The organism is Arenibacter antarcticus (genome assembly GCF_041320605.1).
GTDB classification, from domain to species: Bacteria; Bacteroidota; Bacteroidia; order Flavobacteriales; family Flavobacteriaceae; genus Arenibacter; species Arenibacter antarcticus.
This window is the reverse complement of record NZ_CP166679.1, coordinates 4,298,504-4,356,174: the sequence shown is the minus strand read 5'-3', so window position 1 is coordinate 4,356,174 and position 57,671 is coordinate 4,298,504. Positions and strand designations below refer to the sequence as shown.

The following is a 57,671-nucleotide window of genomic DNA, read 5'->3' as shown; positions in this document are numbered from 1 at the left end:
GCAAGAGATGGTAAAAGAGTGGCAGAATTAATGCAGATAGGAGCAACCTTTCTTACTAGAGAAGATGTTATGGAAGGCGTTCCAGAAATGATTTCAGATATACAAATCGAAGCTACTTTTCCTGATGGGACAAAGTTAGTAACGGTTACTAACCCTATTCGTTAATAAAATTCAGAACAATATGATTCCCGGAGAATATATTTTAAAAGAAGAAAAAATTGTTTGCAATGCGAAACATGAAAGCATTACTCTTAAAGTAATCAATACGGGTGATCGACCTGTGCAGATAGGTTCTCATTTTCACTTTTTTGAAATTAACAAAAAAATGTCTTTCGATCGAGAAAAGGCTTTTGGAAAGCGTTTGGATATCTTATCGGGTACAGCAATTCGTTTTGAGCCAGGTGAATCTACCGAAGTACAACTAATAAATATCGGAGGGAGTAGAAAGTTTTATGGTGCTAGTAACTTAACACAAGGAGATACAACTTCTAAAGAGAGTTTGGAGAAAGCGATGAAAAAGATGGAATCTCAAAACTTTAAAAATATAAAATCATGAGTTTTAAGGTAGATAGGTTAAAATATGCGAATATATACGGACCTACAATAGGCGATAAAGTTCGTTTAGGAGATACTGAACTGTTTATTCAAATTGAAAAAGATTTTAATAGCGATAGTTATGGTGAAGAAAGTACGTTTGGTGGAGGTAAGAACGTAAGGGATGGTATGGCTCAATCGTCTACGAGAACAAGAGATGAAAATGTTCTTGACTTTGTTATTTTAAACGTAATAGTCATTGATCATTGGGGCATTATTAAGGGGGATGTAGGTATTAAGGATGGTAAAATCATAGGAGTTGGTAAAGCCGGAAATCCGGATACCATGGATGGCATAACGGAAAATATGATTATTGGAGCATCTACGGAGGTACACTCTGGTGCTGGTCATATTTTAACGGCTGGAGGAATAGACACGCATGTCCATTTTATTAGTCCACCACAAATAGAGCATGCATTATTTAGTGGTCTTACCACGATGATAGGCGGGGGGTCTGGCCCTGCGGATGGCACCAGTGCCACATTAGTAACTTCCGGAGCATGGCACATAGAGAAAATGATACAAGCTTCTGAAAATTTTCCAATGAACGTAGGATTTTTTGGAAAAGGTAACTGCAGTACAATAGCCCCTTTGATTGAACAAATTGAGGCTGGGGCTCTTGGACTAAAAGTACATGAAGACTGGGGTGCTACGCCAGCTGCACTCGATGCTTCACTTACAGTGGCTGATAAATATGATATTCAGGTAGCCTTACATGCCGATAGCTTGAACGAAGCAGGGTTTTTAGAGGACACCGTTAATGCCATTAACGGACGAACCATTCATACCTTTCATACCGAAGGCGCTGGTGGCGGACATGCACCGGACATTATGAAAATCGCATCGCATTCAAATGTGCTCCCTAGTTCAACCAATCCAACGATGCCTTTCACTATCAATACGGTAGATGAGCATTTAGATATGCTTATGGTTGCTCACCACCTAAAAAAATCCATCCCTGAAGATGTAGCTTTCGCAGATTCAAGGATCAGAAAAGAAACCATGGCCGCAGAAGATATACTGCATGACTTGGGAGTTATCAGCATGATGAGTTCTGATTCCCAAGCAATGGGAAGGGCTGCCGAAGTTATTATTAGAACGTGGCAAACTGCTCACAAGAACAAGTTGCAACGCGGATTTTTGGAAGAGGATAAAGAAATTGAGGCAGATAATTTCAGGGTAAAAAGATATATTTCCAAGTACACTATTAATCCTGCGATTTCGCATGGTATTTCTAAATATGTGGGGTCTGTTGAACCAGGTAAAATTGCCGATCTCGTATTGTGGAAACCGGCATTTTTTGGTGCTAAACCAGAAATGGTGATTAAAGGAGGTATGATTGCAGCTAGTAAAATGGGAGATCCAAACGGAGCTATTCCTACCCCCCAACCGGTATTAATGCGAAATATGTTTGGAACTTTGGGGGTGGCGGTTCACAAAACAGCCGTAACCTTTGTATCGCAAGCAGGAATGGATAATAATATTGCTAAAAAATACGGTGTCAAAAAGAAACTATTGCCTGTTATAAATTGCCGGACAGTAGGTAAAAAAGACATGATTCACAATGACGCTATGCCAAATATTGAGGTAAATCCTGAAAATTATGAAGTCACTGTGGACGGAAAAGTCATTACCAGCGAGCCCCTTGAGGTAGTCCCTTTAGGACAACTATACTTTCTTTTTTAATAGTGTTTATTCGTAAAATAAAACGATGATCTGTAAAAAAGTAATAGGTAATATTGAAACCTATCCCATTCGTTCCAAGGCTAAAGATTTATTAAACTTGCAATGGTTCGAGACTACTAAGCGCATTATGCGCAAACGGTCAGAAGCGAATCAAGAGGTCGTCATCAAATTTTTAAAGGAAGGAACTAGACTTAAGGAAGGGGATATTCTTTACGAAGATATTGATAAGGTTGTAGTCGTGAATATTTTACCTTGCGATGCCATTCAAGTTACTCCAAGGTCTATTTATGAAATGGGGACGGTCTGTTATGAAATAGGCAACAAACACTTGCCGCTTTTTATTCAAGACAACCACGTGCTTATTCCCTACGAAAAACCCTTGGAACGCCTACTAATAGCTACTGGCTATGAGGTAACAAAAACTCATTGCAAACTACTCAATATGTTAAAAGCCAACGTAGAGCCTCATCAGCACGGTAAATCAGGAAGCTCTCTCTTTTCAAAAATTCTCGAATTAACTACTAAGGAGTAAATTAATTATAAAGTAACTGCTATCTAAAACATAATATTTTAGGCGGCAGATTATCTATAACAACTCTTACATGAATAAGGACACAGCCAAATCCAAAGAATTGGGTTCACTTATTGAAATACTCCATATTACGGACCCTACGTTGCCTATTGGTGGGTTCTCACACTCTAACGGTTTAGAAACCTATGTTCAGCAAAATTTAGTAAAGAACGCTTCCACAACGCAGGATTTCGTGGAAAGTATGTTAAAAAACAACTATAAGTATAATGATGCATTAGCGGTAAAATTGGCTTATGAATTTACCTTGGAAAAAAACGTATATGAACTCCTGAATTTAGACGAGGAATGTAATGCTTTAAAGGCACCAAGAGAAGTGCGCGAGGGAAGTCAGAAATTGGGAACCCGATTGATAAAAATATATGCTACGTTATTGGATGATCCTTTTTTAAACCAAATTAATGATCACATTGAAAAAAAGGAGATGGAGGGTCATTATCCAATAATTTATGGAATAATAACCTCCCTCTTAAAAATAGATAAGGAAAAAGCTACTTGTGCATTTCTTTACAATGCTGCTGTAGCTATGGTTACAAATGCCGTAAAGCTTGTTCCCCTTGGCCAAACAGATGGTCAGCAAATAATTTATAATGTACAAGGCCTAATCGAAGATCTGACTTTAGAAATAATGGATGTAGAAAGAGAACTGCATGGGGTTTGTAATACCGCTTTAGACATAAAGTGTATGCAGCACGAGCATCTATATTCAAGATTATACATGTCCTAAAAAATAATAACGATAAAATTCTGATGGAAGAAAGAAAATATATAAAAATTGGAGTTGCAGGACCAGTAGGTACCGGAAAAACAGCTTTGATAGAGAAAATAACAAGAAGAATTGCAAAAGAGTATAGCATTGGAGTGGTAACCAATGATATTTATACAAAAGAAGATGCTAAATATCTCGAAAATAATTCCTCTTTGGAGGCCAATAGAATTATAGGCGTCGAAACAGGTGGTTGTCCACACACGGCGATTAGAGAGGATGCAAGTATGAACCTTGAAGCAGTTGATGAAATCGTCAATAGACATCCTGAGGTAGAAATTATCTTTATTGAAAGTGGCGGGGATAATTTATCTGCAACCTTCAGCCCTGATCTAGCCGACGTAACAATATTCGTTATTTCCGTGGCCGCAGGATCCGATATTCCACGAAAAGGAGGTCCTGGGATTACCCGTTCTGATTTATTGGTGATTAACAAAATGGATTTAGCTCCTTATGTAAAGGCTGATTTGAAGCTAATGGAAGATGATGCACGCAGAATGCGAAATGGCGAACCTTTTATCTTTACAAACCTTATGACTGATGAAGGCTTAGATAGTGTTATTCAGTGGATAAAGCGCTACGCTTTATTGGAAGAAAAAACTGAAGAACCCCAATTGCTTAGATAATGGAAAAATACAGTCTTAAAACAGGTCTAAGGGAGCAAACTATACTGAAAGACGTCTATTTTACGCCTCCCTTTAACTTGGTTGAAGTTAGAGAAAACAAAAAAAATCCATTGTTAGAGATGATGGTGATGTCATCATCCCCCGGTATTCTTAACGATGATTTTTACGATATCAATATTGAGGTGATAGATGGATCTTCCTTGAATTTGCAGACCCAATCCTACCAACGCATTTATATTTCAGTAAAAGGTACCAATCAGAATATGGCTATATCAGTTGGTGAAAGTGCTTATTTTAGTCATGTCCCCCATCCTGTGGTGCCTCATAAAGGCGCACGTTATACTGCAAAAAACACCATTAACATAAAAAGTAGCAGCACCTTGTTGTGGGGCGAAATATTGACCTGTGGTCGTAAATATATGGGGGAAGGAGAGTTGTTTCAGTTCAAAAAACATCATGCTATTACAGAAATATATCAAGAAGATGTTTTAATTTTTAAAGACAATCTATATATCGTTCCTGAAGAAATAAATCTGAAGGAATTCGGTCAATACGAAGAGTTTACCCATCAAGGAAGTTTATTCTTTATAACTCCGCAAACTGATGTTATAGAACGAATGGAAAAAATAGTCAATAGACTTTCAAAAGAAGACGGTATTAGTTACGGTATATCTAAGGTATTGGATAATGCATATGTGCTCAGAATTTTAGGAAATGAAGGCGAACAGCTCTATAAACTCTTCACTCAAATACGGAGGGAAGAAGACTATTTAATTAACCAAAGCGTAAAACTAAATTAACCATTATGGGATCAGAATTTAGTGTTTTATTGGTTACCGCTATATCAGTAAGTATATTGCACACCGTTTCAGGACCCGATCATTACATTCCTTTTATTGCTATTGGAAAGTCGAAAGGATGGAAATTACCGAAAATTGTGATGTGGACAGCCATTTGTGGATCCGCGCATGTAATGGCTTCTGTATTATTGGCCTTAGGAGGAGCAGCTATAGGGTTTTCCTTGGGTAAAATAGATGGATTAAACGAGGTAAGAGGTGGTTTAGCCAGTTGGGCTATTTTCATCTTTGGAGTACTATATTTTTTGTATGGTCTCTATAGGGTATATAGTAAAAAAAGGCACAAGCATTTTGATGTCTATGATGATGGTTCTGTTTATGTTTTTGAACACGATCACAAACAAATGACCTATCCGTCCAATCGAAGAAAAGTGACTCCATGGGTTCTTTTTTTGATATTCCTATTAGGACCATGTGAAGTCCTATTTCCGCTGCTAACCTATCCTGCAGTAGAACAATCCACTTCCAACATGCTCATTTTAATTGGAGTCTTTCTTACAACAACTGTTTCAACTATGATACTTGTGGTGTCCTTAATGTATTATGGTTTCAATTTTATAAAAACCGAATGGTTAGAGAAATACATTACACCCATCTCCGGGCTATCAATTGCCATATGTGGAATAGGTATGGTGTTTTTAGGATGGTAAGCTTTACCTCATGGGATAATCTAACTCACTCAATTTTAGGGAAATTAAGTTGAAATGAAATTTTCTTGTACCAGCTTTACTCAATTTTTCCATTCGGTTAAACATTTACATAAACGATTATCGATCTAAGTAATGTATATTAGAGGTCTCTCTACGGGTGAAAATTATGGAAGATAATAAAGTATTAAATTACATTAAGGATTTATTAGAAAATATGCCAAATGATTGGTTGGGTTTAACAACCCATCGACTGGATATTTATAATGAAAAATTGGCCAAGACCCAGTTTTTGGAACAATTGGAGGTTTTATTTACTGACAATAATTCTGAAACATCGGCGCTAAATAAATTACCGACTGCATACGATTATATTCGATTGGGTCATCCACTATCTTGTCTGCTGGAATGGGGTATAGCGAACTTAAATAATCTTAATGCAAAAAATGTAATAAGCTTTTCATCAAGGACGATGCCTGTTTTGGCTATTTTACGGAAAAATCTTTTGGATAATAAAATCACCCGAATTATGTATTCAGGTGATTTACCAGAATTCTTTGATACCGAAGTATTAAAAAGTGTTTATGGTTATAAATTTGAGTTAAAGAAAGTTGGAGAAAAAGCAGTGGTTCCTGAGTTTAACGGGAGCACCATTTTCTTTTCACAACAGGATGAAATTTCTAATGTTGACCTCCAACCAAATATCGATTTTTTCATCAACGCTCATGCTCTCCTTGGAAGTGTTTTAGTCGTCAATGGGGTACAGAATGAAAATTATATCCCAGAGATTCAGCATGTGAGAAGAAGGGAGACAATTGCAATGACACCATCCAATTGTTATGCTGCTTTAAGGTTACTAATAAAGGATTCTTCTTTTGATACTCCAAAAAGTAATCTTGAATTAAATAAAACACTTGTTCTAGATTCAATTAATGAGATTACCGGTACTACAACAAAGGTATTGGTTGCTTCTAGTGGACTCTCTGTTCAGTATGCCATAATGATGGGGCTAATTCATGATGCTCAAGAAAAACATAAGGGAAAGGCTATCAAATTTATTGTTCCTCCAAATTGTTACGGTGGAACTAATGACCAAGCAAGACGGGTTGCTGATTGTATTGATATGGTTGAAATTGTGGATTTGCCCGTTGATGGTGAAAACGATATGGTTCAAAGTATTGATATGGTTTTAGCTAAAATAGCCAAAGAAGATGCTGTGCCTTATATCATCGCTGAAATTCCAACAAACCCTAGAGTGGAGGTTCCAGATCTTATAGCGCTAAGCGCCGTTTTAAGTAAAGAGCGTAAAACAGCGAAGGGTGAAATTGCTATTGATCCAGTTTTTATTTTAGATCAAACATTTTGTCCTAACGTACACTTTTTGGGTGAAGGTGAAATACTCTCTACGGTTAGGACCATTTCATTTGCTAGTGGATCCAAATTTCCAAGTGGCGGGCAATGTACCGCTGGTTATTGTGTAGGAAATAGTAAAACTGACGGTTTGATGGCAATAATAGAAATGCACCTGAAGCTTTGTGATAATGGTGCAACAAATCTTCAAATGGAAATTTTAGGCAATCAATTGCCTTCAATGAATCAAAGAATTATTGATGCTTATAAGAATACTCGTGAATTTGTAGACTTTATCAACGACACTTTACCGGAGGCGAAAATCAATTTTGTTTCGCCAGCATTGGCAGATCAAGGATTTACTCCATCAGTATTTTCATTAGACCTTCCTACTAAAGGTAATAGCGATGAGGAAAAAGAGACTTATAAAAGAGCGTTAAATCTTAAATTAATAAATTTAATGATAACAAAAATCCCTGATGAAAGTAAGTTCTGTGTGAGCTATGGACAGTTAAATGGATGTTATTGGACAATACCGGCAACATCTACGCAAGGGACCACCAAAGAGGGGGACAAAGATTATATTGTACGTGCATCTCTTTCACCAAATTTGGATCTTGAACTACACAAGAAAGTCTTTTTAGAGTTTGTTAATAAAATATAACTACAGGGAGGTAATGGGAGCCTCCCACCGTTTTATTGTTCGAGTTGGTTAATAAATCCTAAAACACCAGTTGATTTTGCCATTCTAGGAAAAATTAGGGGGGGTATATTAAATATACACATACACAGGGAGTTATCGGTAATTGAACAGAATACAAACCCCTCCATCAATCTCCAAACCATCGGATTTGTTTCTCTAAACCGTTGTAAACCGTTTTTCTTTGGGAATAAGATCCGTCTTGCTACAAACCCTATCTTTGTAGTTCAACCGTTTTGTTTTGAGCAATGTAACATTACATATTTCCAAGAATTTTAAGGAATTACTACAATTTTTAAAAAGCATCAGCTTTTCAAGGGCCATCCGGGTCGGGATTGCAGTTACCCTACCTGTACTAATGGGGATTCAACTTGGGTATTTTGAAATTGGACTGGCACTCAGCTTTGGTGCCTTTTGGAGTTCGCCCAGCGATGTTAGTGGTAGTTTTCGACATAAAATAAAAGGTATTCTTATTTCTGCAACATTGGTTATGATTGTCAGTTTTATAAAAGGCTATCTTCATTTTCAACTTTGGCTGTTGCTTCCTGTATTGGGATTGCTCACTTTTACTATCGCTTATATCTCTATATATGGTTTTCGTGCCTCGCTCATTAGTTTTTCGGGCCTTATGGCCTTGGTATTGAGCTTTGCCAACGAATCAGAAGAACTGGAAATTTATCAATATGCTGTGTTGATAGGTGTAGGCGGACTTTGGTATTTGCTCTTGTCCAAGGCTTGGCATCGAATAAACCCAAAGGCAGAAACCGAGGAGTTTTTGTCTGAAACTTTTTTGCTGACTTCTGAACTGATAGAAACACGGGGAAAATTGGTTAATCCACACGAAGACCACGAAAAATTACAGTCTAAACTACTTAAACTGCAAAGTGATCTTACCACAAATCATGAAACGCTCAGAGAAATTTTGATTCTTTCCAGAAGGACTTCTGGTTGGTCAAATTATCAGAATAAACGCCTCTTGATATTTGTGCAATTAATTGAGATGCTAGAAACAGCAATTTCAAATCCCGTGAATTACCATCGAATGGATGTGCTTTTTAATGACCATCCACAATACATTAAGAGATTTCAGGATCTTATTTTTGAAATGTCTTACCAATTGCGGATGATTTCCGAAGCTGGAAATGACCATAGAAAACTGCCAAAGAACGATTTTATGAGGCAATGCTTTGAAAACGTAAGACGTGATGTAGCCTTATTACGTGAAACGAAGTATTACGAGGAATATCTTATGCTTCAAAATTTGCTCGAATATCAGGAAAAACAGTTCGAAAAACTAAAAAGTATAAAACGCCTTTTAGGCGACCCTAATTCTACCGAAATTAATGTTATCGATAGAAAAAAAGCAAAACGTTTTATCGCACCCCAAGATTATGACCCTAAGCTATTACTTAGGAACTTTAGTTTTAGGTCCACCATTTTCAGACATTCGGTTCGGTTGGCGGTGACAGTTATGATCGGTTATGCGCTAGGCTCTATTTTTGCCTTTCAGAATCCATATTCGATTTTGTTGATCGTTATTGTAATCATGCGGCCTAGTTACGGACTTACTAGGAGCAGAGCGAAGGACCGAATGATTGGTACACTTATTGGCGGAGCCATTGCCTTTGGTGTGGTTTTCATGATTCAGGATCCCTATGTATACGGAATTATGGGAGTAATTTCTTTGGTGATTGCACTTTCCTTGGTGCAAAAAAATTATAAAGCTTCGGCGACTTTCATTACCCTGAGTGTTGTATTTATTTATGCAATTCTCAGCCCTGATGTCTTGAGCTTAATAAAATTCCGCATCTTAGACACGCTTGTTGGAGCGGGACTGTCATATGCTGCAATGTTGTGGCTTTGGCCGGCTTGGGAGTTTGTTGAAATGAAGGAGAGTATAGAAAAAAGTGTGAAGGCCAACAAGGATTTTCTCCATAAAATTATTGAATATTATCTGCTCAAAGGGCATATACCAACTTCTTACAATATAGCGCGTAAACAAGCATTTTTGGAAACCTCCAATTTAAGCTCAGCCTTTCAGCGCATGACACAGGAACCCAAGTCGAAACAAAGGGAAATGAATAAAGTTTACGAACTAGTCGTCTTGAACCATAACTTTTTAGCTTCCTTGGCTTCGTTAAGTACCTACATACAGCACTATGATACTACTGAGGCAAGTGAACGGTTCAAAACTGCAACAGAAAAGATAGCGTTTAACTTAGAGCGGGTTGTACAATGCTTAAAAGACAAGACATGCAATGGGGCGGGTGCATCTTCTGAGGACACTACACTTTTTGATGATCAATTGCCAGTCTTCAATTATTTAGAAATCAACACTTTGAAATCTAATGATACGGAAACCTTACGTGAACTACAAGAGGCCCATTTGGTTTGGGAACAACTAGAATGGTTGTTTTCAATAAGCGGTAGAATGCTTAAACTGTCCGCATCCGTGAAGCTGGATTAACCTCTGAGTTGCATCCAGCTTTTTAATTAAAATACGGTAAAAAACTATTTTCATATTTGCGATAGCTTTTATTTTATAAAGATCAACTTAAAGCCTTTTTGGTGAAAAAGGAAATAATCAAACCTGGAATAGCCAAAGCAATGGCAAGGTAAATTAAACTCATGGGTGAGTACATTCCGAGCAACAGCCCCGCAGCAGAAGATGCGATCATAATGGATAAGTTGAATACAGAAGACTGCACTGATGTGGCAACGTCTTTGGCAGTATCTACCTGTCTACTTACAGCTGCCTGCAACAAGGTAACTAAGGGGCCAAAGGAAAGTCCCCACAAAAAGAAAGCAAAATACCCCATGCCTGTTGTTCTGCCGAACATTAGAAAAATAACCATGGAGATGATCAGCAAAGCAAACATCGAAATTGTAAGTAGTCTTAAGTGTTTATCGGTGTATTTTATGGCCAACAATACAGAAATTAAGGATCCTATCCCAAAAAACAATAAGGCACTTTCAACACCACCAACCAGCTGAATTTCATCAACAAGGCTTGTGATATACACATAAACACCATAATGTGCAACAACCCCAAGTAGGGTTAGCAGAAGAACAATTAAAACTGCCGGTATTTTTAAAAGTGCAAATGGTGAGGAACTTTTAGTAAGTTTCTCTCCCGGAATGGAGGGCAATGCAAAAAAACTGACTAAAGCGATACCAATAATAAAGACACCAAGTCCAATGAATTCTGTTCGCCAGCCATAATCATTACCAATGGAGGTCATTATTGGCATCCCAATACTAATTCCCAATGTAGTCCCTGCCATAATTACTGCGATAGCCTTCCCATGATCCTTTTCATCTACCAATCGCATCCCATATGCAGCAATCATTGGCCACATTACACCAGCACAAATTCCACCTATAACCCTAAGAATAATAATCGTCGTATAATCGTAAACAAGGCCAGCGATAATATTGGAGATAGCAAATCCACCAAGCAAAATCATCAACAAATATTTACGGTTGAATTGCATGGTCATTGAAATAAGAGGGATTGCAAAAATAGCAGAAGCTATGGCGTAGTAACCTACCAGATTGCCTGTTTGCACTTCGCTGATATTTAAATCGGCCATCATTAGAGGGAGAACACCCGAAGGCATCAACTCGGACAGTATTCCCACAAAAGTCACGGACGACATCAAAATCATAATCAGCCACGGAAAAATACTTTTAGTTTGTTCCGTGAAATTTTGTTTGCTCATATATTTATATTTTACACCTAATAAAAGTTGCCGTAGCTCTATAGTTTTTTGTACAATAACTAAAGAGGCCACGGCTACAATCTTTTTCTAATTCTTATGTTTTACTACTACTTATAGAAAAATAAATTTAGAGGCTCAACGGAATATCATATTCCATTTCTTTACGACGGAACAGGAAGTTACCATTACGTACAGAGGCCAATACATCTACTCTTTTGCGAATCGCCTCGTAAACAGAACTTTCATTAAGAACAATAAAGTTGGCTGATTTTCCTACTTCTAAACCATAACTGTCTTGAATGTTTAAACAACGAGCGCCATTATAGGTGATTAAATCAAAACTTGTTTTTATTTCTTCTGGAGACATTGTTTGAGCCAGGTGAATGCCATTGTCAAGAATATTCATCATATTTCCATTCCCCATTGGATACCATGGATCGTTTATTGAATCTTGAGCAAAAGCTATGTTTATGCCCGATTCGATGAATTCTTTCACTCTAGTTAAGCCACGACGTTTTGGGTAGGTGTCCTGGCGTCCTTGCAGATAAGCGTTTTCAGTAGGACAAGAAATAAAGTTCATCTTACTCTTTTGGAAAAGGTCCATCATTCTAAAAGCATATGAACTGTCTGCTGAACCAAAGGAACAGGTATGACTTGCCGTGGTTCTGGTACCATAATCTTCCATAAGGACCAGAGCATTTAACAACTCCACAAAACGGGAATGGGTATCATCTGTTTCATCACAGTGAACATCTATCATTTTGTCGTATTTCAACGCTAGATTAACTATGTCGTGAACAGATTTGTCTCCAAATTCTCTAGCGGGTTCGTAATGTGGAATTCCTCCTACAGCATCAGCTCCCATTTTAAGAGCTTCTTCCACTAAATCACGTCCACCCTTATACATGTACATGCCTTCTTGTGGAAAGGCTACGATTTGAATATCAACAGTGTCTTTCATTTCTTCCTTCATTTCCAACATCGCTTTCAATGCTGTAAAGTTTGGATCTGTAACATCTATATGTGTACGGATATGTTGTACGCCTTGGGAAACTTCATCTTTAATCCCCTTCATCGCCAATCTTTTTACACTTTCTATCGTCAATGTTTCTTTGAATTTTGGCCATAATTCAATAGCTTCAAACAAGGTGCCTGATCCAGCGCCTTCTTGACCAAGTTCAGATAAGGTATATACATAATCTAAATGCAAATGAGGATCTACGTAAGGAGGTAAAACAAGCTTGCCTCCAAGGTCAATTTCCTCCTCACATTTTGGCAAATTAGTTCCGATATGGGTAATTTTTCCATTCTCTACTATTATTTCGGTTGCTGTATCATTGCGATAAATTTTCGCATTAAAAAACTTTTTTTTCATTTCATACTAATTTTATGTTAACGCTGTTTATAACAAACTCGCTAACGATTCGTATTCCTAATCCAAGATTAGTTTCTATTAAGTAGCTAGGGATTGATATGGGCAATCTACCGCTATGACTTCTGCATTAACCTGAGAAATGACATAGACCTTATGATTCCAAAATGGATTTTATTTTTCGATAATCTGTATCCACAGATTTAAATATTATTTGTGAACAAATCCTGATTCTGGGAACGGAAAGTAACAATAACTCAATACTGGTACGAAAGAACCAAGCTATTTTTTAAAGTCGTGGATAAGTCAAAAACAAATGGAAATCATCTCCATATTTTAAAGCGAAGCGGTTGTTTTACGGAATTCCTAGACGAATACAGACCAGCTTTTACTGGGCCTTCTTATCGTCTATAGGTATATATGCCTATTCTATTTTGTCCGAAAACCAATTGGGACATGAAATTCATTTTCATATCCCTCATAGCTTCTCCGATGCTGATATTTAGAGCATCACTGCGTATTTAAAATAATTATTTTAAATATGCAGAATACATCCACACCAATTTTTCTTGTTCACTTATGTAATCGCTCATCAAGGCATTGGTTCCTTCGTCTGCTGCATCTGCGGATAGAATTAGAAGTTCTCGTTGTAGAGTGATAATAATTTTGAATGATTCTAGTGTGTTTTTCATATCCTGAATTCCGTCAGCCACCTCAGAACTTTCTTTGATTTTCGCCTCTTTTTGATAGATCGAAAATTTGTGGTTTGGGGTGTGCCCAAGTGTGCGAATTCGTTCTGCCACCTCATCAATTTTCACAAATAAATCTTCGTAAAGTTCTTGAAATTTGTCGTGTAGCTCGAAGAATTTATCTCCTTTTATGTTCCAATGATATCCTCTTACATTCTGATAAAAGATTGAATAATCTGCCAAGAGCTCATTGAGTTTTTCTGCTAGTACTTTGGATTTTTGTTCGTCCAAACCAATTGAATTTAATTTTGCCATTTTTTTGAGTTTTAAACGTTATTTCAAAATTTGTTAATTATCGGTTGAGGTCAACCAATATCTTTATTTCGGAAAGGTCATTGGTCAGCGCCTCATAACCCTTTTCTTCGATTTCGACCAATAAGATAATACTATTGATTAGTATTTCCACAGGCAACCTTCCACTCTTTATTAAAGCAATGACCACAGGGGAAATGTTGCGATTAGCAGCTGTTCCTATACGGGTCAATTCTCCTATTGCTTGATCTAAGGCATCGAACTGCTTTTATCGTTGCTATAAGTTTTTGTTTTGTAAATCTTCAAAGATTATAATTTCAAATAATATATTGTGATTATCAGGTATTTAACGCCCTGTATTCTTCCTTGCCCAAATAGAACCATTTTTGGTAGTGTGCTTTTCTAAATTTCCTTTTGCAACTAGCTCATTTAATTGTGCTTCACTTTCATTTCTTGGAGTTCCAGATAGTTCTGAAAACTCTTTTGCGGTGAGCGTAGGGTATATTGAGAAAAGCGTTTCCCAATTTTTACTGTATTCACTTTTCGTAATATTCGGATTCAATTTTAGAATGGCCATTTCGTAAAAAGCATAAGGTCTAGTGCCATAAACGATTTCTTTATTGCCAGATTCGTCTAAAAAGAATATGGTAGGGAATCCTCTTACGCCTAGTTCTTTTCCTAACTTTAAATCTTCTTCAAATAAATCTTTTGCACTACTATCAAAATCTATTTTTAACTTTTCGGTATTTAATCCTACTTTTTTAGCAGCAACTTCTAAATGTTCCCACTTTGCAATATTTTTCTTGTGTAGAAAAACTAATTCTTTAATTTCACGAAGAAACAGCAATGCTTTTTCATTGTCTTGCATTTGTGCTGCCTTAAATGCGATGGATGGTGGATAAGAAGAGTCTAGGGGGTCTTCTAGCCATAGATCTCCGTCAATGGGCATATCGTAATGCACACTAACTTCGTCCCAGTGTGAGGCTACGTCTGAAGGTTTACCAATGCCACCGCTATTGTAATTCCAATCTGGCAATAAGCCACCCATTCTATATTCTATTTCAATGGCATTTCCATATTCTAATTTAAGTTTACGCAATTGTGGTTCTATGCCCCAACACGAGGAACAAATAGGATCCGTATAATAAATTAATTTCACAGATTTTTTAGTTGATTGCTCATTGCTTTGAGTTACGGTATTAGATGTTTCATCAGTCGTTTCACACATTCCAGTTTCTATATCGCATAAAAGCGGATTGTTTTTAGATGTTTCGTTATTCATATTTTTTATTTTAATTATTTAATGTCTGCCAACATATTTTCTACTTCGTTCATTTCTAAATTCTTATCTGCCGACAGCTTATTTCAAATATACTAAAAATAAGTGTATATTTGATATGTATTTCCTTTTTGGAAGTACTTTCCAAAAGGAAACTACCCCTAGAGATTTTACACCTAGTTTGGTGTTTTCTAAAAAATGAAAACAATGAAAAAGAAAGCAGTAGTAAACGATACCCCTATTTGTCAAGTTAGGATGCAAGCTATCAGCGATACGATGAGCATTTTATCTGGAAAATGGAAATTCCATATTTTAGGTACGCTTATAGAAGGCAGCAAATTGGGATTTATGGATTTGTTGAGAGAAATAGACGGCATTGGCAGTAAAATGCTTTCTAAAGAACTTCAAGACTTGGAAATGAACCACTTGGTTAGCCGAACAGTAATGAATACAAAACCAATAACTGTTGAATATGCGATTACTGAATACGGGGCAACCCTTTCCCCACTAATTAATGAGTTGGCAAAGTGGGGTATTCAATATAGACAGTCAATTCACGGTTAAAAATAAGATTTAATTGTACCTATTTTTCGAGATGGTGCCACTCTTTAAGCTATAGCGCTTATTTGATTGAATTTGGTAATCGAGATTGAATACGTAAAACATTGGAGGGGGTACTATATGTGGTTCGGAAGTTTTTGGAGGAATAATTTAAACATCACAAATAAAATAAAAAATGCACAATTCTCTAAGTAATAAAGGAGTCATATCCAGATCAGATAGGCAGATTACATTATATTATAATTCCAGATCTCAAAGAGGAAAGCAAACCTTGGTATACGCCAAGACACATGGCCTTCCAATTGAGGAAATTGATATTTTAAAAACTCCGCTGACTGGCACTCAAATTACAGAGCTGGCAGATGGCTTGGGTATTGATATTAAAGAATTGGTCAATCAAAAACATTACAAATACAGAAGAAAATTTACTGTCCAATGTTTTTCTTCCGAAGATTGGATTACCGTGATACAAAACCATCCAGAAATAATGAAACAGCCTATAGCTTTGCGAGGTGACAGAACTATTTTCGTGGAAACTCCGACGGATATTATTCGGTTATGAGTCGATGTTTTGTGTGCAGTGTCTCAATTAGAACCTCATAGAAATAGTGGTTAAAGGATATTTAATAAATTAGGGAAACCTTGTTAAGGGGTATAAAAATACCATGATTCATAAAACATAGTGTTGATTCAAATTCAATGAAATCGGAATTGCGATTAAATAAATTGTTGATGCTACACCCGTATGATTGAAATAAAAACAAATTTCCTTGAGCTTATCGGGAATAAAAACTGGAGATTAGTAAAACTTTCCTTAAATGAGTTGGATGCTAACGATGTTGTCCGAGTCTTGCAAGATGCACAAAAACGTGAAAAGATCATTCTGTTCAGGCTACTTACAAGAGAACGGAAAAAAAAGGTGTTCAAGCTTCTTTCACCTTCCGATCAAATTGAGTTTGTCCGAGCCCTAGGCGGAAGGCCGCATAAAGTTGCGAACCTTCTTAACGATATAAAGCCCGACGACAGAACTACATTTTTTAAGGAGTTACCAAAGCATGTTGCCCAACCCCTGATTCAATTGTTATCGCCTGAAGAACGGGAGATTACTAACGTATTACTAAGTTATCCAAAAAATAGCGTTGGCCGATTGATGACCCCAGAATTTGTGGCTATCAAACCCGGTTTTTCGGTAGCCTCCTCCTTTGAGTACATCCGGAATAATGGACGGGATTCGGAGACCTTGAACGTAATCTTCATTGTTGACCATGCTGGAAAAATGATCGGTGATATACGAATAGGGGAGCTGCTTTTAGCAGCTCCACAACAATTTGTGGAAGAACTGATGGATTATCGTTTCGTTGTACTCAACGCAATGGACGATCAAGAGACGGCAGTAAAACTGTTTAAGAAATACGATAGGGTCGCATTGCCCGTCGTTAACAAGGAAGGGGTCTTGCTAGGTATAGTAACCTTTGATGATATTATGGATGTTGAGGAACAAGAATCTACTGAAGATTTCCATAAATTTGGATCTATTCAAAGCGCTATATCCGATCCCATAAAGGCAAAGATATTCGACTTGTACAAGAACCGAGTGGTTTGGCTGTTCGTTTTGGTCTTTATGAATGTCTTTTCAGGTGAAGCCATGTCTAATTTTGAAGATGTTATTCAATCCTACGTTCCGTTAGTTTTCTTTTTGCCCCTTTTGATCGATAGTGGAGGAAATGCGGGCTCCCAATCGGCAACCCTTATGATCCGTTATTTGGCGGTAGGGGGCGTTAAATTGAACGATTGGCATAAATTAGTCGGCAAAGAATTTATAGTATCCTTTTTTTTAGGGATCACTATGGCGATCGGTGTAGCTGCAGTTGCCAGTTTTAGGGCTCCGGAAATAGTCGTCGTTGTCGGTATATCAATGATCTTAATGGTCATGATTGGGAGCTTGATTGGTCTTCTTTTACCCTTTGTCTTTACGAAGTTAAATTTAGATCCTGCGACGGCCAGTGCGCCCTTGGTAACCTCTTTATCGGACATTTGTGGCGTGATAATCTACTTTTCCATTGCTGCATGGTTTTTTGGATTTTGAAAAACGAAAATAGGCTACAACTATCACATATATTCTATTTTTCCTATCCATTACTGCGTACCGTTTCAATAGCACTTAAACCACTTTGTATGGTATAGGCAGTGCCAACGGGAATGTTGTTATTGGAATACTTTTTGGCGTTAATCTTTCCATTGAAAAATTGAGTAGTATTTTTAAAAAAAACCGAACGTTCCAATTAGATTAAAATGGGTATTTTGGCTATAAACGCTAGTCTTATGTCCGCCATTTTCAAAAGCTATTTTTATTTTAGATTTATTCAGACTCTTCAAAACTGACCAATATCATAATAATTGGCATCATAGGGTACTAAATTGGAGTTCACCGATTAAATATGGGTACTATGTGGTATGTAATTCTGATTTCAATTTACCTTATTTCTTCGGGTCTTATCGTGATTACTGTATTGCTGCATGGAGCAAGACCATCTAAAACCCTAGCGTGGGTATTAGCTATATTTACGGTTCCCGTAGGCGGCATTCTTTTGTATTTGTTATTGGGAAGAAATAGGAGGAAGAACAAATTGCTCAAATTAAAAAAGCAAGCCTTTTTAAATCTGCCCCAACCTACAGCATATCACATGGATTCCTTAAAAGGGGAGTATCAAAAATTGATGAAACTTGTTTATAAGAATTCCTTTTTTCCTCCTACCGTAAATAACCGACTCCATCTGCTAAAAGATGGAAAAACTACTTTTGAGGCCATCTTTAGTGCCTTGGAAAATGCGGAAGAGCAGATACACCTTCAATACTATATTTTTGAGGAAGGGGAACTTGCCGATCGATTACTGGTACTTTTTCAAGAAAAAATAGCCAAAGGCGTTAAGATACGGATGATTTACGACGGAATCGGCAGTTTTTCATTGAGCAAGGCCTATCGAGAAAAATTATTGGCCGTGGGGGTAGAAGTGTATCCCTTTCTTCCCTTTAAATTTGGACGTTTCCTTTCTTCGCTTAATTATAGGAACCATCGAAAAATAATTGTGGTAGATGGAAAGCTTGCCTTTACGGGAGGTATCAACATATCGGATAAATATCTAAAAGGGGATTTGTCTTTGGGAAATTGGCACGATATGCATCTTAAGATACAAGGGGAAGCAGCAAGCCATTTGAATACTATTTTTGCGATGGACTGGTACCTTGTGAGTCAGAAAATGATAGATCCTTTGGTGGTTGCCAAGGCCGAAATTACAGAAACGGATAAGACCTTGGTACAAATTGTTTCCGGTGGCCCGGATGACGATTTCCCCTCTCTGGAACAGGCCTATTTTACCATTATCAATAAAGCAACAGACTATCTGTTTATTACCAATCCCTATATTATCCCGGGACAGGCAATTATGCAAGCCTTACAGACAACGGCACGAAGCGGGGTAGATGTACGCCTGATGGTATCGGAAAAGGTAGATAGCATAATTGTTGGTTGGTGTGTGCGTTCCTATTTTGAGTCGATGCTCAAATCTGGGATAAAGATCTATCTATTTCCAGAGGGGTTCCTTCACAGTAAGATAATCGTTAGCGACGATGCGGTGTCTACCATAGGGACCGCTAATCTGGACGATCGTAGCTTTGAACAGAACTATGAGGTAAATGCCATTATCTATGATCGGGAATTTGCAAGATTGCTCCGTAACGATTTTCTAAAAGATTCCAATATAAGCAGAATGCTTTCCTACCAAGAATATGTAAGTAGACCTTGGATGGAAAAGTTAAAGGAGGGATTTGGTAAGGTCTTTAGCTCGGTATTATAAGGTAGTAGTTTGCCAGCCTAATCGCTTGGCTCAGCGGTCCAGATTATAAAAAGTAGTTTTCGCAAGATTGGTCAGTACTTCCCGGTAATAGGAAACCTGATACTTATCCCTATTGGCTTTTCCGAAAATGGGATTTTAAATTCTTTTGAGCTATAGACTAGTAACTTCGTTCATCATGTTTTTTAAAATTTAAATTTCACTCCTAAATCCCTAAGCTATTTTTTTAGGTTTACATCCAATTCGGGTATTTTTAGTAATTGTAGTGTAGTTGATGCTAGGGTGACCTTCCCATATGTGGCCGAAACAGCTTGTGATATGTGGTAATACAAATTATTCTTTGTTACCCTCCTCAACTTGTAATCGGTGATATATCTTAGATTTATTGCTATCCAATTATCGGTTAAACGCAGGGCTAAGGTTGGTTCTAGTCTAGCATTTTCAATATAATAGTGGGCTACCATTTCCTCCCATTTTGCCAAAGAGTTTTCTGTATATTCCGAAAGCAATTTTGTAGCGGTATCCAACATTATTTTTTTAGCCAATTCCACATCGGAATCAAAGGTTATTAGGATATCCAATTCGTCCCAAACAAAGGGGAAATCCATGGAGTAGTTCTTTATGGGGCCTTTAAAGACAAAGGCATTACTTATTTTTACTATTCTACCAGAATAATTATCGCTGCTTACCCATTCGCCTATTTCCATCATAGTGGTGTAAATACTATCTATATCAATAACATCTCCCTTAATTCCATTGATCTCTATCCGGTCTCCAGGTTTGTAAACGCGAACAAAAAAGATATAAAAAGAACCTGCTATACTAAGGATAAGTTCTTGCAGGGTAAATGTAATCCCTGCGGTAAAAAGACCAATAACAACGGTATAGTTTTCTATGTTTTCTACCGTAAAGGAAATTAATATCAATAAACCGATTAGAAGATAACCAATTACCTCAACTCCTTTTTGGGCTTTATAGCGTATAGAGATATCGCTTATGCGCTTTTTTAAAAGCTTCCGTAAAAAACCTATTATCAGCACAATGAAGAGTACCCATAGTATAAGTTTTGTGATCTTAGAAACAATGGGATTATCAAAAAAGTCGAGTAGTTCAATCATATAGTTTGACTTATAATACCACAAAAAAAATATATAGTTTTGACAGTTTATTATTTAGACTTTGCTCAACTATTTTCCTTTTTTAAAATAATCCCGCACCAATGCTTTTACTTGATTTTCAGTCATACTATCAGATTTGATAACCGTTTTTAGTTTGGTAGCTAGTGGCTTATAATTATTTGTCAATTCTTTTTTGAACTTTTCGTTCGTATCTCCGGGACCAAAAAGTGCTATCGCATCCGCATCCTTTATGGCATTTGCCAGATGGTCGAAATACGTTTTCAACTGATGCTTTTCCCGTTCTAGAAATTTGCTGTCCTGAATTACATCTTGTGGGCCCCATTTAGCCGATTTTGTACCGGATCCGCCTGAGGGCCTATAAAATTCCAGATCAGACATAATAGTTTCAAATCCTTCCTGTTCGCCAGTGAGCCTCACAATGTGAGCTTTTTCCTTGTCCATCCAAATTCCAATATTTTTCATAGTTTTCTATTTTTTAGTGTAACGCTAAAATTGGAACGGTTGCATTATACCCTATTTCCTTGACCAAGGGCCTAGAAAATATGCTACCGAAGAAATAGTGTTTCCGATTAATGAAAGCGATCATATCGCTCTTCTTACTTTCTGCAAACGAGGTAATCCCATAGGAAATATCTTTTTCGCATATGGTATGGAAACTGTGGTCTACTGTCTCCAGGATCTCTTTTAATAAACGTTTGTTATTCTCTTGTTCTTCTGTTAAATCCATTTTTTTACTCACATAAATTACCCTGATGTGTGCTTGGTGTAGTTGGGCAATTTCCAGGAGGTAGTTCAATTCCTTTCTCTTGTAGGTAGACTTGTAATCTGTTGGGAAAACAATTTCCTTGGGTGAGGTATAACGCACGTTTTCCGGTATTGCCAAAACAGGGCACGCCCTTACTTTTTCCATAGTATTTACCGTATTGCTCCCAAAGATCACCCCTTTTGTGCCTGAGGCCCCTTGAGTACCCATAATCACTAAATCGATATCCTTATGGGCAATGGTCTGTTTTAATGCCTCCGATAAAAAATTAAACGAGGATATGGTATAATAGGAATGTTTATGGTTATCCTGATGAAGAGCTATCATCTCCAATAGCTTTGCGAATTCTTCCTCAGATTTCGCTTTTGCCTTTTCATATTCCGCACTCCCTGGTTCAGGAACCAATAGGCTGCTGGTCGTATAGCTATCCAGCCTAAAAACATTTAGAAAATAGAATTCACAGTGTAACTTTTTGTAGAGGTCCAAAGCATATCTTACCGCATTTAGAGCGTTTTTGGAAAAATCGGTAGGGACTAATATTCTTTTGTCCATGAGATCCTTTTTTTAGGAGTTACCTATGTAAATATAAAACAGTGCATTCAGGATTACTATGACAATGGTCAGTTGCCTTAAGTAAGCATAAGAAGTGGGACGAACTCTTATAATCCAATGGTATTGGTTGATAAATCGCGTGGAATATAGATCGAAAAGGGTTTTGAAGCCAATAATTTAGTGATATAGAAAAGTGCACTATAAGACTGGCTGCAAAAATAGGTAGCAATCATTTTATCCTTGAATGGACAACAGGGGAATTTTTGTAGTAAAGCTAACTTCCTCTACCGTGGTGTCCAAAAACAATTTATGTATGAGCCCATAATCTTTGGAAATCATGATGATAAGGTCTGCATTAGTGCTTTTCGCAAAGTGGTGAATTCCATTCTCGATTTTTTTGTTGACTACCCTGTGGAAACTAACAGGGTTAGGTATGGATTTAGACAACTTCTCCACCCATTGCTTTTGTAGTGTTTCTACCTCTTTAAATAGTGATATCCCCGACTTGGTTATATACACTAATTTCAGGTGTGTTTTTTGTGAACCTATCAATTGGCGGATTGTTTTAATGGTAGCTTCCACTAAGGGCGATTCAAAATCTACAGGGAAGATTACCTGTTTAAATCCGGAGTATTGGGCCTTATCTGGGATGATCAAAACATCACATGCTACCTTTGTAATTACATCCCCGGCATTACTCCCCATAAAGAACTCCTTTATTTCTGTAGCACCACGCGTTCCCATAACTATAAGTTCTATTTTCTTATCTAAGATATGTTTCCGTATTGCTTTCAGAAAAAAACCTTCTTCATTAAGCGTTGTAAATAGATGGTCCTGATTTTTGGAGAAAGCGGAGTTTATAAATTTCTCTAAATCTTTTAATTTCTCCTCTATCACTTTGGGTCTCTTCTCTACCAAGATGTTAGTACCCAAATTATAAACTGGTTTTTCCAAATAGTCCGATCCGTCTATATTAACATAGAGAAGATAAAAATGACACGGGGTCTCCTTAAACAGATCAAGCGCGTAGCGTATAGCGTTCTTGGAATTCTCGGAAAAATCTGTGGGAATTAATATTTTTTTCATTGGTCCTCCAATTGTTAGTTTCCATAAAAATAGATATCATAACCATTGAAATCTATGATTTTGGTCAGTACGTGAGAGGTTTGTTCCAGAAGAGAAACTAAATAAGGGGCACATGATCTGCGTCATAATAAATGAACTTTAAGGATTATACATTAGAAGGAACTCGAAAATGTATAATGATGAAACGGTTAATAATAGCAATGGCATTACCCTAGGCTGTAATGTGACAAGAACTTAAGGAAATAGATGAGATTTCGACTTTCAGCGAGAGCCTGGCCGCCGTAAGACAGGGCTAAAAATGGGGTTTTATCAATTAGGAAGGCACATTGGTGATCCCTTATCGCAAAGATGTTTATTGGAAACAAAATGCGGACACCTCAAAATCTGATATCTCTGGGGTACGTTATCTCTTGTTTAGTGAAGGCATGTGTATAGTTACCACTAAGGTTTAAGACGGAATTGCGTTATATGGATTTATGGATACCAAGGGCAAGGTCGTTATTGAACCTCATTTTTTAAATCAGTTGGCCTTGGTCAATTATTAAAAAGTGAAAAATGTTATTTAAATAATTGTAAAATGACTTTCCTCATGTCCTTAAAGCTCAATTTAATGTTATTTTGAATGATGACAATTTTCACAACTATGTGTTATTGGTTACTTGTAGTTGCAATTTTACTTTTGGGATCCTGTGATAGACCTCAGGAAAAAATATTTCCAAAAGAATCATCGCTAACAGAATCGGTATATGCTTCAGCGACTGTTCAACCAGATAGCTTATATAGGGTATATGCGGCTGTAGGCGGAATTTTGGAGCGAAATTTAGTGGAAGAGGGGGATTTGGTACAGCTAGGAACACCCTTATTGCAGATCATAAATATCGCCCCAAAACTCAATACAGAAAATGCTAAACTCTCTCTTCAATTGGCAGAGGATAATTATAGTGGCAGTGCTGCCCTATTAAAAGATTTAGAAGAGCAAATACAGGCGGCAACCTTAAATTTAAGAAATGATTCCATCAACTTTTTTCGACAAAATCGGTTATGGGAACAGCAGATCGGATCAAAGGTGGAGTTGGATAACCGACAGTTGGCCTATGAACTTTCCCAAAACAATCGCAACATTTTAGAAAGCAGGTATGCCCGTTCTAAGAAAGAATTGCAAACCCATGTGCAGCAGGCACGCAATAATTATGAATCGGCAAGGATAAACACCAAAGACTTTACCGTAAGCAGTAAGATTAATGGGAAAGTCTATGCCCTTTTTAAGGAGCCAGGAGAAATTGTAAGCACTATGGAACCCCTGGCAGCAGTGGGTAGCGCCTCGGTTTTTGTGATTGAACTGTTGGTAGATGAGGTAGATATTGTAAAACTATCCCTTGGTCAAGAAGCTCTTATCAGCTTGGATGCCTATCCCTTAGAGGTATTTACGGCAACGGTTAAGAAAATCTATCCCCGAAAGGATGAACGTTCGCAAACTTTTAAGATTGAAGCCGTTTTTAATGCCCCTCCCAAAACGTTGTATCCTGGCTTGGCGGGGGAGGGCAACATTATTATTGCGAAAAAGGAAAATGTCTTAACCATCCCCAGAGCCTATCTTATGGATGGCAATACCGTGAACACGCCCGATGGGGTGGTGGAGGTCTCGGTAGGGCTACAAAATTTAGATCGAGTAGAAATACTAGAAGGTGTCAACGAAAATACAGCACTTATAAAACCCGAGGAATGATCAATTGGAAAGTGATACTGAAAATTGCCAAGACCCACTTGCTGACCAAGATGAAATCTACGGTCACCGCTTCATTAGGAGTAACTTTTGGTATTGCAGCCTATATCACCCTGGTCAGTTTTATGACAGGACTCAATGAAATGTTAGATAACCTTATTTTAAATCAAACACCACACATTCACCTATACAACGAAATAAAACCAAGTGATGTGCAACCTGTGGCTCATTACGATCAGTTTAAAAACTCCATGAATGTGGTGCATTCCATAAAACCAAAACAAGGCCAGCAAAAAATTCATAATGCCCTTCCCATTTTGCATTATCTAAAGAAGGATGAACGGGTACTTGGGGCAACTCCCCAACTGCGTGCCCAGATTTTTTACCTCTCCGGTTCCATAGAGCTGGGTGGGAATTTGATTGGGGTTGATGTTATGGAGGAAACTCGACTTTCCAATATGCGAGATTATATTGTTGGAGGGAGTCCCGAAGCGCTTAAGAATACCGAAAACGGTATTTTATTGGGGTCTGGCCTAGCTTCAAAAATGTCGCTAACGGTGGGGGATAGGGTACAGATAAGTACAGTTCGGGGAGACGTTTTCCCTCTGAAAATAGTGGGTATCTATCAAAGTGGAATTGCCGATATAGACAATGTTCAAAGTTATGCCAATCTAAAGACGGTACAACGTATTTTAGGCGAACCCTTAAATTATATCACGGATATTAATGTAAAGCTATTTGATTTGGAAAAGGCACCCGCCATGGCTCAAAGTTTGGTGAGCCAGTTTAAGGTTACCGCCACGGATATCAATCAGGCCAATGCCCAATTTGAAACTGGTTCCAATATTAGAAACCTAATTACCTATGCCGTATCCATTACCCTTTTAGTAGTAGCAGGATTCGGAATTTATAATATTTTAAACATGCTCATTTATGAGAAAATGAAAGATATTGCCATTCTAAAGGCTACCGGATTTTCTGGTAGGGACGTGCAATTGATTTTTATGAGTCAAGCAATGATCATTGGAATTTTAGGTGGTCTATTGGGATTAATCTTAGGATACGTGCTTTCTGTAATGATAGATCGGGTACCCTTTGAGACCGAAGCATTACCTACCATAACCACTTATCCCATTAATTTCAATATTGCCTATTACGTCATAGGTATAACTTTTGCGTTACTGTCCACATTTATAGCGGGGTGGTTGCCCTCATACAAGGCAAAACATATTGACCCTGTGCGAATCATCCGCGGGACTTAATACAAGGAAGAATGAAGCTGGTTCTAGAAACTAAAAACATTGACAAACACTTTCACAAGCCCAAGGATTTTCATGTCCTCAAGGATATTTCATTAAAGGTGGGGCAGGGGGAGTTTGCTTCTATTATGGGGAAGTCTGGTTGTGGAAAATCCACTTTACTCTATATCCTCTCAACGATGGATACAGATTATACAGGAGAGCTCTATTTAAACGGGGAATTAATTACTGGGATGCCGCAGCAAGACCTTTCGCGCATCCGTAATAAACATATCGGTTTTGTATTCCAGTTTCATTATCTGTTATCGGAATTCAGTGTTTTGGAAAATGTAATGCTGCCCGCCAAGAAATTGGCCGAGAAGTCGCATGACGAAATAGAGCAAGATGCGATGGGAAAGCTTAGGATGCTGCACATAGAGCATTTGGCCCAACAAAAGGCATCTAGGATCTCTGGAGGCGAAAAGCAGCGTGTAGCCATCGCTAGGGCACTAATTAACAACCCTTCTATCCTAATGGGCGATGAACCTACTGGGAATTTAGATAGCCAAAACTCGGAAAATGTATTTGGTATTTTTAAACGTTTAAAAGAGGAGCATGGACTGTCGCTTTTAGTCGTAACCCATGACGAGGATTTTGCTAAGCGTACCGATAGAATAATTGAAATGGAGGATGGACGGATTTCTAGTTAATAGCTGAGGAGCCACTATTCTATTACGGGTTGGTGTCTAAAATAATGAGATAAAGTAGGATTCCCATCTTATACCCAACATAAAAATCCAAAAGTAGTTTTCTCCTGTGTTTTTATGAATGCCTATATGGGCATATAACCTCCCTAATATTACGATTTCTATAATTTGAAGTTTAATTTTTTGACAAACAAACGTATAAGATGTTAAAATTATGTTATATATTAGCTGTTGGGCAGTTAGGAAATAACGGACATTATAGTAATTGTTTTCTATATTTTCAAGTAAAATGTATCATGGTTATGAACCTGTAAGTTACCTATCAAGGATTCATTTTTATGAGTAATCAAGTAATATTGAAAATTGATATTGACTAGGATTACATCGATTAAATCATATAAAATGCGACTGAAAGCTCATTGTGAAAATTATGGATATCAATATAATTACAGGTAATGCCATTTGAAGAGAATATATCAGAAAGATTAATCGTTATAGAACTCTCAAATGGTAATGAGAAAGCATTTCGGAGTCTTTATGATACCTATAGTCCACGTGTTTATGCCTATAGTTTTAGTTTGTTAAAGTCCTCCGCTAATTCCAAGGAAATTGTTCAAGAAGTTTTTTTAAAAATTTGGTTGAACCGTGAAAACCTGGATCCCGATATGTCCTTTAAATCCTTTGTTTTTACAATTACAAAAAATCTTTCCTTTAACTTTCTAAAAAAAGTGGCAAATGATAATAATCTCCGGGAAGAGGTTTTTGTTTATAGACCTAAAAGCTGCAACCCTATAGAAAACCAAATATTGGATAAGGAATACGAAATAATGCGTAAAATGGCGATTGCCCAACTTTCTCCAGCACGTAGAAAAATTTTTATGATGTCGCGCGAAGAGGGAAAAAGTTATCAGGAGATAAGTTCTGAATTAAACATTTCCATCAGCACCGTAAAAAATCAAATGAGTAAATCCTTAGACTCCCTAAAAGCCTATTTAAAGGTGAATGGCAACCTTACCTTTTTTATCGTCCTAACCTCTTCTGCTATTTCCCGATTATTTTAAACGGACTCATTTTTACATTTTCATTTTAAGTACATTATTCTAGGGTTCATAAAACCTTGGTTAACACGGTGTATTGATGCATGTCCTTAATTTCTTTTTTAAAATAAAATGAAGATAGCATAGTACTTTATTCTTTTTGAATTGTATTACCTATATAGACTTGGTCTAATTGTTATAAATTAAATGACACACAATAAAGAAATAACGGAACTGCTTCAGAAATTTGCCTTGAACCAATGCAATGCAGAGGAAATAGAAAAATTGGTGGTCTATTTCCGAAAGGCGAGCAGTTCGGTTGATTTTCCCGAAGTTGAAGACTTACTTGCGAAATTGGAAAGTTTCGAGGAATTAGATACGGAATCGTCAAATCAGATATTCGAGGAAATTCTGGCCAAGAGAAAACGCAATGACATAAATAGTAAGGCGCACAATCTCAATAGAAAATCATTTTTAAAGTACGCTTCTGCCGCAGCGGTTATTATCGGAATCATAGCTATTTCATATTTTTTTAACTCTCCCTACAATTTTGGTGATGAAAAAAATATAAATGAAACTAGCGATACCTTCCAACATCGAGCCAATACATCGGAAGAGGTGATCTTACACTATCACAATGGAGATATGGAAATTATTTCGGAGGACGGAACTTCTGAAGTAGTGGATAATCAAGGAAATCATGTAGGCAGGCAAAATGGAAATCAACTTATTTATCATGGCAAAGTGTCTTCCCATGAATTGATTTATAACACCCTTACCGTACCCTATGGAAGAAAATTTGAATTAGTGTTATCTGATGGTACAAGAACGTATTTAAACGCTGGTACCACTATTAAATATCCAGTTAAATTTCTAGATGGACAAGAGCGAAAAGTGTTTGTACAGGGTGAAGCTTATTTTGAAGTGGCTCGAGATGTTGAGCATCCGTTCATAATTAATACCGATCATTTGGATATTCGCGTACTAGGCACAAAGTTCAATGTTTCCAATTACCCGGAGGATCTTATGACCGATGTTGTTTTAGTTGAGGGTTCGGTAAACCTCCAAGAGGCTACCGAGGAACTAAATACAGAATCCCTTCTATTGGAGCCTGGTCATAAGGGCAGTTTTGACAAAAAGGAAAGAAAGCTGGCCTCAAAAGAAGTGTCTACCAGTATTTACACCTCATGGATTGATGGGGAATTGGTATTTATAGATCTGAGCTTTGAAAGTATCCTTAAAAAATTGGAACGTAGTTATAACGTAACTATTGAAAATCAAAACAAAGACATAGCTCAAGAAAGGTTTAATGCCCGTTTCAGGAAGGCATCTTTAGAGACAGTATTAGATTACTTTAAAACAACCTATGGGCTAGACTATAAGTTCCAGGGAAATTCCATAATTATATATTAATCATAAACCCCCTATGCCTATGATGTAAGAAACAATTTTTAAGAGTATTTGAGTAATATAGCGAGGTATCTAGAATAAAAAAATCGGGAAATGTTCCAGCATCCCCCGATTGATATGGTATGGCTATAAAAAAATAACCAAGTTAAAAACACTACAAAAGTATGAAAAAACTTCTTAAGCCAAAAAGAAGATTTGATTCAGGAATCAAACTATCAATTAAAATGAAATTAAGTACACTAATTATGTTTATTGTCTTCTTTTCGATAAAGGCAAATACAACATATGCACAGCGTACCATTACCTTGGATTTAGATAATGTAACTGTTAAGACAGTACTAGACCACATCGAAAATAGTACAGATTATAGGTTCGTATATAAAATTAGGGAAGTAGATCTGCAACGGAAAGTTAATGTTAAGGTAAAAGATCAATTGGTGACGTCCGTTATTCAAGGGGTTTTTAAAAAATCAGAAACGAAATATAATGTAATTAATTTCCAGATCTTTCTTACAAGAAAGAATAGTACTAAACCAGTTGATGAAAAGGTTAAATCGGGAGGCGATCAACAACTAGAGGTAATGGGAACAGTTTTGGACGAAAGCGGATTACCGTTACCAGGAGCCAGCATTATAGAGAAAGGTACCAGTAACGGTACCCAAACCGATTTTGATGGTAATTTTAAAATTACTGTAGTTAATTCTAATGCAGTTTTGGTGATTTCTTATATCGGGTTTGCTCCCAAAGAAATACCTTATAGAGGCCAATCCCATCTTTCCGTTACACTTATAGAAAGTGCTTCAGGCCTAGATGAGGTGGTAGTTACCGCCTTAGGGATCAGCCGAGAAAAGAAAGGGCTTGGATATGCCATACAGGAAATTCAAGGAGATGATATGAACGAGGCAAGGGAGACAAATTTCGTCAATTCACTTGCCGGTAAAGTTGCGGGAGTAAGTATATCCTCTGCGGGTGGTGTGGGATCTTCATCTAGAATCGTGATCCGAGGTGAGAATTCCTTAAATTTTGGTGGAAACGATCCTTTATATGTTATAGATGGTGTACCCACGGGTAATGCTGGTACTTCCAATTCAACTAGCGCAGATTATGGGAACAGTTCTGCAGAGATCAATCCCGCAGACATAGAGTCGGTAACCGTGTTAAAGGGTGCCGCTGCAGCAGCTTTATATGGGTCACGTGCTGCTAATGGAGTTATTGTAGTTACTACAAAATCTGGCAAACGGAATACGGGGCTTGGTGTAAGTGTTACCACAGGTACTACCATGGAAAGTTTGCTCCGTTTTCCTAAATTTCAAAATGAGTTCGGTCAAGGACGTGATGGCAACTATAAGGGGTCTAATTTTGGTGCAAGTTTCTCTATTTATCCTGATGGAATTCGCGATAGCTATGATGAAAGCTGGGGACCACGGTTAAACGTAGGTACTTTAGAAAGGCAATTTCATTCTCCCACTCTAGGGGGTATGAGAGGAGGTGATGTGTCTAACCCCAATAGGGGCGAGATTATACCCACGCCATGGATCGCCTACCCCAATAATATGCGCGATTTTTTCCAAACTGGTACTACAATTTTCAATAACGTTGCCCTCGCGGGAGGCAATGATAAAGGAACGTTTAGGTTGTCCTATACCAATTTAGATCAAAAAGGGATCATCCCTAACAATAATTTAAAGAGAAACACTCTAGCTTTAAAGAGTAGTTATAAACTCACCGAAAAATTTAACGTAGATGCTACGGTGAATTATACCAACACTACAAGTACAAATAGACCTGAGACTGGATACGCGCGTACCTCCATAATGTACATGTTCAATTGGTCGGTCCGGAATATGGATATGAATGCACTTCGTGATTACTGGCAGAAAGGCTATGAGGGAAAACGTCAGTTTCAATATAATTACGGTGAAAACCATAATAACCCATTTTTCTACCAATATGAAAATACCAAGGGTCAGGACAAGCACCGTATTTTTGGTAACATAAGCCTTAATTATGAGTTTACAGACCACTTTTCAATGATGTTGAGAGGAGGAACCGATTTTTACAACGATTTCCGGCCTCAAAGATGGGCGGTAAGTACAGTTGGTTTTGAAAAAGGAAGGTATCAGGAAATCGCAATATTCAATGAAGAGCGCAATTATGACTTTCTACTGACGTATAAAAATAAAATCGGAAATGATTTTAATTTCAGCCTATCTGGGGGAGGCAATCAATTGCGGCTAAAGGGTAGAAATAGTCGTATAATTGCACCTGAACTTTCAGAACCTGGACTTTATGCCTTCGAAAATAGTGCCTCCAATCTAGTAGCCAATTCTGGTAAGTTTGAAAAGAGTTTAAATAGTTTGTACGCTTTTGCATATTTAGATTTTAAAAGCACCTATTATTTAGATATTACTGCAAGGAACGATTGGTCCAGTACACTTCCTTCAGCAAACAACTCTTATTTTTATCCGTCTGTTTCTTTTAGTGCCCTATTAAATAATACCATCAAAATGCCCGATTGGGTAACACTTGCCAAAATTAGGCTGGGAGCTGCACAAGTAGGTAATGATACAGGTGTCGCTACCTTAGTGGATTATTACGAATTTAGGCGACCATGGGATGGCACTTTGACCATGGTCAGCGGTGGAAATTTATCTAAATTTAACGTAAAACCAGAAAGTATAACCACCTATGAAATAGGTGCGGATATTCGATTTTTCCAAAATCGACTAAGTTTAGATTTGACCTATTACGACACGCGATCTAAAAACCATATCATGGGTATTCCTTTGCCCGCTTCAACAAGTTATGGGTCTAGAGTTATCAATGCAGGGGAAATTCAGAACAAGGGTACCGAAATTATGTTAAATGCCACCCCAATCAAAATTAAGGATAGTTTTCAATGGGATCTTACATTGAACTGGTCCAATAATGAAGGAAAGGTTCTGCAACTTGCAGAAGGCATTACCACCATTACACAGACTGCACCGGGAGAAGATGCTTCCATACAAGCTAGGATAGGGGAAAGAATGGGTGCTATTTGGGGGCCAGGATATCAAAGGGTAGAAAGTGGTCCTATGGCAGGGGAAATTATTATAGGCAATGGTGGAACGGCACAAATAACAACGGAAGACATTTATCTAGGTAATTTCAATCCAGATTGGATGGGGAGTATCAACAATATATTTACCTATAAGAATATAAGCCTTGCAGGATTAATCGATGTAAAATGGGGAGGTGAATTCGTTTCTAGGTTCTATAATAAAGGTATAGGTGCCGGCCAGTTGATCGAAAGTGCCGAAGGTCGTAGCGCAAGGCCAGTAGGACAGGAGTATAAAGCGCTTTATTACATTCCTGGTGCGGCTCTGGTTAACGGGGAATACGTCCAAAACTCAACAAGCGATGATGGAACTTTTAGCGAAGGGGTTTATGGTATAGACGTGCGGGGCTTTTATAAGGGTCGAATGGACCATATAAGTGAGGCCCAATTAATTGATGCCACCTACATAAAACTAAGGGAGCTTAAGTTGGGGTATAAATTTTCAAATGATATCTTCAATGGTCTTTTTAAAGATGTAAATCTATCCTTAGTGGGTAGAAATCTGGCTTTATGGACCCCCAAAAGTAACGTGCATTTTGACCCCGAGGTTGCCGTAGCAACTACAGGAGGTGGTTTAATTCCAGGGTTTGAGAATATGAGCCTTCCTTCCACCAAAAGTATAGGCGTCAATCTAAACATGAAATTTTAACCATTCTATAAAAATGATTATGAAAAATATATTTTCAAAATTGATATTGGGTCTATGTGCCTTGATGTTGGTTGTTTCCTGCACTAAGGACTTTGTTGAAATCAATACTAATACAGATGCCACTTCCAATTTACCAGATCCTGGTCTTTTGTTGCCTAATATTATCAGAACCACTTCCCATAGAAGTTGGAAGAATTCATTTGATAGGTTTGCGGTTGTCGCTGATCAAATAGCCAATCAATTTTCGAGCACATATGGAAATTGGACGCGGAGTGATACAGACCGATTTTTTTGGAACAATTACGACCAAATAAAGGAGCTCGACAAAATGATTAATGCTGCTGAAAATAAGGGCTTTAATAATTACAAGGGTATTGGTTTGGTACTTCGTGCCTGGATCTTTCAAGGAATAACCGATAATTTTGGACCTATCCCTTATAGCGAAGCGGGTAAAGCTGCGATTGACATTAATTTTCCCAAATACGATTCACAAGAAGCCGTTTATTCAGGAATATTAGCAGAGCTTGAAATGGCCAACGAATTGCTAGGCAGCACCACAGAAATAATTACCGGTGATATTCTTTATAATGGGGATATCAGTGGATGGAAGAAGTTTGCCAACGGCCTGCGTTTACGGATCTTAATGAGACAATCCGGAAGGGTAGATCCGAGCCCTGAAATGCGGAAAATAATAGGAAATCCTACGGTCTATCCTTTATTTACTTCATTTTTAGATCAAGCGGCTCTTCAATATTTGACCGAATTTGAGAATGAACATCCCTCATTTCGGGGTAATGTAAGCGATTGGGCCTCATCTACTAGACTCTCAGTAACTATGGAAAAGGTGTTGAAGGACCTTAACGATCCTCGATTGGCGGTTTTTGCAATGCCAACCCCAGCTTCTGCTGGTACAGCTACACCACAATATGGTGGAGTTCCCAACGGCATTAAGGATATACAGCAATGGAATGGAGGTTCGGTAAATCATTCAGCGGTGGGGCTCTTATGGGCGCCAAAACAATTCGCACCTAACCTTGCTTCCGAAAATGCAGCACAAAGTATATTAATGTCCTATTCAGAGTTACAGTTCATTTTGGCCGAGGCTAGGGAGAGAGGTTTTATAACTACCGGTAATGCCGAAACGTATTATCAAAATGGTATTAGGGGACAGTTTGAATATTATGCTTCCCGTATCCCGGAAAATTTTGAATTGCCGACGGCTGCTCAGGTAATTCCACCTGAGACCTATTATACACAGGTTAATGTGGCCTATACTGGCTCCTTGGAGGATAAATTGAATAAAATTTATATTCAGAAATGGCTTTCCTTGTTTTTAAATGGGGGAGAAGCCTGGTCTCATTGGAGAAGGACTGGAGTGCCTGAAATAGTTGCAGGCCCTAATAATGAAGGTTATGTTCCAGTAAGGTACGTTTACCCAGCAGACGAACAGCGCTTAAATGAACAGAATTATAATGAAGCGCTAGTATTGCTTGGAGGACCAGATAACCTTATTACCAAAGTGTGGTGGGACGTCAACTAATTTAGATATTATTAAAAATTTTAAAACATATACTATGAAAAAAATAGAAATTAAACCTAGTTATACCTCCTTTGTAATTGTGCTTTTAACTGTATTCACACTTCTATTTTCTTGTGACGATAATTTGCAGGAAGATGAAATGGATATTGTTAATCCTTATGTAATTAGTTATAATCCCGTATCTGGTGTTGATGGTGTTTCCCTTAGTAGTAATCTTGTTATTACCTTCGACGATATTGTTTTTAAAGGACAAGGTAAAATTACCATTACCACTAATGATGAATCTGGCAAACAGGTAATAGATGTTAATGATCCTAATGTAACCTTGAATAATGTGAATAGGGTAATGACTATTAATCCACGGGATTTTTTATCAGGAAGAAATTATCAGGTTGTTCTTGATAAGGGCTTTGTTGTAGACAAGGCTGGTAATAAATATTTTGGAATGCCAGATAATGAGAAATGGACCTTCATCTCTGGAGGTAACCCAGGAGACTTGGATGCTCCGGAGCTTGTATCTTTAACCCCAATGGATGATGATACCGAAGCAAGGATATTTGCAATGGAACTTACATTCAATGAAGATGTTAAGACCGTAACCGGTAATTTTTTAGTCTATGATGGAGATACCCATGACGTAGTTCACACCATAGATGCTGAAGGACCAGCAATATCGGTCAATGGAAAGGTCATAAAAATCTCCTATCCAACTCCGCTTGGCTTCGGTAAAAATTACTATGTAAAGTTTGAATCTGGTGTTATTAGCGATTTGTCCGGGAATCCATTTGTTGGTATAGCTGATAATACCTCTTTCAATTTCACAACACTAAACGGAAGTGCCTCTGAATTGGTAGTGCACCTTCCTTTTGACACGGATCTTTCCGATATCAGTGGCAATAAATTTGACGCCGTTTTAGGGCCAACGGCAAGTTCTGAAGTTACCTTTGAAAACGACGCGACTAGGGGGCAAGTGGCCCGATTTAATGCTGGTTCATACGCCCAATTACCGGTACACCCATTGTTAAGGTCCGTTTCCACAACGGATGATTTTAGTGTAAACCTTTGGGTAAAGCTTGCAGGTACTGATTCCGATCCTGTTATAATTGGGAATAAGAGTTGGGCCAGTGGTGGAAACCCTGGATGGTTGTTGTGTACAGATGATGGTCATGAATATGCCCCTGGAAATGGTACAGATCATGGTTGGATTGCAGTTATAGCAGATGATCCCAAAAATGATAATAGAATGGACTGGAGAGCGGCTGCCATGAATCCACAGGCTCCTGCATTGGCTGATGATATTTGGCATATGGTTACTATGGTCTTCGATAGGACAAACGGAAAATTATCCATGTATCTAGATGGCGTAGAGTTTTCTAATTCTACTATAGCTTCTTCCTTTAATTTGAATACCCTTCCTGGACCATTATATGATGTGACAAATGATTACCCAATAACCATTTGGGAAGACGGCACGGGTGGCTATAACGCTAGTGATGTTAGAAGGGCGGCCATGACTGGGCTTATGGATGATTTAAGAATTTATAATAAGGTGTTGACCCTAGCCGAAATCAATAATTTGTTTATTGATTAAAACTGAACCAGTTTACAAATGTTATTCAATCATTTAAATTAAATTTGAGTTAGTTAGTTTATTAGTAGGAATCTAGTGCCCTGTCAACAACAGGGCGCTAGTTTTTTTGGATCATGACTATTTGTTGTGTTATGCCAAATTGTTGTAAACCTTTGAAGAATAAATTTCACTATTTCCACTCATCTTAATTAGGGAATGGAGCAAATGCTAAAAAAGGTTGCCAACACACCAAAACCAACATCTTAGACTTATAAAAACAAGAATAATAACTATTGAAGTCCCGATAATTATCGGGAAGGGCTAGCGTTTTCATGAGACCCTTTGTTATGCAACTTTTACTAATTTTCGTTTTGAAACGTTTAAAGGCAAGGTAAATTTGAAATTACTTCCTTTTCCTTCTTCACTTTCTACCCAAAGATGTCCGTTAAGTTTTTTCACAAACTCCTTACAAATAACCAAACCTAAACCAGAACCCCTTTCGTTCGCAGTACCTGGTAATGTTACATTAGAGGATAAGTTGAAAATTTTATGAATTGTTTCCTCCTTCATACCAACGCCATTGTCGGAAATTGAAATTTCAACTTGGTGTTGATTGGTAGTAGCTACCACATTTATATGTCCACCAGAGTTTGTGAATTTTATTGCATTCGAAATTAAATTTCGCAAAACAGTTCCTAATATATTTTCATCAGTATTTAGTTCAATATCATCCGCTGGGGAATACTGCAAAGAAATGTTTTTAGCTTTTGCAAGTGACATTTTAAGTTCTATTATTTCACTTATTACTTCAGATAGCTTAATTTTTTTCGGGTTGAAACTAAGTTCTCCGGTTTGTGATTTCGCCCAATTTAATAAGTTGTCAAGTAAACCGAGTGTATTTTTAGCGGTTGTATTAATTAAGTCAACATATTCTTTAGATTCAGAATCGTCGGTATCACTTTCATTATGGAAGAATAGTTCAGAAAGGCTTAGGATGTTATTGAATGGACTTCTTAAATCGTGTGCAATAATTGAAAACAACTTGTTTTGTGTTTCGTTCAACGCTTCAAGTTTACGTTTATCCCGTTGAATTATTATATTTTTTCTATGTATTATTTTTTGATCTATTTCCTTTAAAAGCATTATGAAACCTATGGTGACAACACTAATTACAAGGATAGAAATTATTAGAAACCAATTATTGAACGTAGAACTATTGAGGAAAACATAGGGCTCACCTATTTGGTATATATTAAAAGCACGAACGAGTTGGACTATCGAAAAGAGTAGAAGTACAGTACCTATAATAATCGAAAACTTATATCTATTTTTATTTACAAATAGATAAAACGACCCGATCCCAAGGAAAAATGAACAGGAAAGTATACGTATAACACTATTTGTGGTGGAGTTTTCTTCTTCCACCAAAATAGCTGAGTAAAATAGAAAAACAAAAATAATGAATATCCATAATAGGTTTTTACGGATTTTACCATCAAAAGAAATGAGGCCAAACGATGTCAATGCAAAACTAGAAATCAAAAGGAAACTATTAATGCGAAAAGCATGCAAAGGAGGTAAAATATCTCTATTGGCATACACAACAATGGCAATTGTTTGAAACAGAATACCTAGGGCAACTAACAGCAAACACCATTGTTTGTGATGAAAAAAATACTGATAGATGAACAATGCCATAATAAAAAAATTATTAATGGCTAAAAAAAATAATATCGAAGGGTAATCTAGGATCATATTTATGTTATGTATTCTTTTTTTTGTTAAAGATTAGAAAAAAAATCGTCCAATAATCTGTTTTTTTAATGTTTTTTGAAACTTAAATGGATTCATATTAAAGGAATATCTTATAATGTTGATTATGAGTGTAATAGTCAGTATAGGGATTCAAACTTGTCCAGTAACAAGTAACTTGAGGACTACTACCCCTAACTTTGGTGGCCATTGATACTATCAAGAGCATGTCTCATAGATCCAAAGAAAACGCTAAGGTTTACCAAAACTGCATTAATAGCATTTTTTTACTTATAAAATAGTAGTAAGGGATCTTATAAGTTCTACTTAAACAGAAAACCAAAAACCGAATCAATTTGATAGTAGCTCACACCTGCTTCTTTTAATTTATTTACTGCCTTCTGCGCTTCTTTAATAATGTCACCTTTAAATGCCCAGGCATTGATTGCTCCAACCGCCATTATGCCATGCTTTCTAGTCCATTCTTCATCTTCTTTGGATATATTTTTAGAAAACAAATAATAGTCATTAGGGTTAAATCCAGGCTTTAACATATTGTCTTCAAGCTGTTGACGTGTACAACTTAATTTCACTTTCCCAGTGAAGAACGGGGTAGATTCACTTGTTCCGATCATCATGGCGTGTTCTGAAAGTTCATATTTATTTAGTAACGCCACTACCTTCTCAAATAAACCGGCATCAAACCCTTTAATTTTATTATCAACCATCACTTCTAGGTTGCTTTCTTGACAAAACTTTAGAACTTCCTCAAAAGAATGAACTTTATTATCCAAATCACCTTTTAATTCCTGGATTTCATCCCAATTCATTTCCGATACTTTTTTATTTACGCCATAATATCTTTTAAAATCAGGATCATGATGAATAATCAATACACTGTCTTGTGTTATACGCAAGTCAACTTCAACCATCCAATAACCTTCTTCTGAAGCTTTTTTCAATGAAGCTAAACTGTTTTCTGCAGTTTGGTTATCTACCACTCCTCCGCGATGGGCTATGAGATGGTATTTGTTTAGCTTTTCCTGTTTTTTAAGTTGCCCATATATAGGATTAAATAGAAGAAGGAATCCAATTAGGAAAAAGTTATATTTCATTATTGTTGATTTCATTTGATTTTTTTAAGATATTAATATTGCAATTTCTCAATGATTAGGAGTAATTGAAAAAAATAAGGGTCACGGTTTGTTCTCGCCCAATGGCTAAATATATATATTATTATAGGATATAATTTTCATTTTTGTTACCCAATTATTATTGACCATTCATGTGGTCCTAGGTAAATTGGAAATACATCACCTTTTAGAATCGAATTATCACCCCAACCCAAACTCCTCCATCAATCTCCAAATCATTGGATTTATTTTTCTAGCCCGTTGTATATCTTCTCTTTTTGGGATAGGGGTGTACTAGGGGAGATTGAAGTTACCCCTAAATTTGAAGAACAGGTCCGTTAAATCACCACCTTCCTCTAGGTTATAGTACTCTAGCAACGGGCTACCGCTTCATTTAAAACCTTTTGCGGGTAGTTGGGTAGATTTGCCTGACCATGCGCCTATTCCGTCTTGTCAGGGAATAGAATTAGGATATGGTGTTTAAGAGGCTTTAGTGTTTTTTCATTGCGTCTGGCTTTGGATTCAGTGTATTGGCCATATCCCTAGTTTTAAAGCGATAAGGTAATTGTTACTCAATCTTTCAAAGTGGCATAAAACGAAACGTTATAGGCTCATCGATCTAAAGCCAGTGGCACAAAACGAAACGTTATAGGAACCGTTCTCGACCAAAAGTGGCACAGATTGAACCAATATCAGTGGCACAAACCCGACCAATAACACTGGCACATAACGAACCGTTATAAGTTCAACGCTCAGCCAGAAATGGCACAATTTAAACCGATATACCTGGTACAAATCCGATCGATTACACTGGCATAAAACGAACCGAAATACTCAGTAAGCTGGCTTTCCACGTCCTGCTTGGTTTTCCGAAGTTTTAATGCTTGTTCGGAAGTGTGCGGTGGCTGGTGCTAAGCGCAAATGTGTATGGCTTTTAGCGTTGGTGTTATTTTCATCAAGCCTTGAGTGCTTTTTTCAATTCAGCGTAGTGTTTTTCGTCATCTTGTAATTCTATCATAAGGTCAGCGACTGCATTTTCAATATCACAAATGAGGTCACTGTTTCGTATCATTCGATCAATATTATTTGCATGGCTAAAATAATGCAATACCTTCATTATCCTTTTTGACTTTTCTTCTCCCCAAAGTATATCTGCTCGTTGGTCAACCGTTGAGGAACTATTACCTGGTAATCTTGAATAAGTATAAAGTTCAACAAATCGTCTTACTGCATTTGGAATACCCATTAATGTTGAATACTCTCCTTTATCAGCACTTTTATTAAAGTTATAGAGCTCTTCAAATAAGAAATGATATTCAGAAGAATATTGTTGCAGTGATTTTGGTAGCTTTTCAAGTACTGATTCACTTTTATTGATTCTACGAACTTGATAAAAGAACTTTTGAAGAAAGTCTTTTGAAGTAGGTAATTCTTTCAAAAGAGTGAAAAAATCAAAATTATGAGTTGATACAAAAAGTTGTTTGCATTTCAATTTCCAAGCGTCATCATTATTTTGATTACTAAAAAAGAAGCCTTTTAAAATAGCATTCACTTGAAAAATGTGATTACTATCCAAACTGGAAATTGGGTCGTCTATGTAAACTATTGTTTTATCAAAATCTTTATTTTCCTTTAGTTTCGTCAAGAAAAAGGAAAATGCGATCGCTGTCTTTTCCCCTTCACTAAGGTTTTTTGCCTTTGAGTTTTCTCGTTTTAAAGTAAATCTATCCTTATCCGATTCTTTAATAACTTCAACTTTAATTTCATCTCGACCAAGAAATTGAGAAATGTATTTATTGATTTCTTCTCGCCCTTTTTGTGATTGACTAATTTCCGCTTCTAAAACATTTATTTCTGATGTCAAAGCATCATCCAATCTTGTAAAATTTTCAACCCTTAATTTAAAACGGGAGATTTTACTTTCTTTCCTTCCCACTTCAATTGAATCAATAAATTCTGCTGTATAATGCTTCTTTAAAGTTTCAATAGCTTCTGTTTTCGCTGTATCGAATTTATTGGTCTGTGTGGTATTTGATATAATGACTTTGTTGTAGTTCTCTATATCTGCTTCTAATTGAGAAGTGTTGTCATTTACATCTTTTAGTTTTTCAATTTTTTCAAAAGGCTTATCAAATTTAGTTTCAACTATCTTAATAAGGTTTTCAATCTGTCTATTAAACCCCTTTATTATATTCTTTTTTAATACCTCATCTGCCGTATTAAATTCAGTCCATAAATCTTTGTAAAAATCTCCTTTGGTGTAGGTTGGGTTAGATACTTTTGAATTTCTTAAAGTCTCAATAAGTTCAGTGAGTAAAGTTTTGTGATTTTTTAAATCTTCTGAAAAATGAGCTATTAATTCGGTGATTCTGTCTTGCTCTATAGTATTCCCACAAAATTCACAAGAAGACTTCTCCTCATGTATTGGTAATCCTTTTTCAACCCAATTGGCTATTTCTGGATTCTGAACAAAATAATCAATAGTTTTTGACAATTCTGGAACTTGGTTAACAAGTTCTTTCACTATTTTAATATTTTCAGTTAATGTAAGAGTAGGATTGTATTCTGTCAGTACAGGAAGTTTATCAATATCTGATGCCGTTGCGACTGGTAATAATTTGGCAACATCTGCGGTAGATAGCAAGTGAGTCTTGTAATCCGTTTTTATTTGATCAAATAGTGGCTTTATATGAGCTCTTGTATATGCTGATACTAAATATAATGTCGTTTTTATTTGACTTGCTCTATTAGACAAACCATCCAAAATGGCATTGTTTAGATTATCAATTACAGCGCTTACCTCTTTCTTTTTTTCGCTATACTTATTTTGTCTTACACTCTTTTCTATGATTGCCTTTTCTGCCTCAATAGAATCTTCACCTAAAAGAAGAACTTGAATAGGGTCAAAACTTGAACCATCCCATTTTAGATTATTTTTTATGAAATCTGCATTAAACGTTCTGATTGTTCGGTCATCAATACTCTGTTTTTGCTCGGTGAATTTATCTCCACTATGGGTTTCAAGTTCAAATTCTGCCGAACTGTAATCTGGGTTTTTCTCTGTTCTTTCAAAATGTTGAAAAATTCTCGAAATAGTTGTTTTACCTGAATAATTCCAGCCATAAATGATATTCAGATTTGTGAAATCCTGAATGTCTCCGGCTCTTCTATAATTTTGAAAAACACCGAAGTTTTTAATATGGTTTATTCGTTTTATCATAAAATAATTTCAAGTCACATTAATACAAGAACGTTGACAAAAAACAGCTCTTTTGGTTTTTTTAGCGATGGCTCGTGTGTCGGCAAAACCAAATGTGCCGTTTGTGCTGCTGGTTTTTCAGCTTGCTTTCAACGTGTCAATTCACTAACTTGTAACTATAGTTCTATGTTAGCAAACTACAAGTCAACTAGACTAGACCTAAATCCATTTAGCTATCAAATAATTCCTATTAATACAATATTATTTTCAGTGGCGTAAGGAGGGGGATTACTACAACCTAGCATTTGCTATTAACCTTCTAAGGTAACAAATATTTGTTTTGCAATTCTCTAAATCGTTGAAATACAGCAATATCCGTTGTATGTCTATAGGTGATTATTCTGATAATGTTCGTATCACCCGAATAGTATTGAGTTGATTTTTTTATAATGTTATGGAAAGAGCATAAGACCGGAACGCGACCATTATATGTTGACCAATATTAAAAAACACACTAAGGTCCACCTTAAAAGCAGTAGTAATTATTTTGATAGTTTAAGAAGATGCCCTTATTTAAGTAAATCCGAATATTCTTCGGGTAGTTCGGCATCCATATTCGGTGAACATTTGTCAAATGCATCCCTACTGGTATGGCCAGTGATGAGCATTAGTTTGCTCTTGGCATCAAAGGGAGGGGCTTTTATAATTTCCTTATATAATTTGCTAATAAAGGGATGCCTACAACTATATAATCCGTATGCTATATTTAGCCCTAGGGGGCTTCACCTTTTTAAATCTTTTGGAAAATAGTTCCGTTTGTCATTGTGAGAAACATGCCATGCCGCACCAACGCCATAGGGGGTAAACAAATAATGGTTCTTATCTATCTTAGATAGGTCACGTATCTTGGACAACATAATTTCAGGAATAATCTTGATCTTTACAGGGCTATTTTTGGCCTTTACGTTTATCTTTCTATCAGTAAGGTCCAAATCCTCAATTTTTAGCCTACAGACCACTATAGGGCGCAAAAGGTTATCACTGACGAACTGTACGAACAGCATTAATAACGGACCGTTCTTTTCTAGATATTCTGTGAAATCACTTTCTAGTTAGGATGTATAGGATTTATTCCTTTTAGGTACTGATTTTAGAATATTAATGGCTTTACTAAAATTATGTTCTCTCAGTTGATTGTTTTCCAAGGCCTTAAAAAATGAACAGCGATAGGAAAAGTACCCCCTGATCAAATTTATAACCTCAACAATATAGCATCATAAATAATTATAAATATCTTTAAACAGTCTTTCAGATGGGGAGTATTGTAGCTTTAATAGTGGATGGGTTAAAATTTTCAAAACCAGCAAGTAACAAATGAAAATTAAGTATCTCTTTTTATACCTTTTATGTGTGTCTCTACAAAATTGTGGACTACCAAAAAAGAACATATCGGCACCTAAAGTACCAAAATCTGAATTTTATACCATTCAGGATTTTAAAAAGGTCGCTAAAATTGACGCGCACGTCCATATCGACACAAATCGGCCGGAATTCATACAACAGGCTATAGACGATAATTTTCAATTGCTGACTGTCAATTGGGACGACCCAAACGAAACTGCGGATATGGAAGTACAGCAGAAATTTTCGATACGGCAAGTGAAAGCGTTCCCCGAAAATGTGGCCTACGCTACAACATTTTCTGTACGGGACTTCAATGAGCCCCATTGGTTGGAAAGGACCATTGCCTATTTAAAAAATTCTTTAGCTCATGGTGCTATAGCGGTTAAAATATATAAGGTTATAGGGATGGACCTGAAAGATAAAAATGGTGAATGGGTTATGATAGACGACCCTAAGTTCCATCCAATATTGGATTTTATACAGAGTAATAATATTACGGTAATCGGCCATCTCGGTGAACCAAAAAATTGTTGGCTGCCCCTAGACGAGATGACTGTAAACGGGGATAGAAATTATTTCAGAAAGAATCCCGAATATCACATGTTCCTACATCCCGAAGCCCCTTCGTATGAAGATCAGATCAGAGCACGGGACAATATGTTAAGAAAGCATCCAAATTTAAAATTCGTTGGCGCACATTTAGGTAGTCTGGAATGGAGTGTTGATGAACTCTCAAAACGATTGGATGAATTCCCTAATATGGCCGTGGATATGGCCGCACGGATTTCGCAGTTACAGTATCAAACTATGACTAATAGGCAAAAAGTACGGGATTTTATGATTAAGTACCAAGATAGGCTTATATACGGGACCGATTTAAGTGTTGAACCCTCTTCGGACCCGGGAGCGTTGAAGAAACAAATGCACGCGACTTGGAGAAATGACTGGGGTTTTTTTGTTTCTGATGGGGATCTGACGGTCCCAGATTTTGAGGGAACATTTAAAGGATTAAAATTACCCAAACAAGTTATTGAAAAGATCTATTTCAGCAATGCTAATAAGTGGTTTAGGCAGATGTAACATCTAACTACGCAAGTAGGCTAGATCCAATATGTTGATGTTGAGTCAAAATGCGAGCAAAAGTAAGGAATTCATGGTCCATCCAAATGCTACAGATATTAGGGATAGCTTTTTCAACGCCACAAAACCTACTCTGCAGGTCTAGCTTATTGCAAAGTCAAAAAATAGTTATATTTAATCTTCTGAAATCGGTTATATGCAAATACTTAAAAATTTATATCAAACAGGAGGAGACCTCAATGGATTAACCTTCGATTTGCAGGGGGCCTTGTGGAATGACGGAAATTCCTATGTCCTTAAAACGGAAACCGGGTCAATCATGTTTGATTGCGGCTGTGGTAATACCCTCGACCAGATTTTTGCCAACATGAAATACTGGGATTTGGATCCTTATGATATTAAGTATTGTTTGCTCACGCACCCTCATTTTGACCATGCCGGTGCAGCCCATTTGCTTAAAGAAAGAGGTGTACAACTAATTGCAATCAAAGAAACAGCAGATGCCGTCTCTACCGGAGACGAACGTTGTGCGGGATATTTGTACCATAAAGTTTTTAAACCGGTTGAAGTGGATACGATTGTATCAGAAGGCGATATTCTAAATCTATTAGGTATTGAAATCGAGGTTGGTCATTATCCAGGTCATTCCATGGGGTGTACTGCCTTTTCATTCCAGCATGAAAACAAAAAGATTACGGTAAGCGGTGACATTATCGGCACCTTAATGGTGGGTGATTTCGGATGGGACGGCTCAATCGATTTCGACAAAAAAATTTATACCGAATCACTGCGACGGTTCGCCAAGTTAAATCCTGATATCATGCTCCCTGGGCATGGTATGATTTATTTTCATAAACCAAAGTGGCGGGCGGAAGATGCCCTGAATAGTGCCTTGTCTCAATGGAGGTAAGTTTCCTCTGATCTTGTATTCTGACAAGTTAGTTGTTAAATTCATCAAGATATGGAAAGGAATTAATGTCTGAAATGCTTAGGAGTACTCAACTCAGCCAAGGGATAGGCAATTAAAAGGTGAATATTGTATATAAAGATTTTTCGTTAGTAGAAACACGCCACAATAGATACCACTCAAATCGAATTTCCAAAACAGTACGGAGTAGGATTGGAGTTATGATAATTATGACGGACCCCTTATTTTATTGTGTGATATTTTATTAACGACTTCATAGTGATTTTTGGTGATAAATTGAACTACCACACATGCTTGCATACGAGCTAGTTTAGTAAGTAGGACTTTCCTAATTGTATTTGAGTTGCCTCAATATATGGTGTTATTTCCAATTTAGTATGGCAATCTGTTACAAAAGCGACCCATCACTCCAACCCAAACTCCTCCATCAATCTCCTAACCATAGGATTTATTTTCCCAAGCCGTTGTAAATCTTTTTCTTTTGGGATATGCTATTAATTCTATTCTGTTAAGCCTGTTGTAGAATAGGTAATGGTTATTTTCGACCCTAAAGTCACTTTTATATAGTCAGTGTCCTTGTACTATGTGAACCGTAGTTCTATAGACATGGGCTGCTATACAGCTAGCCACTATAGCCATAATTCAGTGCAGGCAGTAGTATCAAATTTTCTACTGTTGTTTGCTTGGCTGATATTGCTTCACCTTTTTTTTTTTTTGCCTTTTTTAAATTAGACACCCAAAAAAGAAACAAGGATGATTAAATGACAAGATTTTTGACTAAATCTATAATCCAAAACTTTTGGTCTGACACCAGATTAGGATGTAAGTACGTTTTTTAAACGTTTTTATAAAAAAATTAGTCCTCCTAATGATTAATAGCAATGCAAATTCTTCCTGTTTTGCCTAAAGATTTCTATGGCACAGCACAAAATAAATTTTATTTTTTCTATAAATGGGATCCAAAACAATAGAGATATGCCTTTTGTAGTGATAGTGTCAACGTTAAATTTGACATCAAAAATGTTGTATAGAAGAAAAAAACCCAAGAGAATAAACTCCTGGGTCTCTTTGTTTACTGGTAGCGAGAACGAGAGTTGAACTCGTGACCTCCGGGTTATGATTTCCTTTAGGGCATTATTAAACTCAATGATACTGGGATACCGCTGCTATTTTATGAAATCGTGCACCAAAACCTGTTCAGTTTTGTATTCACTATGTTAGTAATTATTTAATGTAATTTATAATAAGTTTTGATAACTAGATCTAAAATATTATTTTTTCCAGACTTAACAACTTCCACTCAACATTTCGATTAAATGCTCAATTCATTAAAAAGTCTAGAATAGATGCAGTTAGCTTAAATACTTAGAAATATCTTTAAGAATAACTACGAAAAACTGCTTCCCCTTTTTTAATTCCTCCCTGATTTTTTTAAATGCAATGCGCATTTGACTTTCAACTGTTTTTTCGGAAATATTAAGTCTCAATGCAATTTCCTTGTATTTTAAACCATCTCTTTTATTAAGTAGCAATATTTCTTTGCACTTGGGTGGTAATTCGGCAATTATTAATTTCAATCTTTTTATCTTAATATCAAGGTTACTTTCTTCTTCGATTATATATTCCTTCGCCATGCTATATTTAAGATTATCCAAAATTTTGTTTTTCCGCTTATTTTTTCGGTAAAGGTCTATGAAAGAATTATATGCGGTGGTGAATAGAAAGCTCTTTAATGTAGGACTTTCCAATAGATCAGGGCGTTTTTGCCATAAAGTAATAAAACAATTTTGGACAATGTCCTTAGCTTGTTCCGGATTATTGGTAAGTGTTTTGGTATACGCTAGTAATGGTCCGTATAGTTGCTCAAATGCTATTTTAAAGACATCTTTCTGGTGCTGCATGTATGAAAATTAGTCTCCTTGGTTTATAAGAGGTTAATTATTAAAATTGGCTAGTATGACACAAATATGAAGAATATATTATATTCTTTAAGGGTTTTTTATTTTCTATTCGTTCTAGCTATGAATACGTAATTTAATGAGTTAAAATTTAACAGAAATTAGAATTGAGAAAATTAATAAATAAATATTTAGATGATACCATTGGTGGTATTGAATTGGAGAGACTTAAAGTTTGGTTGGAAAAGGAGAAAAACCAAAGTAAGTTTAAAACCATACTTGAAAACCATTATCATTTGAATTTAGGCTTGCAAGCTGTCGATTTGGAAAAAGAATATTCCTTACTGTTGAATAAGCTTGAAGGTCATAATATAAATAAAAGACGTTCTTATTTTGCATTGTATCAAAGAGCAGCTGTTCTCATGGTGCTGATGGGCCTAGGTTACCTTTTGTATATAACTATTGGAAATTCGAATGAATCCTATACTGATGGAAATTTCATTACCATAAAACAGGAGAATGGAAGTATTCAAGTGATTATGGAGGATGGTAGTGTCGAAATTGTTGATAGCAAGGGTGAAATTATTGGAAGGCAAGATGGAGGTCAGTTGGATTACAAGAATATAGGGTCTGCAAATTCGGGCAATCGTGTGGATGATATTATTGCCTACAACGAATTGGTAGTTCCCAATGGGAAGAAAATGAAATTAATCTTATCGGATAGCACCATAGTCCACATTAATTCAGGTACCTATTTTAAGTATCCAGTTAGATTTGTAAAAAATCGGGATAGGAGGGTGTTTTTGGAGGGTGAAGCCTTTTTTGAAGTGTCAAAATATAAAAACAGCCCCTTTATAGTTAGTGCAAACGAATTAGATATTAGAGTACTGGGTACCAAATTTGATGTTAGCTCCTACGAAAATGATAATACTGTCAGTACTGTACTAGTCGAAGGTTCTGTTGAATTATATTATAGAAATGAAATGCAAGAGAATAAGGATAAATTTTTATTAGCCCCGGGTCAAATCGCTTCATGGCAGAAATCGGAAAACAACATGGCCATCACTGTGGTTGATGTAAAAGAATATACCTCTTGGATTAATGGACAAATTATATTTAGGGTTAGACCTTTTCCAGAAATAATAAAAGTGTTGGAGCGACATTACGATGTATCAATAACCAATAATTATAGTTTTTTAGATGATCAACACTTTTTTGCAAAATTCGACAATGAAACTATAGAACAAGTATTGAGTTATTTTCAGAATAGTACTCCATTCACATATACTAGGATAGGAAATACAATTGTTATAAACCAATCTAAAAAAACAGACGCCTATGATTAAACTTTCTATTTAGCCATCATCTTGGAACCTGAAAAAATAGAGATATAATGTTACATACCTCTATAGTACAAGTTGATTAAATTATTAACCACAATAACCAAACTAGAATATGAAAAAAAATATTTATTTGGGAATACAGCATATATTGTATCCCAATATCAGTTTAAAAATGAAGCTGACCACTCTTTTTTTAATAATTACCTTATTTAGGGTCCAAGCCAACTCCTATGCTCAGGTTGCAAAGATTACTTTGGACCTGCATGCGGTTAGTTTAATGTCAGTATTTGAAGAAATTGAAGCTGGTAGTGAATTTAAATTTTTAGGCAACCAAGATGATATTGACATAAATCGTGTTGTTTCCGTGCACGTTAAAAAGGAAAGAATTGATAAAGTATTGAGCGATTTGTTTTTTGGAACGAACGTTACCTTTAAAATATTAGATCGATAAATTATCCTGAAAAAGGAAGAACAGGACTTACAAATACAGTTTTTTCCAATTCCTAAAATCGACAAAATTGGGAAACCACAGTTTTTAATTAATGGAACTATTATTGACAGTAACGGTACACCACTTTCGGGTGGCAATGTTGTGGAGAAAGGTACAACGAACGGTGTAACCGCTGATTTTGACGGGAAATTTGAAATAGAACTGTCCTCAATAAATCCGGAGTTGGTAGTATCCTATATAGGATTCGCCACTAGACAAATACCGGTTAACGGACAAACAAATTTGACCATAACACTGCAGGAGAGTGCAGCAGGATTGGAAGAGGTTGTAGTGGTTGGGTACGGACAGGTTAAGAAAAGTGACCTAACTGGCTCTGTTTCTTCTATAAAAGGAGAAGCTATTAGTTTACAAGCTGTAGGCAATCCAGTGCAAGCATTGTCTGGTGTATCTACAGGGGTTCAGATTTTGCAAAACTCTGGACAACCTGGTAGTGGTGTGAGTGTTTTGATCAGAGGCGGAAATTCTCTTTTGGGGGGCAACAATCCTTTATATGTTGTTGATGGCTTCCCGATTATTGGAGATCTAAGTTCTATCAATCCCAATGACATATTATCAATTGAGATTTTAAAGGACGCTTCCTCAACAGCAATTTATGGGGCTAGAGGAGCAAATGGAGTAGTTATTGTTTCAACAAAAAAAGGTAAGGAAGGCAAGACCTCGATTGAATATAATGGATATACTGGATTTCAAAAAGTGAATAATACTATTGACATGATAAACGCCAAGGAGTTTGCTACCTTAGCAAATGTTAGGGCATCAAATGATAATATAGCTCCTTATTTTACTAGTGCAGAAATCGCATCTTTTGAAAATGGCACTAATTGGCAAGATGAAATATTTCAGAATGCAGTGATTCAAAATCATTCTATAACTGTTTCAGGAGGAAATGACAAAACAGTATTTAGTGTCTCTGGTAATTATTTTAATCAGGAAGGAATTATTATAAACTCTGGTTATGAATATCTTCAGTTAAGATCAAGCCTTGAACATAAGATTAATTCTAAATGGAAATTTTCTTTTAATAATATATTAAGTAGAAAGAAAAACAATAATATATTCAGTAATAATTCAGAACGAGGATCTGGTGTATTGAGTGGAGCCCTTATTTCTCCACCTACTGTTTCAGTATTCAACAATGATGGTGAATATAGCAATGTTAGACCATATGCCTTTAGTCCGGATATAGTGGAAAATCCTGTTGCTATGGCATTGGAACGGAAGCAATTATCTAGGGAGAATGCATTACTTCTTAATATCATTGCACAGGGTGAAATAACCAAAAATTTAGTTTTATATTCTTCTGTGGGTGTGCAATATGAGAATGTTCGAGGTGATAATTATTCACCATCCATATTTCAGCCTTCGGCTACTGGATCCGCTTCAATTTCTTATAGTGAATTTACGGATATTGTTAACGAGAATTTATTAACTTATTCCAATCAAATTAATAAATCTCATGATTTAAAAGTCATGGGAGGATTAACCTCTCAAAAAACATCAAATCAATCTTTAAGTGCTTCTTCAACTGGATTTTTGTCTGATATTCTAGAGAATAACAGCATTCAAGCAGGTAGTTCTCCCGGCACCCCTGTATCAAGAAGTAGTGATTACTCCATACTTTCAGGTTTAGGAAGATTAAATTACGGATATAAAGGTAAATATCTACTAACAACCAGTATAAGGGCTGATGGATCCTCAGTTTTTGGCAAAGCCAATAAATGGGGTTATTTCCCTTCTGCAGCTTTAGCATGGCGGGTAAGTGAAGAGGGGTTTTTTACAGAAAACGATTTCATTGGTAATCTTAAACTAAGGGCTAGTTGGGGTGAAACTGGGAATACAGCAGTTTCACCATACCAATCGCTCTCCATATTATCCAGTTCTCAAACAGTCTTTGATGATAATATTAATATAGGCTACGCACCAGGAAGTTCAATGCCTAACCCTGATCTAAAATGGGAAACGACAGCCCAAACAGATTTTGGGGTTGACGTTGGCTTATTTCGAAATAAGCTTCAATTTACTTTTGATTATTACCATAAAAAAACTGAAGATTTGCTGGCTTCAATTCCCGTGATTTTATCCTCAGGGTATACCTCCCAAACAACTAATTTGGGTAGTATGGAAAATAAAGGATTTGAAATATCGTTGGATTCAAGGATTTTGGAAGGAGAATTTAGTTGGGATTTAGGTATTAATTATTCATCAAATCGCAATAAGGTTTTGAGTTTGCCTGAAGGCGGGGATATTTTTGGAGTAGGACTTGGTAACGCTCTACCTGCAATGAGCTTGGTGCGTGAAGGCCATCCTGTTGGTGTGTTCTATGGACTTGTTGAAGATGGCCTTACCGATGAAGGGTTAATCAAGTATGTTGATACTGACGGTAATGAAACGATAAACAGTCTGGATAGACAAATTATTGGTGATCCAAACCCGGATTTTATTTTTGGGGTTAATAGTAATACGACTTATAAAAACTTCGGATTAACGGTCTTAGTTAATGGTTCCCAGGGCAATGATATACTAAATTATAATTTGTCTAATGTGGCAGATGGTTTTAGTTTTGGAATTAATCAAATTAGAGATGTTTTGGGTAATTATTGGACGGCAGAGAATCCAGATCCTAATGCAAAATATCCAAAAATAAGTTCTAATACGAGATACCAAGGTTCAGATAGATTTATTGAAGATGGTTCCTATGTTCAGATAAAAAATATCCGGTTGTCATATACTCTTAAAGGAGACACATTTAAATCGTTACCGATTTATAATTCTCAGATATTTATTAATATACAAAATCTGGCCACTTTTACGAATTATTCATTTTATTCACCTACTCTGAACACTCATGGAGGTGGAATTTCTAAAGGGATAGATCAGTTCGGATATCCTGACACAAGGACGTTTATGTTAGGAGTTAGAATTAATTTATAAATAGTTATCACTAAAAATATTAGAAAAGATCATGAAAAAAATACTATCATATACACTAATTATTCTGTCCATTATATCGTGTAGCGACTTTCTGGAGGAAGTACCTGAGGACAGACTTACTGAAAATAATTTCTACGGTAATTTGGATGATGCAGTAGCAGCTGTAAATGCCATTTATGTCCCCGTTAGGAATAATTTTAGAACACTTTATATGTTAATGCTTGATATTCAGGCAGACTATGCAAATGGAAGAGGTTCAACACAACCCTTAGGTGAGTATCAAGGATTCGACCAAACTAATATTAACAGGGCTGGTACAATGTGGGAACGCTTTTATCAAAGCATAAGAAATGCCAACATTGCAATAAACATGATTGATAAAATCGAATTATCTGATACAGATAAAAAGGCTTTGATAAGTGAAGCTAAGTTTATGAGGGCATATTGTTATTATCATCTTGTAAGAAATTGGGGAGGTGTTCCCATATACCTTGAAAAGGAAGGGGAAAATACTGGTAGAGCAACAATTGAGGAGGTATATCAGGTTATAATTGCCGATTTAAAATCTGGTGAAACTGATTTGCCTGCAACTCCAACTCAGTTTGGACGACCTTCAAAATGGTCGGCAAAATCACTGCTTGCCGAAGTTTACCTTGCCAATAAGAATTATGGATTGTCTAAAGATAAGGCACAAGAAGTAATCGATTCTGGAGAATTTTCTCTAATCGAGGTAACAACAAGCGCTGATTTCAATGATGTTTTTGGACCTTCGGCCAATGGTACTTCAGAAGAAATTTTTTATATAAAATTCAGCCATCAAGATGGTTGGGGATGGCCTTTGAATTTATTATGGAGTGAAACGCAATTTTCTCCTTTTGGAAATTATGTTATTTTTTCAGTACCTGGTCCCTTTTTTGAGAATTGGGATGATGCCGATCTCCGTAAAGAGTGGAACGTATTTACAGAATATGTAAATAGAAGTACCGGTCAATTAGAAACCTTACCATCTTCTACGCCAATTTTGTGCAGTAAATTTAGAGATCCAGATGCTCCCGAAAGAGAGGCGCACGCCAATGATTATCCAATTTTGAGATACGCAGATGTTTTGCTTATTTATGCGGAAGCTTCCGTAATGGATGATAATACTGTTTCTTCATTAGCTCTTGAAAGCCTGAATAAAATAAAAAGACGAGGTTATGGTTATCCTACAAATGTAGCTTCTCCAGTTGATTATCCTAGTAGTGGATGGACTGTAGACTCGTTCAGGGATACTGTTTTACAGGAAAGGGCATATGAACTTTATATGGAAGGAAAAAGATGGTTCGACCTAAAACGTACAGATAAGGCAAAAGAATTGGTTTTGCAGAACACAGGGAAAACCGTTCTAGATGTCCATTTATTGTGGCCAATTCCACAGCAGGAAATTGATACTAATCCAGATATCAGTCAAGCCGACCAAAATCCAGGATACTAGTGTTTTAAAATTTAAATCAGAGAAGAGCAATCTTATCCCTTCTCTGATTTAATATCCAGCATATCTCTTAATATGGGAGATAAACTCTTTCGAAGGAATTTAAATTAAAATCTCTTTGAAGGTTAAAGGTGTTGTTATACCGAATTGCATATCCCTATGTCCTGAATTCAAAGCAATATCTATGAGGATGTAATTAGTCATTCGTAATTAATTCATTTATAATCGTTATAATGAGAAAAGGAATTATTTGGTTCATGGTTGATAGCCCTTATCATTTTTTTCTTCTAATTGGATTGTTTTTTATTGGAAATGGATCGGTCAATTCACAATCCAAGGCAGAAGTAAAATGGACGGAAGGTAATCCTTCTCTGGTAATTGACGGTGAGACCTATCCACCATACGCCTATATGTCCTATTTAGGTGAGGAGAAATATTACAAGGAAATTTCCGAAACCGGTATCCATATTTATAACATCCCTGCCTATCTGGGAGAAGGAGGTATAAATACTATTTCAGGAATAGGGCCTTTTAGGCCTCCCATATGGCTAGGGGAAGGCAATTATGATTTTACTGGATTGGTTAAGGATTTTGAGAAAATTATAAAATCTGATCCCAAAGCAAAAGTTATTATCCGTTTTTATCTTGATCCTCCGGAATGGTGGACTAAATTATATCCAGAAGCCTCAGCACATTTACCCGACGGCACTACTTTTCGTCAATGCTTTGCCTCTGAAGTATGGCGGGATAAAACTGGGGATGTATTTCGTGACTGTTTGGATTGGCTCTTAGGTTCCAAATACTCCAATTATTTAGCTGGAATCCATGTGGCCAGTGGATTTACAGAGGAATGGTTTTATCACCCCAAACAATATCAAGATAAAAACCCTGCCAGATTACAAGCATTTAGGCAATGGTTGAAAGATAGTTATAAGAACAATGATGCTTTAAAAAGGGCATGGAACAAACCTTCACTTACTTTTGAAAATGCCCAATTGGCCAATATCGATGAGCCAGTAACAAGAAAGGATTGGAGGAACCCAGACCAGGAACAAAATTATATTGATACTTATCGTTTTCAAGCAGAGGTCTTAGTGAACAATATAGCTTATTTCTGTAGAATAGTTAAAGAAAAGAGCCATGGCAATCTTTTAACGGGTGCTTTTTCTGGATACCATTATTTTGTAGGGGATGCTAGGCGTGGACATGGTGCCCTAGCAAAATTGTTGGATTGTCCGGACCTTGACTATCTGTCGAGCCCAAATGTTTATAACCGTGTGATAGGGGAGGACTGGCCTGCAATGGCGGCAATAAACTCGGTTCACCTCCATGGTAAATTATGGCTTACTGAAAACGATACCCGAACGTCCATAACCACCTTGTTGAAAGATCGCTCCAACGACATAGCACCTCCCGGACAATATGAGAGCGGTGTATGGTTAGGTCCGGAGGACATGGACACCTCGGTAGCATTTTTATGGAAAAACACGGCAAGAATGCTGGCCTATGGGTATGGAGGCTGGTGGTTCGATATGTGGGGCGGATGGTTCAGTGATCCTGAACTATTAAATGTTTTAGAGAAAACACAGCAATTGCACACCATATTCCCCCCATCGTCAGGAGAAAAGATGAAACCTCAAGTAGGGATTGTGGTAGACGAAGAACTCTCTTTTTGGGACCCAACCTATGGTCATCTTACAGAGAAAATTTTATCCAATCGTTATCCGCTTGCAAAAACAGGGACATCCTATGATCTTTTTCTTCGGACGGATCTAAAAAATATGCCAACCTCTCAATATAAAGTAGTTTGGCTAATGGGAATTCTTGAACTTAGTTCAAAGGAAGAAGCTAGAATAAATAAGTGGACCAAACAGGGTAAAACCGTTCTATGGACTAATGGTAAAGGAACACATATCTTCCATCCAAATGATGAGGAACTATTTATGGAAGGAAAACTAAAATGGTCAGCCTCGGAATTAGGTGAAACATGGGGGAAAGCAGGTGTACATAGGTATATTGATACTGAGGATGTATTTTATATCGGCCGAAACTGGATGGGCATACATACCATAAAAGGCGGTGAAAGGACCATCAGTTTTCCATTTATGGCCCAGGTGATAGATCCATTGGAAAAGAAAATAATGTATGATTCCACAAGACGATTGCAATTGAATTTAAAACCAAAATCAACCTTAATTTTGAGGGTAAATCCTTTAGAGAAATAAAATAACCACTTGAATAAATAACTATGAATACGAAAAAATTATATTATTGGCGGCTTTTATGTTTTGTCATACTTGCGTCCCTTGCATCTTGTAACACAAATAATAACGGTGACGACCTGTCCATTAACAATGGTAAACTAAAATTGAGCTTTAGTAAGGAAAATGGTTCACTTATTGTTTTCCAAGATTTAATAGAGAACTATGAATTTTTGGATGAAAAGAAGACATTGGAATTACCATGGGAAATTAACTTTAATCACGCCCAAGATTCTTTATATGAGCCTCTTGATTTTGAATATTCTAAACCAGATTCATTGACTTTGGTTCTTAAATGGGGAAATTTTAAAGGTGAGGAAAACAAAGAATTTGCGGTTACGGCTGTAATCAACCTAGATAAAGAAAAGGCCTTATCCTATTGGAAAATATCGCTTGTTGGTACGCAGGGTAAAGAAATTAATAGTGTTGTGTTTCCTAAGATAAGTGGGTTTAAAGATTTAGGTCAAGAAAAATTGGCTATACCTAATATAATGGGAGAGTTACTTACGGACCCAAGAGGAATTCTTTCATCAAGAAAATCAGAAAATAAAAGGTTGGATTGGGTATATCCAGATAATCTTTCATTGCAATGTTTGGCATTATATAATCCTGAAAAAATTGGTTTATATCTTGCTTCAAATGACACCCACACCTTCAGAAAAGCTTATTCACTTAATTTGGATAAATCTAATAATTTCACGTACCAAATGTCCAATTACCCATCTTTTGATGCAAATTCCAATTCATATTCTCCGTCTTACGAAGCTGTAATCGGTTCGTTTAAAGGAGATTGGGTTACTGCTGCTGAACAGTACAGGGAATGGGGTTCCCAACAGGAATGGACCTCTAAAAGTAGGTTTAAGAATGGTCTACATCCAGATTGGTTGGAAGAAACCGCATTATGGGTTTGGAATAGGGGTAGATCGGATAATGTATTGGTGCCAGCTGCAGCATTAAAAAAACGATTGGGACTGCCTGTTAATGTATTTTGGCACTGGTGGCATGGTGCCTCATATGATGAAGGTTTTCCAGAATATTTTCCACCGAGGGAGGGGGGGGAATCCTTTATCAATGCGATGAAATTGGCACAACAAAAGGGTGTTCATTCCATAGTTTATATGAATTCCTTTCAGTGGGGCGATTCTACTGAGAGCTGGAAAACCGAAAATGCTTCGGTGTATGCAGTTAAGGATATAAATGGGAATTTAAGGTCTCATGCATATAATATTTTTACAGGTAATTCCCTAACGAATATGTGTATGGGGACTCAATTTTGGAAAGACAAATACACCTCTCTATCCGAAAGTGCTGTTAATATATACGGGACCAATGGGGTGTATATGGATCAAGCCTGCATGTCTAGAGTGTGTTATGATAAAGCACATGGGCATGCAATAGGTGGCGGTAATTATTGGTTTAAGAATTTTGGAAAACTTACTGATCAAATTCGCTCTAAAATCTCTATTGAAAAGGAACCAATTTTAGCTGGTGAGCATTGCAACGAAAGTTGGATGCCCTACCTTGATCTTTTCTTGACCCTTCAAGTAAGTAGAGAAAGATATTCTGGAGTTGGGCAATGGGAGGTTATTCCGTTCTTTCAGGCAGTTTATCATGAATACGCTATTACCTACGGTAATTATTCTTCGCT

At 36.8% G+C, this 57,671-nt stretch carries 45 protein-coding genes (2 of these 45 running past the window's edge); 30 read left to right on the top strand and 15 right to left on the bottom strand.

The window, feature by feature from the left end:
• The 10 genes from ureA to KCTC52924_RS17885 form a co-directional block, all read left to right on the top strand.
• Positions 1–165, top strand: the 3' portion of a protein-coding gene (gene ureA, locus KCTC52924_RS17930; protein ID WP_251807738.1) for an urease subunit gamma. Its footprint begins 138 nt before the window's first position; the window shows 165 of its 303 coding nt (coding positions 139–303); its start codon lies off the left edge, out of view; it ends in the stop codon at positions 163–165.
• Positions 166–181: 16 nt separating this feature from the next.
• On the top strand, positions 182–556 hold the full coding sequence (locus tag KCTC52924_RS17925) for an urease subunit beta (RefSeq protein ID WP_251807737.1): 375 nt from the start codon (positions 182–184) through the stop codon (positions 554–556).
• Positions 553–2,280: an urease subunit alpha gene (gene ureC / locus KCTC52924_RS17920; RefSeq protein ID WP_251807736.1), complete on the top strand. Its 1,728-nt coding sequence runs from the start codon at positions 553–555 to the stop codon at positions 2,278–2,280. Before KCTC52924_RS17925 ends, ureC begins: the two co-directional genes overlap by 4 nt.
• Positions 2,281–2,305: 25 nt before the next feature.
• The gene (ureE, locus tag KCTC52924_RS17915) at positions 2,306–2,812 is read left to right on the top strand and encodes an urease accessory protein UreE (RefSeq protein WP_251807735.1); all 507 of its coding nucleotides are present in this window, start codon (positions 2,306–2,308) and stop codon (positions 2,810–2,812) included.
• A gap of 70 nt (positions 2,813–2,882) precedes the next feature.
• Entirely contained in the window at positions 2,883–3,596 is a 714-nt protein-coding gene (locus tag KCTC52924_RS17910; protein ID WP_251807734.1) for an urease accessory protein UreF, read from the top strand.
• Between the two features lie 23 nt (positions 3,597–3,619).
• On the top strand, positions 3,620–4,261 hold the full coding sequence (ureG, locus tag KCTC52924_RS17905; RefSeq protein ID WP_251807733.1) for an urease accessory protein UreG: 642 nt from the start codon (positions 3,620–3,622) through the stop codon (positions 4,259–4,261).
• A complete protein-coding gene (locus KCTC52924_RS17900) occupies positions 4,261–5,061 on the top strand; it encodes an urease accessory protein UreD (protein ID WP_251807732.1) in 801 nt (266 codons plus the stop codon). The genes ureG and KCTC52924_RS17900 overlap by 1 nt, the downstream gene beginning before the upstream one ends.
• 5 nt (positions 5,062–5,066) lie before the next feature.
• Positions 5,067–5,768: a hypothetical protein gene (locus KCTC52924_RS17895; RefSeq protein ID WP_251807731.1), complete on the top strand. Its 702-nt coding sequence runs from the start codon at positions 5,067–5,069 to the stop codon at positions 5,766–5,768.
• Between the two features lie 166 nt (positions 5,769–5,934).
• Positions 5,935–7,779 (top strand): PLP-dependent transferase, encoded by a 1,845-nt coding sequence (locus tag KCTC52924_RS17890; RefSeq protein ID WP_251807730.1) that lies wholly within the window; start codon positions 5,935–5,937, stop codon positions 7,777–7,779.
• Positions 7,780–8,056: 277 nt separating this feature from the next.
• Positions 8,057–10,282 carry an FUSC family membrane protein gene (locus KCTC52924_RS17885; RefSeq protein WP_251807729.1) on the top strand — a complete coding sequence of 742 codons (2,226 nt, stop codon included), beginning with the start codon at positions 8,057–8,059 and terminating at the stop codon, positions 10,280–10,282.
• 82 nt (positions 10,283–10,364) lie between these two features.
• Here KCTC52924_RS17885 and KCTC52924_RS17880 read toward each other — a convergent pair whose 3' ends face one another.
• From KCTC52924_RS17880 to KCTC52924_RS17860, 5 genes are all read right to left on the bottom strand, one after another.
• Positions 10,365–11,537: an MFS transporter gene (locus tag KCTC52924_RS17880; RefSeq protein WP_251807728.1), complete on the bottom strand. Its 1,173-nt coding sequence runs from the start codon at positions 11,535–11,537 to the stop codon at positions 10,365–10,367.
• A 127-nt stretch (positions 11,538–11,664) separates the two neighbouring features.
• The gene (locus KCTC52924_RS17875) at positions 11,665–12,912 is read right to left on the bottom strand and encodes an amidohydrolase family protein (RefSeq protein WP_251807727.1); all 1,248 of its coding nucleotides are present in this window, start codon (positions 12,910–12,912) and stop codon (positions 11,665–11,667) included.
• A gap of 527 nt (positions 12,913–13,439) precedes the next feature.
• On the bottom strand, positions 13,440–13,913 hold the full coding sequence (locus tag KCTC52924_RS17870; protein ID WP_251807726.1) for a Dps family protein: 474 nt from the start codon (positions 13,911–13,913) through the stop codon (positions 13,440–13,442).
• 37 nt (positions 13,914–13,950) lie between these two features.
• Positions 13,951–14,142, bottom strand: coding sequence for a hypothetical protein (locus KCTC52924_RS17865; protein WP_251807725.1), 192 nt, complete (start codon positions 14,140–14,142; stop codon positions 13,951–13,953).
• A gap of 114 nt (positions 14,143–14,256) precedes the next feature.
• Positions 14,257–15,192, bottom strand: a complete 936-nt coding sequence (locus KCTC52924_RS17860; protein WP_251807724.1) for a ClpXP adapter SpxH family protein — start codon at positions 15,190–15,192, stop codon at positions 14,257–14,259.
• A gap of 204 nt (positions 15,193–15,396) precedes the next feature.
• Here KCTC52924_RS17860 and KCTC52924_RS17855 point away from each other — a divergent pair, with 204 nt between their 5' ends.
• From KCTC52924_RS17855 to mgtE, 3 genes are all read left to right on the top strand, one after another.
• Positions 15,397–15,753 carry a helix-turn-helix domain-containing protein gene (locus KCTC52924_RS17855; RefSeq protein ID WP_251807723.1) on the top strand — a complete coding sequence of 119 codons (357 nt, stop codon included), beginning with the start codon at positions 15,397–15,399 and terminating at the stop codon, positions 15,751–15,753.
• Between the two features lie 172 nt (positions 15,754–15,925).
• Complete coding sequence (locus KCTC52924_RS17850) at positions 15,926–16,312, top strand: arsenate reductase family protein (RefSeq protein ID WP_251807722.1); 387 nt, start codon at positions 15,926–15,928, stop codon at positions 16,310–16,312.
• Positions 16,313–16,495: 183 nt separating this feature from the next.
• Positions 16,496–17,836, top strand: coding sequence for a magnesium transporter (gene mgtE / locus KCTC52924_RS17845; protein WP_251807721.1), 1,341 nt, complete (start codon positions 16,496–16,498; stop codon positions 17,834–17,836).
• A gap of 43 nt (positions 17,837–17,879) precedes the next feature.
• Here the strand turns inward: mgtE and KCTC52924_RS17840 are convergent, their stop codons facing one another.
• Positions 17,880–18,032 (bottom strand): hypothetical protein, encoded by a 153-nt coding sequence (locus KCTC52924_RS17840; RefSeq protein ID WP_251807720.1) that lies wholly within the window; start codon positions 18,030–18,032, stop codon positions 17,880–17,882.
• 165 nt (positions 18,033–18,197) lie between these two features.
• On the opposite strand from KCTC52924_RS17840, the gene cls reads away from it, so the two are divergent.
• Positions 18,198–19,604: a cardiolipin synthase gene (gene cls, locus KCTC52924_RS17835; RefSeq protein ID WP_251807719.1), complete on the top strand. Its 1,407-nt coding sequence runs from the start codon at positions 18,198–18,200 to the stop codon at positions 19,602–19,604.
• A 215-nt stretch (positions 19,605–19,819) separates the two neighbouring features.
• On the opposite strand, the gene KCTC52924_RS17830 is transcribed toward cls, so the two are convergent.
• The 4 genes from KCTC52924_RS17830 to KCTC52924_RS17815 all read right to left on the bottom strand — a co-directional run bounded on the left by KCTC52924_RS17830 (position 19,820) and on the right by KCTC52924_RS17815 (position 23,141).
• Entirely contained in the window at positions 19,820–20,719 is a 900-nt protein-coding gene (locus tag KCTC52924_RS17830; protein ID WP_251807718.1) for a mechanosensitive ion channel domain-containing protein, read from the bottom strand.
• A gap of 69 nt (positions 20,720–20,788) precedes the next feature.
• Positions 20,789–21,202, bottom strand: coding sequence for a hypothetical protein (locus KCTC52924_RS17825; protein WP_251807717.1), 414 nt, complete (start codon positions 21,200–21,202; stop codon positions 20,789–20,791).
• Between the two features lie 13 nt (positions 21,203–21,215).
• The gene (locus KCTC52924_RS17820; protein WP_251807716.1) at positions 21,216–22,055 is read right to left on the bottom strand and encodes a universal stress protein; all 840 of its coding nucleotides are present in this window, start codon (positions 22,053–22,055) and stop codon (positions 21,216–21,218) included.
• A 234-nt stretch (positions 22,056–22,289) separates the two neighbouring features.
• Complete coding sequence (locus KCTC52924_RS17815) at positions 22,290–23,141, bottom strand: universal stress protein (RefSeq protein WP_251807715.1); 852 nt, start codon at positions 23,139–23,141, stop codon at positions 22,290–22,292.
• Between the two features lie 622 nt (positions 23,142–23,763).
• Between KCTC52924_RS17815 and KCTC52924_RS17810 the strand changes: the two genes are divergently transcribed.
• The 8 genes from KCTC52924_RS17810 (at position 23,764) to KCTC52924_RS17775 (ending at position 36,133) form a co-directional block, all read left to right on the top strand.
• Positions 23,764–24,867, top strand: a complete 1,104-nt coding sequence (locus KCTC52924_RS17810) for an efflux RND transporter periplasmic adaptor subunit (RefSeq protein ID WP_251807714.1) — start codon at positions 23,764–23,766, stop codon at positions 24,865–24,867.
• Entirely contained in the window at positions 24,864–26,126 is a 1,263-nt protein-coding gene (locus KCTC52924_RS17805) for an FtsX-like permease family protein (protein ID WP_251807713.1), read from the top strand. The genes KCTC52924_RS17810 and KCTC52924_RS17805 overlap by 4 nt, the downstream gene beginning before the upstream one ends.
• 11 nt (positions 26,127–26,137) lie before the next feature.
• Positions 26,138–26,812, top strand: coding sequence for an ABC transporter ATP-binding protein (locus tag KCTC52924_RS17800; protein WP_251807712.1), 675 nt, complete (start codon positions 26,138–26,140; stop codon positions 26,810–26,812).
• A 452-nt stretch (positions 26,813–27,264) separates the two neighbouring features.
• Positions 27,265–27,870, top strand: a complete 606-nt coding sequence (locus tag KCTC52924_RS17795) for an RNA polymerase sigma factor (protein ID WP_251807711.1) — start codon at positions 27,265–27,267, stop codon at positions 27,868–27,870.
• A gap of 183 nt (positions 27,871–28,053) precedes the next feature.
• Entirely contained in the window at positions 28,054–29,259 is a 1,206-nt protein-coding gene (locus KCTC52924_RS17790) for a FecR family protein (protein WP_251807710.1), read from the top strand.
• A gap of 221 nt (positions 29,260–29,480) precedes the next feature.
• Positions 29,481–33,002, top strand: coding sequence for a SusC/RagA family TonB-linked outer membrane protein (locus KCTC52924_RS17785; RefSeq protein WP_251807709.1), 3,522 nt, complete (start codon positions 29,481–29,483; stop codon positions 33,000–33,002).
• A gap of 19 nt (positions 33,003–33,021) precedes the next feature.
• Positions 33,022–34,542: a SusD/RagB family nutrient-binding outer membrane lipoprotein gene (locus tag KCTC52924_RS17780; protein WP_251807708.1), complete on the top strand. Its 1,521-nt coding sequence runs from the start codon at positions 33,022–33,024 to the stop codon at positions 34,540–34,542.
• Between the two features lie 34 nt (positions 34,543–34,576).
• Positions 34,577–36,133, top strand: a complete 1,557-nt coding sequence (locus tag KCTC52924_RS17775) for an Ig-like domain-containing protein (RefSeq protein WP_251807707.1) — start codon at positions 34,577–34,579, stop codon at positions 36,131–36,133.
• Between the two features lie 324 nt (positions 36,134–36,457).
• Here the strand turns inward: KCTC52924_RS17775 and KCTC52924_RS17770 are convergent, their stop codons facing one another.
• The 4 genes from KCTC52924_RS17770 to KCTC52924_RS17755 form a co-directional block, all read right to left on the bottom strand.
• Positions 36,458–37,867, bottom strand: coding sequence for a sensor histidine kinase KdpD (locus KCTC52924_RS17770; RefSeq protein ID WP_251807706.1), 1,410 nt, complete (start codon positions 37,865–37,867; stop codon positions 36,458–36,460).
• A 320-nt stretch (positions 37,868–38,187) separates the two neighbouring features.
• The gene (locus KCTC52924_RS17765; RefSeq protein ID WP_251807705.1) at positions 38,188–38,994 is read right to left on the bottom strand and encodes a glycerophosphodiester phosphodiesterase family protein; all 807 of its coding nucleotides are present in this window, start codon (positions 38,992–38,994) and stop codon (positions 38,188–38,190) included.
• A gap of 958 nt (positions 38,995–39,952) precedes the next feature.
• On the bottom strand, positions 39,953–42,217 hold the full coding sequence (locus tag KCTC52924_RS17760) for an AAA family ATPase (protein ID WP_251807704.1): 2,265 nt from the start codon (positions 42,215–42,217) through the stop codon (positions 39,953–39,955).
• A gap of 761 nt (positions 42,218–42,978) precedes the next feature.
• The gene (locus tag KCTC52924_RS17755; RefSeq protein ID WP_251807703.1) at positions 42,979–43,260 is read right to left on the bottom strand and encodes a hypothetical protein; all 282 of its coding nucleotides are present in this window, start codon (positions 43,258–43,260) and stop codon (positions 42,979–42,981) included.
• Between the two features lie 310 nt (positions 43,261–43,570).
• Here KCTC52924_RS17755 and KCTC52924_RS17750 point away from each other — a divergent pair, with 310 nt between their 5' ends.
• Both KCTC52924_RS17750 and KCTC52924_RS17745 read left to right on the top strand, forming a co-directional pair.
• Positions 43,571–44,680 (top strand): amidohydrolase family protein, encoded by a 1,110-nt coding sequence (locus KCTC52924_RS17750; protein WP_251807702.1) that lies wholly within the window; start codon positions 43,571–43,573, stop codon positions 44,678–44,680.
• A gap of 196 nt (positions 44,681–44,876) precedes the next feature.
• Positions 44,877–45,590, top strand: coding sequence for an MBL fold metallo-hydrolase (locus KCTC52924_RS17745; protein ID WP_251807701.1), 714 nt, complete (start codon positions 44,877–44,879; stop codon positions 45,588–45,590).
• A 1,370-nt stretch (positions 45,591–46,960) separates the two neighbouring features.
• On the opposite strand, the gene KCTC52924_RS17740 is transcribed toward KCTC52924_RS17745, so the two are convergent.
• Positions 46,961–47,509: an RNA polymerase sigma factor gene (locus KCTC52924_RS17740; protein ID WP_251807700.1), complete on the bottom strand. Its 549-nt coding sequence runs from the start codon at positions 47,507–47,509 to the stop codon at positions 46,961–46,963.
• A gap of 164 nt (positions 47,510–47,673) precedes the next feature.
• Here KCTC52924_RS17740 and KCTC52924_RS17735 point away from each other — a divergent pair, with 164 nt between their 5' ends.
• The 6 genes from KCTC52924_RS17735 to KCTC52924_RS17710 form a co-directional block, all read left to right on the top strand.
• Positions 47,674–48,852, top strand: a complete 1,179-nt coding sequence (locus KCTC52924_RS17735) for a FecR family protein (protein ID WP_251807699.1) — start codon at positions 47,674–47,676, stop codon at positions 48,850–48,852.
• Positions 48,853–48,961: 109 nt separating this feature from the next.
• Entirely contained in the window at positions 48,962–49,300 is a 339-nt protein-coding gene (locus tag KCTC52924_RS17730; protein WP_251807698.1) for an STN domain-containing protein, read from the top strand.
• The gene (locus KCTC52924_RS17725; protein WP_353057494.1) at positions 49,301–52,291 is read left to right on the top strand and encodes a TonB-dependent receptor; all 2,991 of its coding nucleotides are present in this window, start codon (positions 49,301–49,303) and stop codon (positions 52,289–52,291) included. It abuts the gene before it with no gap.
• A 31-nt stretch (positions 52,292–52,322) separates the two neighbouring features.
• The gene (locus KCTC52924_RS17720; RefSeq protein ID WP_251807696.1) at positions 52,323–53,765 is read left to right on the top strand and encodes a RagB/SusD family nutrient uptake outer membrane protein; all 1,443 of its coding nucleotides are present in this window, start codon (positions 52,323–52,325) and stop codon (positions 53,763–53,765) included.
• A 230-nt stretch (positions 53,766–53,995) separates the two neighbouring features.
• The gene (locus KCTC52924_RS17715; protein ID WP_251807695.1) at positions 53,996–55,987 is read left to right on the top strand and encodes a beta-galactosidase; all 1,992 of its coding nucleotides are present in this window, start codon (positions 53,996–53,998) and stop codon (positions 55,985–55,987) included.
• A gap of 23 nt (positions 55,988–56,010) precedes the next feature.
• Positions 56,011–57,671: the 5' portion of a DUF6259 domain-containing protein gene (locus KCTC52924_RS17710; protein WP_251807694.1), read on the top strand. The gene runs 616 nt beyond the window's last position; the window shows 1,661 of its 2,277 coding nt (coding positions 1–1,661); the start codon lies at positions 56,011–56,013; its stop codon lies beyond the right edge, outside the window.

Excerpts from the sequence above, each read along its gene's own strand:
- KCTC52924_RS17925 (WP_251807737.1), top strand. The coding sequence starts at position 182 with ATGATTCCCGGAGAATATATTTTAAAAGAAGAAAAAATTGTTTGCAAT.
- ureC (WP_251807736.1), top strand. The coding sequence starts at position 553 with ATGAGTTTTAAGGTAGATAGGTTAAAATATGCGAATATATACGGACCT.
- ureE (WP_251807735.1), top strand. The coding sequence starts at position 2,306 with ATGATCTGTAAAAAAGTAATAGGTAATATTGAAACCTATCCCATTCGT.
- KCTC52924_RS17910 (WP_251807734.1), top strand. The coding sequence starts at position 2,883 with ATGAATAAGGACACAGCCAAATCCAAAGAATTGGGTTCACTTATTGAA.
- ureG (WP_251807733.1), top strand. The coding sequence starts at position 3,620 with ATGGAAGAAAGAAAATATATAAAAATTGGAGTTGCAGGACCAGTAGGT.
- KCTC52924_RS17900 (WP_251807732.1), top strand. The coding sequence starts at position 4,261 with ATGGAAAAATACAGTCTTAAAACAGGTCTAAGGGAGCAAACTATACTG.
- KCTC52924_RS17895 (WP_251807731.1), top strand. The coding sequence starts at position 5,067 with ATGGGATCAGAATTTAGTGTTTTATTGGTTACCGCTATATCAGTAAGT.
- KCTC52924_RS17890 (WP_251807730.1), top strand. The coding sequence starts at position 5,935 with ATGGAAGATAATAAAGTATTAAATTACATTAAGGATTTATTAGAAAAT.
- KCTC52924_RS17880 (WP_251807728.1), bottom strand. The coding sequence starts at position 11,537 with ATGAGCAAACAAAATTTCACGGAACAAACTAAAAGTATTTTTCCGTGG.
- KCTC52924_RS17875 (WP_251807727.1), bottom strand. The coding sequence starts at position 12,912 with ATGAAAAAAAAGTTTTTTAATGCGAAAATTTATCGCAATGATACAGCA.
- KCTC52924_RS17870 (WP_251807726.1), bottom strand. The coding sequence starts at position 13,913 with ATGGCAAAATTAAATTCAATTGGTTTGGACGAACAAAAATCCAAAGTA.
- KCTC52924_RS17860 (WP_251807724.1), bottom strand. The coding sequence starts at position 15,192 with ATGAATAACGAAACATCTAAAAACAATCCGCTTTTATGCGATATAGAA.
- KCTC52924_RS17855 (WP_251807723.1), top strand. The coding sequence starts at position 15,397 with ATGAAAAAGAAAGCAGTAGTAAACGATACCCCTATTTGTCAAGTTAGG.
- KCTC52924_RS17850 (WP_251807722.1), top strand. The coding sequence starts at position 15,926 with ATGCACAATTCTCTAAGTAATAAAGGAGTCATATCCAGATCAGATAGG.
- mgtE (WP_251807721.1), top strand. The coding sequence starts at position 16,496 with ATGATTGAAATAAAAACAAATTTCCTTGAGCTTATCGGGAATAAAAAC.
- cls (WP_251807719.1), top strand. The coding sequence starts at position 18,198 with ATGTGGTATGTAATTCTGATTTCAATTTACCTTATTTCTTCGGGTCTT.
- KCTC52924_RS17830 (WP_251807718.1), bottom strand. The coding sequence starts at position 20,719 with ATGATTGAACTACTCGACTTTTTTGATAATCCCATTGTTTCTAAGATC.
- KCTC52924_RS17825 (WP_251807717.1), bottom strand. The coding sequence starts at position 21,202 with ATGAAAAATATTGGAATTTGGATGGACAAGGAAAAAGCTCACATTGTG.
- KCTC52924_RS17820 (WP_251807716.1), bottom strand. The coding sequence starts at position 22,055 with ATGGACAAAAGAATATTAGTCCCTACCGATTTTTCCAAAAACGCTCTA.
- KCTC52924_RS17815 (WP_251807715.1), bottom strand. The coding sequence starts at position 23,141 with ATGAAAAAAATATTAATTCCCACAGATTTTTCCGAGAATTCCAAGAAC.
- KCTC52924_RS17810 (WP_251807714.1), top strand. The coding sequence starts at position 23,764 with ATGATGACAATTTTCACAACTATGTGTTATTGGTTACTTGTAGTTGCA.
- KCTC52924_RS17805 (WP_251807713.1), top strand. The coding sequence starts at position 24,864 with ATGATCAATTGGAAAGTGATACTGAAAATTGCCAAGACCCACTTGCTG.
- KCTC52924_RS17800 (WP_251807712.1), top strand. The coding sequence starts at position 26,138 with ATGAAGCTGGTTCTAGAAACTAAAAACATTGACAAACACTTTCACAAG.
- KCTC52924_RS17795 (WP_251807711.1), top strand. The coding sequence starts at position 27,265 with ATGCCATTTGAAGAGAATATATCAGAAAGATTAATCGTTATAGAACTC.
- KCTC52924_RS17790 (WP_251807710.1), top strand. The coding sequence starts at position 28,054 with ATGACACACAATAAAGAAATAACGGAACTGCTTCAGAAATTTGCCTTG.
- KCTC52924_RS17785 (WP_251807709.1), top strand. The coding sequence starts at position 29,481 with ATGAAATTAAGTACACTAATTATGTTTATTGTCTTCTTTTCGATAAAG.
- KCTC52924_RS17780 (WP_251807708.1), top strand. The coding sequence starts at position 33,022 with ATGAAAAATATATTTTCAAAATTGATATTGGGTCTATGTGCCTTGATG.
- KCTC52924_RS17775 (WP_251807707.1), top strand. The coding sequence starts at position 34,577 with ATGAAAAAAATAGAAATTAAACCTAGTTATACCTCCTTTGTAATTGTG.
- KCTC52924_RS17770 (WP_251807706.1), bottom strand. The coding sequence starts at position 37,867 with ATGATCCTAGATTACCCTTCGATATTATTTTTTTTAGCCATTAATAAT.
- KCTC52924_RS17765 (WP_251807705.1), bottom strand. The coding sequence starts at position 38,994 with ATGAAATCAACAATAATGAAATATAACTTTTTCCTAATTGGATTCCTT.
- KCTC52924_RS17760 (WP_251807704.1), bottom strand. The coding sequence starts at position 42,217 with ATGATAAAACGAATAAACCATATTAAAAACTTCGGTGTTTTTCAAAAT.
- KCTC52924_RS17755 (WP_251807703.1), bottom strand. The coding sequence starts at position 43,260 with ATGCTGTTCGTACAGTTCGTCAGTGATAACCTTTTGCGCCCTATAGTG.
- KCTC52924_RS17750 (WP_251807702.1), top strand. The coding sequence starts at position 43,571 with ATGAAAATTAAGTATCTCTTTTTATACCTTTTATGTGTGTCTCTACAA.
- KCTC52924_RS17745 (WP_251807701.1), top strand. The coding sequence starts at position 44,877 with ATGCAAATACTTAAAAATTTATATCAAACAGGAGGAGACCTCAATGGA.
- KCTC52924_RS17740 (WP_251807700.1), bottom strand. The coding sequence starts at position 47,509 with ATGCAGCACCAGAAAGATGTCTTTAAAATAGCATTTGAGCAACTATAC.
- KCTC52924_RS17730 (WP_251807698.1), top strand. The coding sequence starts at position 48,962 with ATGAAAAAAAATATTTATTTGGGAATACAGCATATATTGTATCCCAAT.
- KCTC52924_RS17720 (WP_251807696.1), top strand. The coding sequence starts at position 52,323 with ATGAAAAAAATACTATCATATACACTAATTATTCTGTCCATTATATCG.
- KCTC52924_RS17715 (WP_251807695.1), top strand. The coding sequence starts at position 53,996 with ATGAGAAAAGGAATTATTTGGTTCATGGTTGATAGCCCTTATCATTTT.